The sequence below is a fragment of the Clostridium sp. genome (assembly GCF_050717635.1).
In the GTDB taxonomy this organism is placed as follows: domain Bacteria; phylum Bacillota; class Clostridia; order Clostridiales; family Clostridiaceae; genus Clostridium_AD.
In genome coordinates this window covers 1-57,671 of record NZ_JBOITO010000042.1, presented here as the reverse complement: position 1 = coordinate 57,671, position 57,671 = coordinate 1, and the positions used below count along the sequence as shown (strand labels likewise).

50 protein-coding genes, 1 rRNA gene and 1 pseudogene (1 of these 52 running past the window's edge) are annotated in these 57,671 nt (G+C 31.4%); 16 read left to right on the top strand and 36 right to left on the bottom strand.

Annotation, left to right across the window (positions count from 1 at the left end; genetic code table 11):
* Window positions 1-152, top strand: the final stretch of a protein-coding gene (locus tag ACREWB_RS21730; RefSeq protein ID WP_431549568.1) for a HepT-like ribonuclease domain-containing protein. The gene continues 277 nt to the left of window position 1, outside the view; 152 of the gene's 429 nt are visible here — the last part of the coding sequence; its start codon lies off the left edge, out of view; the stop codon is at window positions 150-152.
* Between the two features lie 199 nt (window positions 153-351).
* Here the strand turns inward: ACREWB_RS21730 and ACREWB_RS21725 are convergent, their stop codons facing one another.
* Entirely contained in the window at window positions 352-2,538 is a 2,187-nt protein-coding gene (locus ACREWB_RS21725; RefSeq protein WP_431549567.1) for a beta-propeller domain-containing protein, read from the bottom strand.
* Entirely contained in the window at window positions 2,535-3,044 is a 510-nt protein-coding gene (locus ACREWB_RS21720; protein ID WP_431549581.1) for a sigma-70 family RNA polymerase sigma factor, read from the bottom strand. Before ACREWB_RS21720 ends, ACREWB_RS21725 begins: the two co-directional genes overlap by 4 nt.
* Before the next feature lie 393 nt (window positions 3,045-3,437).
* On the opposite strand from ACREWB_RS21720, the gene ACREWB_RS21715 reads away from it, so the two are divergent.
* On the top strand, window positions 3,438-4,298 hold the full coding sequence (locus ACREWB_RS21715) for a YitT family protein (RefSeq protein ID WP_431549566.1): 861 nt from the start codon (window positions 3,438-3,440) through the stop codon (window positions 4,296-4,298).
* A gap of 18 nt (window positions 4,299-4,316) precedes the next feature.
* Here the strand turns inward: ACREWB_RS21715 and ACREWB_RS21710 are convergent, their stop codons facing one another.
* A complete protein-coding gene (locus ACREWB_RS21710; protein ID WP_431549565.1) occupies window positions 4,317-5,222 on the bottom strand; it encodes an MBL fold metallo-hydrolase in 906 nt (301 codons plus the stop codon).
* A 159-nt stretch (window positions 5,223-5,381) separates the two neighbouring features.
* Between ACREWB_RS21710 and ACREWB_RS21705 the strand changes: the two genes are divergently transcribed.
* Entirely contained in the window at window positions 5,382-5,870 is a 489-nt protein-coding gene (locus ACREWB_RS21705; protein ID WP_431549564.1) for a 4Fe-4S binding protein, read from the top strand.
* A 149-nt stretch (window positions 5,871-6,019) separates the two neighbouring features.
* On the opposite strand, the gene ACREWB_RS21700 is transcribed toward ACREWB_RS21705, so the two are convergent.
* The 4 genes from ACREWB_RS21700 to ACREWB_RS21685 all read right to left on the bottom strand — a co-directional run bounded on the left by ACREWB_RS21700 (window position 6,020) and on the right by ACREWB_RS21685 (window position 10,593).
* On the bottom strand, window positions 6,020-6,637 hold the full coding sequence (locus ACREWB_RS21700; protein ID WP_431549563.1) for a LysE family translocator: 618 nt from the start codon (window positions 6,635-6,637) through the stop codon (window positions 6,020-6,022).
* 183 nt (window positions 6,638-6,820) lie between these two features.
* A complete protein-coding gene (hutH, locus tag ACREWB_RS21695; protein ID WP_431549562.1) occupies window positions 6,821-8,350 on the bottom strand; it encodes a histidine ammonia-lyase in 1,530 nt (509 codons plus the stop codon).
* Window positions 8,351-8,412: 62 nt separating this feature from the next.
* Window positions 8,413-9,720: a Na+/H+ antiporter family protein gene (locus ACREWB_RS21690; protein ID WP_431549561.1), complete on the bottom strand. Its 1,308-nt coding sequence runs from the start codon at window positions 9,718-9,720 to the stop codon at window positions 8,413-8,415.
* Between the two features lie 24 nt (window positions 9,721-9,744).
* The gene (locus ACREWB_RS21685; RefSeq protein WP_431549560.1) at window positions 9,745-10,593 is read right to left on the bottom strand and encodes a histidine racemase CntK family protein; all 849 of its coding nucleotides are present in this window, start codon (window positions 10,591-10,593) and stop codon (window positions 9,745-9,747) included.
* 188 nt (window positions 10,594-10,781) lie between these two features.
* Here ACREWB_RS21685 and ACREWB_RS21680 point away from each other — a divergent pair, with 188 nt between their 5' ends.
* Window positions 10,782-13,835: an AfsR/SARP family transcriptional regulator gene (locus tag ACREWB_RS21680; protein ID WP_431549559.1), complete on the top strand. Its 3,054-nt coding sequence runs from the start codon at window positions 10,782-10,784 to the stop codon at window positions 13,833-13,835.
* Window positions 13,836-13,862: 27 nt separating this feature from the next.
* Here the strand turns inward: ACREWB_RS21680 and ACREWB_RS21675 are convergent, their stop codons facing one another.
* The 16 genes from ACREWB_RS21675 to ACREWB_RS21600 form a co-directional block, all read right to left on the bottom strand.
* Entirely contained in the window at window positions 13,863-14,729 is an 867-nt protein-coding gene (locus tag ACREWB_RS21675) for a formate/nitrite transporter family protein (RefSeq protein ID WP_431549558.1), read from the bottom strand.
* A 57-nt stretch (window positions 14,730-14,786) separates the two neighbouring features.
* Window positions 14,787-15,566 carry a folate family ECF transporter S component gene (locus ACREWB_RS21670; RefSeq protein ID WP_431549557.1) on the bottom strand — a complete coding sequence of 260 codons (780 nt, stop codon included), beginning with the start codon at window positions 15,564-15,566 and terminating at the stop codon, window positions 14,787-14,789.
* Window positions 15,567-15,580: 14 nt separating this feature from the next.
* Window positions 15,581-16,594 carry a formimidoylglutamase gene (gene hutG, locus ACREWB_RS21665; RefSeq protein ID WP_431549556.1) on the bottom strand — a complete coding sequence of 338 codons (1,014 nt, stop codon included), beginning with the start codon at window positions 16,592-16,594 and terminating at the stop codon, window positions 15,581-15,583.
* Between the two features lie 78 nt (window positions 16,595-16,672).
* Entirely contained in the window at window positions 16,673-17,293 is a 621-nt protein-coding gene (locus ACREWB_RS21660; RefSeq protein WP_431549555.1) for a cyclodeaminase/cyclohydrolase family protein, read from the bottom strand.
* Between the two features lie 28 nt (window positions 17,294-17,321).
* The gene (locus ACREWB_RS21655) at window positions 17,322-19,001 is read right to left on the bottom strand and encodes a formate--tetrahydrofolate ligase (protein ID WP_431549554.1); all 1,680 of its coding nucleotides are present in this window, start codon (window positions 18,999-19,001) and stop codon (window positions 17,322-17,324) included.
* Between the two features lie 53 nt (window positions 19,002-19,054).
* Window positions 19,055-19,951, bottom strand: coding sequence for a glutamate formimidoyltransferase (ftcD, locus tag ACREWB_RS21650; protein ID WP_431549553.1), 897 nt, complete (start codon window positions 19,949-19,951; stop codon window positions 19,055-19,057).
* A gap of 26 nt (window positions 19,952-19,977) precedes the next feature.
* Window positions 19,978-21,231 (bottom strand): imidazolonepropionase, encoded by a 1,254-nt coding sequence (gene hutI / locus ACREWB_RS21645; protein ID WP_431549552.1) that lies wholly within the window; start codon window positions 21,229-21,231, stop codon window positions 19,978-19,980.
* A 22-nt stretch (window positions 21,232-21,253) separates the two neighbouring features.
* Window positions 21,254-23,281 carry a urocanate hydratase gene (gene hutU, locus ACREWB_RS21640; protein WP_431549551.1) on the bottom strand — a complete coding sequence of 676 codons (2,028 nt, stop codon included), beginning with the start codon at window positions 23,279-23,281 and terminating at the stop codon, window positions 21,254-21,256.
* Window positions 23,282-23,349: 68 nt separating this feature from the next.
* A complete protein-coding gene (locus ACREWB_RS21635) occupies window positions 23,350-25,611 on the bottom strand; it encodes a xanthine dehydrogenase family protein molybdopterin-binding subunit (RefSeq protein WP_431549550.1) in 2,262 nt (753 codons plus the stop codon).
* Entirely contained in the window at window positions 25,604-26,461 is an 858-nt protein-coding gene (locus ACREWB_RS21630; RefSeq protein WP_431549549.1) for an FAD binding domain-containing protein, read from the bottom strand. Before ACREWB_RS21630 ends, ACREWB_RS21635 begins: the two co-directional genes overlap by 8 nt.
* A 4-nt stretch (window positions 26,462-26,465) precedes the next feature.
* Window positions 26,466-26,936: a (2Fe-2S)-binding protein gene (locus tag ACREWB_RS21625; protein WP_431549548.1), complete on the bottom strand. Its 471-nt coding sequence runs from the start codon at window positions 26,934-26,936 to the stop codon at window positions 26,466-26,468.
* 141 nt (window positions 26,937-27,077) lie between these two features.
* Complete coding sequence (locus ACREWB_RS21620) at window positions 27,078-28,595, bottom strand: HAL/PAL/TAL family ammonia-lyase (protein ID WP_431549547.1); 1,518 nt, start codon at window positions 28,593-28,595, stop codon at window positions 27,078-27,080.
* A gap of 57 nt (window positions 28,596-28,652) precedes the next feature.
* A complete protein-coding gene (locus ACREWB_RS21615; protein ID WP_431549546.1) occupies window positions 28,653-30,314 on the bottom strand; it encodes a BCCT family transporter in 1,662 nt (553 codons plus the stop codon).
* A gap of 116 nt (window positions 30,315-30,430) precedes the next feature.
* Window positions 30,431-30,748 (bottom strand): TIGR00366 family protein, encoded by a 318-nt coding sequence (locus tag ACREWB_RS21610; RefSeq protein ID WP_431549545.1) that lies wholly within the window; start codon window positions 30,746-30,748, stop codon window positions 30,431-30,433.
* Window positions 30,749-30,759: 11 nt separating this feature from the next.
* Complete coding sequence (locus tag ACREWB_RS21605; RefSeq protein ID WP_431549544.1) at window positions 30,760-31,188, bottom strand: hypothetical protein; 429 nt, start codon at window positions 31,186-31,188, stop codon at window positions 30,760-30,762.
* 27 nt (window positions 31,189-31,215) lie between these two features.
* Window positions 31,216-31,410: a hypothetical protein gene (locus tag ACREWB_RS21600; protein WP_431549543.1), complete on the bottom strand. Its 195-nt coding sequence runs from the start codon at window positions 31,408-31,410 to the stop codon at window positions 31,216-31,218.
* A 347-nt stretch (window positions 31,411-31,757) separates the two neighbouring features.
* Between ACREWB_RS21600 and ACREWB_RS21595 the strand changes: the two genes are divergently transcribed.
* Window positions 31,758-34,622, top strand: a complete 2,865-nt coding sequence (locus ACREWB_RS21595; protein ID WP_431549542.1) for an AAA family ATPase — start codon at window positions 31,758-31,760, stop codon at window positions 34,620-34,622.
* 110 nt (window positions 34,623-34,732) lie between these two features.
* Here ACREWB_RS21595 and ACREWB_RS21590 read toward each other — a convergent pair whose 3' ends face one another.
* From ACREWB_RS21590 to ACREWB_RS21580, 3 genes are read right to left on the bottom strand one after another with little or no spacing between them, the layout of a single operon-like run.
* Window positions 34,733-35,371, bottom strand: a complete 639-nt coding sequence (locus ACREWB_RS21590; protein ID WP_431549541.1) for a DedA family protein — start codon at window positions 35,369-35,371, stop codon at window positions 34,733-34,735.
* Window positions 35,364-35,741, bottom strand: a complete 378-nt coding sequence (locus ACREWB_RS21585; RefSeq protein ID WP_431549540.1) for a hypothetical protein — start codon at window positions 35,739-35,741, stop codon at window positions 35,364-35,366. Before ACREWB_RS21585 ends, ACREWB_RS21590 begins: the two co-directional genes overlap by 8 nt.
* A gap of 27 nt (window positions 35,742-35,768) precedes the next feature.
* The gene (locus tag ACREWB_RS21580) at window positions 35,769-36,794 is read right to left on the bottom strand and encodes a potassium channel family protein (RefSeq protein WP_431549539.1); all 1,026 of its coding nucleotides are present in this window, start codon (window positions 36,792-36,794) and stop codon (window positions 35,769-35,771) included.
* 228 nt (window positions 36,795-37,022) lie between these two features.
* On the opposite strand from ACREWB_RS21580, the gene ACREWB_RS21575 reads away from it, so the two are divergent.
* Window positions 37,023-37,874, top strand: coding sequence for a response regulator transcription factor (locus ACREWB_RS21575; RefSeq protein WP_431549538.1), 852 nt, complete (start codon window positions 37,023-37,025; stop codon window positions 37,872-37,874).
* A gap of 58 nt (window positions 37,875-37,932) precedes the next feature.
* Here ACREWB_RS21575 and ACREWB_RS21570 read toward each other — a convergent pair whose 3' ends face one another.
* The 4 genes from ACREWB_RS21570 to serS form a co-directional block, all read right to left on the bottom strand.
* Window positions 37,933-39,195, bottom strand: a complete 1,263-nt coding sequence (locus ACREWB_RS21570; RefSeq protein ID WP_431549537.1) for a dicarboxylate/amino acid:cation symporter — start codon at window positions 39,193-39,195, stop codon at window positions 37,933-37,935.
* A 21-nt stretch (window positions 39,196-39,216) separates the two neighbouring features.
* Window positions 39,217-40,056, bottom strand: coding sequence for a diaminopimelate epimerase (dapF, locus tag ACREWB_RS21565; protein WP_431549536.1), 840 nt, complete (start codon window positions 40,054-40,056; stop codon window positions 39,217-39,219).
* A 41-nt stretch (window positions 40,057-40,097) separates the two neighbouring features.
* A complete protein-coding gene (locus tag ACREWB_RS21560; protein WP_431549535.1) occupies window positions 40,098-41,366 on the bottom strand; it encodes an O-acetylhomoserine aminocarboxypropyltransferase/cysteine synthase family protein in 1,269 nt (422 codons plus the stop codon).
* An 86-nt stretch (window positions 41,367-41,452) separates the two neighbouring features.
* Entirely contained in the window at window positions 41,453-42,727 is a 1,275-nt protein-coding gene (gene serS, locus ACREWB_RS21555) for a serine--tRNA ligase (protein WP_431549534.1), read from the bottom strand.
* A 528-nt stretch (window positions 42,728-43,255) separates the two neighbouring features.
* Here serS and ACREWB_RS21550 point away from each other — a divergent pair.
* The 3 genes from ACREWB_RS21550 to ACREWB_RS21540 are packed head-to-tail and all read left to right on the top strand — an operon-like array spanning window position 43,256 to window position 44,232.
* Window positions 43,256-43,672 (top strand): MarR family winged helix-turn-helix transcriptional regulator, encoded by a 417-nt coding sequence (locus ACREWB_RS21550; RefSeq protein WP_431549533.1) that lies wholly within the window; start codon window positions 43,256-43,258, stop codon window positions 43,670-43,672.
* The gene (locus tag ACREWB_RS21545) at window positions 43,672-43,794 is read left to right on the top strand and encodes a hypothetical protein (RefSeq protein ID WP_431549532.1); all 123 of its coding nucleotides are present in this window, start codon (window positions 43,672-43,674) and stop codon (window positions 43,792-43,794) included. Before ACREWB_RS21550 ends, ACREWB_RS21545 begins: the two co-directional genes overlap by 1 nt.
* Before the next feature lie 12 nt (window positions 43,795-43,806).
* Entirely contained in the window at window positions 43,807-44,232 is a 426-nt protein-coding gene (locus ACREWB_RS21540; protein ID WP_431549580.1) for an NmrA family NAD(P)-binding protein, read from the top strand.
* Between the two features lie 74 nt (window positions 44,233-44,306).
* Here the strand turns inward: ACREWB_RS21540 and ACREWB_RS21535 are convergent, their stop codons facing one another.
* Both ACREWB_RS21535 and ACREWB_RS21530 read right to left on the bottom strand, forming a co-directional pair.
* Window positions 44,307-44,654, bottom strand: a complete 348-nt coding sequence (locus ACREWB_RS21535) for a hypothetical protein (protein ID WP_431549531.1) — start codon at window positions 44,652-44,654, stop codon at window positions 44,307-44,309.
* A 17-nt stretch (window positions 44,655-44,671) separates the two neighbouring features.
* On the bottom strand, window positions 44,672-45,799 hold the full coding sequence (locus tag ACREWB_RS21530; protein ID WP_431549579.1) for a cation:proton antiporter: 1,128 nt from the start codon (window positions 45,797-45,799) through the stop codon (window positions 44,672-44,674).
* Window positions 45,800-46,086: 287 nt separating this feature from the next.
* On the opposite strand from ACREWB_RS21530, the gene ACREWB_RS21525 reads away from it, so the two are divergent.
* The gene (locus tag ACREWB_RS21525) at window positions 46,087-47,310 is read left to right on the top strand and encodes a M20 family metallopeptidase (protein ID WP_431549530.1); all 1,224 of its coding nucleotides are present in this window, start codon (window positions 46,087-46,089) and stop codon (window positions 47,308-47,310) included.
* A 99-nt stretch (window positions 47,311-47,409) separates the two neighbouring features.
* On the opposite strand, the gene ACREWB_RS21520 is transcribed toward ACREWB_RS21525, so the two are convergent.
* Window positions 47,410-48,795, bottom strand: coding sequence for a sodium-dependent transporter (locus ACREWB_RS21520; protein ID WP_431549529.1), 1,386 nt, complete (start codon window positions 48,793-48,795; stop codon window positions 47,410-47,412).
* Between the two features lie 352 nt (window positions 48,796-49,147).
* Here ACREWB_RS21520 and ACREWB_RS21515 point away from each other — a divergent pair, with 352 nt between their 5' ends.
* Window positions 49,148-51,478 (top strand): GGDEF domain-containing protein, encoded by a 2,331-nt coding sequence (locus tag ACREWB_RS21515; RefSeq protein ID WP_431549528.1) that lies wholly within the window; start codon window positions 49,148-49,150, stop codon window positions 51,476-51,478.
* Between the two features lie 211 nt (window positions 51,479-51,689).
* On the opposite strand, the gene ACREWB_RS21510 is transcribed toward ACREWB_RS21515, so the two are convergent.
* A complete protein-coding gene (locus tag ACREWB_RS21510; RefSeq protein WP_431549527.1) occupies window positions 51,690-52,451 on the bottom strand; it encodes a DeoR/GlpR family DNA-binding transcription regulator in 762 nt (253 codons plus the stop codon).
* Window positions 52,452-52,767: 316 nt separating this feature from the next.
* Here ACREWB_RS21510 and ACREWB_RS21505 point away from each other — a divergent pair.
* From ACREWB_RS21505 to ACREWB_RS21485, 5 genes and pseudogenes are all read left to right on the top strand, one after another.
* A pseudogene (locus tag ACREWB_RS21505) lies at window positions 52,768-53,145 on the top strand (pyruvate formate lyase family protein); the annotation flags it as partial.
* Window positions 53,146-53,290: 145 nt separating this feature from the next.
* On the top strand, window positions 53,291-54,166 hold the full coding sequence (locus ACREWB_RS21500) for a pyruvate formate lyase family protein (RefSeq protein WP_431549578.1): 876 nt from the start codon (window positions 53,291-53,293) through the stop codon (window positions 54,164-54,166).
* Entirely contained in the window at window positions 54,148-54,369 is a 222-nt protein-coding gene (locus ACREWB_RS21495; RefSeq protein ID WP_431549526.1) for a radical SAM family protein, read from the top strand. The genes ACREWB_RS21500 and ACREWB_RS21495 overlap by 19 nt, the downstream gene beginning before the upstream one ends.
* Window positions 54,370-54,405: 36 nt before the next feature.
* Complete coding sequence (locus ACREWB_RS21490; RefSeq protein WP_431549525.1) at window positions 54,406-55,275, top strand: SDR family oxidoreductase; 870 nt, start codon at window positions 54,406-54,408, stop codon at window positions 55,273-55,275.
* Window positions 55,276-55,293: 18 nt separating this feature from the next.
* Window positions 55,294-55,974 (top strand): fructose-6-phosphate aldolase, encoded by a 681-nt coding sequence (locus ACREWB_RS21485; RefSeq protein ID WP_431549524.1) that lies wholly within the window; start codon window positions 55,294-55,296, stop codon window positions 55,972-55,974.
* Between the two features lie 64 nt (window positions 55,975-56,038).
* Here the strand turns inward: ACREWB_RS21485 and ACREWB_RS21480 are convergent, their stop codons facing one another.
* Together ACREWB_RS21480 and rrf are read right to left on the bottom strand one after the other, a co-directional pair.
* Window positions 56,039-57,472, bottom strand: coding sequence for a DEAD/DEAH box helicase (locus ACREWB_RS21480; protein ID WP_431549523.1), 1,434 nt, complete (start codon window positions 57,470-57,472; stop codon window positions 56,039-56,041).
* Between the two features lie 111 nt (window positions 57,473-57,583).
* Window positions 57,584-57,671: ribosomal RNA gene (rrf, locus tag ACREWB_RS21475) — 5S ribosomal RNA — on the bottom strand; the annotation flags it as partial.

Genomic DNA, 57,671 nt, shown 5'->3' with positions numbered 1-57,671 from the left:
ATACATTTCTTGAAAAATCCAGGCTTATCAGAAATAGAATTTCACATAGATACAAGGAGCCTAAATATGAAGAATTACTCCAGCATATTTTAAAATATAATAATAACTTGGAGGATATAGTTAAAATATTCAAGTCTTATGTGAGCAGGTAAGCAAGTAAAATAGTGTGTTCGTTTTTCCCTTTTGTTTGAATATTAAACTCCCATCCTTTTGACCCGTTAAACATTATTACTTTTTTATCTATTGAATTAATAAACAATATAACTTTTTCAATATCAAATAACCGTGCATAAATTAAAAATGTACGGTTATTTCTTGGATAATTAAAATACCTAAAACACTTACAATTTGTTAATCTAACATAGGCGCTATATACCTAACTCCTCCATCTGTGGGATAAACTTTCGAATAATCAAAAGTCTTTAACTTTAGCTTCGATTTTTCCTTCAGTGTATTTAGGTCATTGGCTTTTATTAAACCATTTGATAATGTATATAAAGTATCCTTTATATATATAATTCTCTCTACAAAATACTGACCATCAAACATTGAGTTCTTTACTTCACCATTGTGTGTTATTCTTCCTTTTAGCTTTATACCATTTACTAAATCAATATTATAGATATAAGCTCCTTGATATCCCTCTTGTGAAGTATTAGTTTTACTATTATAGTCATTTTCATAAACAGGAAGTGCTAGTAGATTTTTCCCCTTAGAGAAAAGCAGTGCCTTATGGTTGTTTAACACCTCTGAATAAGTACCTGCACCACCTATTGTTGTCATAAACTGCTGAACTGGTTTAGCTACATTACTTACATCAAAGATTGCGATTTTTATGCCCTTAGTTTGCGCTCTATCCTCACCACCCTCATTAATCACATTAGTATCCATTCCAAAGCCTATTAAATGCGTCTCGTCATAAGGATGCAAGTAATTGCTGAATCCTGGTATCTTTAATTCACCCAAAACCTTTGGACTAATTGGATTCTTTAAATCTATTACAAATAGTGGATCCATAAGCATAAAGGTAACTATATATGCCCTATCGCCAATAAATCTAACGGAATAGATTTGTTCTCCATTAGCAAGTCCTTTAAGCTTACCTACTACTTTCATCTCTTTATCCATTACATAAAGATTATTACTAATTTGATTTTCTGGTTGAACACTACTGTTTTGTTTATCAGGAGAAACACTTGATGTTGTAGATTCTTCTAAAGCCATTGGCCATACATTAGAATAATTGTATTCAGTTGTAGCAATTCTAAAGTAATCGTCTTTTTCATCCATAGAAAACTGGTTCGTGATAGTACCTGGCACTTCACCTTTAGCTACAAATTTCACACCTGTATCCTCATAAGCAAATTTATAAAGTATAGTACTTATGGTTCCATTATTTTTTTTATTCTGAGTCCACTTGTTACCTGCTATATACAAATTCTTATCCGAGGAGTATATACTATTTCCCGAGCCTAGAATTGTGCTAACATTCACTTTTTCTTTATTATCGTAAACATTGAAAGCTGCCACCATTATATAATTTGGCTCAACTGAATCAGGTAGGTAATTTATTTTATTAAAATCAATAAGGTTCTTGCCAGTACCAACCGCACTATCTTTATAATAAACCTTACCTATATTTGCATCTTGCTTAACATTACCTATATTATTCAGATTTTTATTTGTAATAATATACACTCTTGACCCAATCATTCTAGCTGAGTTGTAAAACCCGTCTATTTCAATGTCTCTTACTTTTTTAATATTTTTTTTATTAGATACATTATAACTTATAACCTTTGTAACCTGAGACGATGGCCTCATAATTGATTTCCTATTTTGGTCACTATTCTGTATACCTATATTTTGATAGCTATTGCCAACGACTACCAATATATTTTCCCTTAAGAAAATGCCATTTACATTATAATTATCATCAAAGGTAATATTGTTTACGTCCTCCATATTGGAATCTGCATCTGTTTTTATAATATTTATAATTTTTTGAGAATTAACCTTAAATATATATTCTCCATCTGTTTTCACCAAATCTTCCTCGTCTACCCCTTCAACCTGAAGATTTGTTCCTGAATGGTCTGTAGCAGCATTGGCGCGTGCATCTTTATTGGCTGAAACTCCTGCTCTGCCACTATCTATACTGCTTGATTCAGCTTTTGCACTCTCTTTCATCATAGGTAATGATTCATCTCTAGCAAAACCATATATCCTGCCATCATTTTGATCAATGTAAGTCTTTAGCAATTTCTGAAGATTTTCAGATGACCCCACAGTTGGTAGTGCTATACTAGATTTTACTGCAATAAGTGGCGCATCACTAGTAATAAGGCGGTTTGCCATTGAATTAACCCCAAATGCTAAAACAATACCTGCTGCTATTATTGTAAGTGGTTTCACCGCACGTTTCCTCTTATAATCTCGCCCTTTTTTTATACCGTTTTCTATAGCTAAATCCAACTCTTTTGGAACCTCTGTATTATCATATTCTTTTTTCAGCTCATTCATTTTATCACTTTTCATAATAACTCCTCCTTTAAATCTAGTCTAAGTTCCCCAAGTGCTTTATAAAGCATCGTTTTAACAGTTCCAAGTGGACATTGCAGTGTCTTTGCTATTTCCACCAAAGTCAAATCATGAAAATACTTTAATATTACGATTGTTTTATATTTTCCTTGTAACCTGTCAACTGCAACCTTAATATCAATTATTCCTTCATCATTCGCTGTAGTTATCAAAGTATCAGATTTTACATTTTCCTCAAAGGATACAAGTTTACTATTTTTATTTATAGAGTCCAGCGATGTATTAATAAGTATCCTAGTTAACCATGTATTAAATAAACTTGGCTCTTTTAGCTTTTTAATCGATATATAAGCCTTATAAACTGTCTCACTGACAATATCCATAGCCTCTTCTTTGTTTTTAACATAAGCAAAGGCAGTTTTATAAAGCTGACTTTTTCGTTGACTTAGGAGTTCATAAAAAGCGTCATCATCTCCCTTTTGAGCCAATTTTATCATTCTCATAGTATCCAATTTCAAATCCTCCATTTCTAATATAATTTTGTAATTAAACACTCTCTAATTGTAGATAATTATAATAAATTTACTTAATAACAATTTTTTTTTTATGCTTATACTAATTAGACGGTCTATAACCCCATTTAGTTTTAATTAAATCATATAAATATTTTCAAAAAACAAAATACCCTATCTTCATATGAAGATAGGGATAAATCCGAAATTTATTTTAACTTGCCACTTGCCACGTGAGTGGCACCATTAATATTGCTTCCCAATATGGTACTATTGTGGCACAATATAAATAGAATAACAATATAATTGATTTTCCTTTAATAGATACCAACTAACCACCATAACAGTCTTTAAAAAAGATTTTCATTCGAAAGGGGTAACAAAATGCACAACTATATAAACAAAAGTATCATTAAGAATATTTTATTTATAATGCTAGGAAGTTTGATATCTGCTCTTGGAATTAATTTATTTATTTCCAATGCACAGCTTTTAAGTGGTGGTGCTACTGGTATATCTTTAATCATTCAATATTTATTTAAATTTCCTGCTGGATACACTGTACTCTTATTAAATATTCCATTATTAATTTTAAGCTATAAATACCTTAATATCCGGTTTACTATCCTTACATTTATAGGTATAATCTCATTTTCACTATTCTTAATTTTAACCGCTCCGTTAAAATCACTTATTACCACAGATGATACACTTATATTATGTTTATACGGTGGGGTTTTAAATGGAATTGGCATAGGAACACTATTTAGCAATCACGGTTCCGCGGGAGGCGTAAATATTATTTCTGCACTTATAAAAGTAAAACATGATAATTTTAAAATAGGACGAATATCCTTTTTCATTAATATTTCAATTGTTTGTATCGCTACTTTCTTTTTTGGAATAACCAGTGCTTTATATACTGTTGCCGCTATGTTTATAACGGCAGAAGTTACTGACAGAATAATAAATGGAATAAGCAAACAAAAATTAGTTCTTATTATTACTCAAAAGGAGAAAGAAATTTGCGATGGAATCTTGTATAAAATGCATAGAGGGGTTACTTTTTTATATGGTCAAGGTGCATATACTGGTAAAAATGAAAAAATATTATTTTGTACGATAGCACTCCATCAGATTCCCGAATTAAAATTAATTGTTAAAGAAATCGACGATAATGCTTTTATGATTACAGTCGATGCTTCTGAAGTTAGGGGAAAAGGGTTTGTAAACGATTTAATATAGTAATTTTAATAGTAGATACTAATCCTCTGATAATCCTTTTGAATATTTAAGAAATCCCTTATCCATATTTAAAACTAGAATCCCTGTTTCATTTAAATATTCAACATAAGACTTTAACATTCTTTCTATCATTGTATATCTATATCTGTTTTTCACATTAATATTAAAATTTTTAATAACCGCCTTAAGGATATCTTCCATTGTCATAGCACCTTCTATGACGGTAGCTATTTGAGTTGCTCTATCCTTATAGAAATCTATATTATCCGTTATAAGCTTTGTAATATCATCATACATACCTTTGTGTGCCACTATATATTTACTATATTTTAAATCATATAGCTTTGATTTACTTTTCAAATCCTCACTAAGTATATAAGCATAGGGCATTTTAGCTCCTCTCATGACTTCATAGCTTATGAGGGCATCTGCTAAATAAGCAACATCATCAGGAGTAGTAATACATATATGTGCAGGACTGTGTCCTGGTGTATGAATAATATTAAATTTAACGCCTCGCACATTTATACTATCTTGGTTATTCAAAATCATAATATCTGTAACGCATACCATATGTCCAAAATGCTCAGAAACATCAGATAATGTTTGGTTATTGTAATACATTTTAAGATTCACTGTAGAACTGCAAATAAGCGCTTCATAAGCTGGCATGGCGATAATACAATTATATTTACCTTTTAAATATGCATTATTCCCTACGTGATCTACATGAGCATGAGTACATATTATAGCAACTACTTTAAAGTTGTTTTGTTCTAAGAGTTCGTCTATTCCTTTTTTCTCTCCTTGTGCCCATCCTGAGTCTAGCATAATAATTTCTTCATTATTAATTTTATAAAAAGGTATGTACGTCATACCTGTATTAATGCAAAATGTATTTCCCTTTACTTCTATAATTCTCATGTGTTAAATTCCCTTCTTTTGTGCTCTTATATTATTTAAACCACTAAAAACATTCTATTTTAGATGCTGATAAATAAATAATGTCTTAATCTACCATTGACGTATATACCCCCTACACGTATAATAAACTAGAATTAACTATACACGCGGGAGGTATTTATGACAAGAAAAAAATCACATCAAAGTTGGTCATGGATTATAATGGTTTCATTTATTTTACTTTCAATATTGGATATTAGATTTGGATTACTAGGAATTATATGCATGACTATGCCAATGTACCATGCTATACGTGGAAAAGGTAAAATTCACTGTTCACATTATTGTCCTAGAGGCTCTATATTACAAAAATTTTTAAAAGAAATCAGTTTCAATAATGCTCTTCCTGTGCCAATTAGAAAACACGGCAAAAAAGTATTATTGACTATAATGATAATGTTATTTAGTTTTTCTATGTATCATGCAGGACCAAATATATATAGAATAAGTTTTGCCCTATTTCGATTTATGACAGCTTCCCTAACACTAGGAGTTATAATGGGAATCATATTTAAACCTAGAAGCTGGTGTCAAGTATGTCCTATGGGATACGCTACCGAGCTCTTAGCAAAGTCAAAGTCAAAATCAGAGTCAAAAAAAGCTGCTTAAATATATCGTTCCATTGTTAACTAATTATAAGTACATAAATAAAAATAATTTATCGGCTTATCTTAAATAGACAAGTCGATTTTTTTATTAATTTATATGAACTTGCCACTTGCACGTAGGTAGCACCTTTAAAAGATTAGGTGGCCCCACTAGAATCTTAGTATTCCTTTTAGGATACTAAAAATACCAAATATAATAATAACCGAACCAATTATTTTATCTATAAAGTCAAAACACTCAAATTTATATGTTTTTTTATATTTTTCTATTAAATTTGTAGTTATTAACCATATAATAGAAGATCCTAAAAATATCGATATGACAAATGTCATATGCTGTAACGTCGTCCCATGATCTACATATATACCTATTTTAGTAAATATAGCAAAGAAAATTAAAAATGTCATAGGATTTGATAACCCCATTAGAAAATGTTTGAAAAATGGATGTATTTTGTCCGCTTCATTATCTTCCTTTAATTTTTTTCTTTCTATTCCACTACTAAGAATATTAATTCCAACTATTAAAAATAAAACTCCAGTTACACCATTAATGAGATATCTGTGGATATTCACAAAATTATTAATAAAGCTTATTCCTAAAATTGCAAGCGAAGAATAAACTAAATCTGCTGTAATTGTACCAACTGCTGAAAAAAAACCTATTTTCCACCCCTTATTTATAGATCTTTGTATAGATAAAAGCCCGAGAGGCCCAACAGGAAATGAAACAAACATACCTATAATAACTCCTTTTATTAAGAACATTTCTATAATTCCACCCCTTATAATCGCTCAATATTAATCAATAATCCCCAATTATTTACTATTATTATACCACATCAAATAAACAAGTAGTAAAAAAAACAATTAATATAAGAGGCTATCTAAAATTACTTTTAGATAGCCTCTTATATTCAAATAAAATATTTTTTTCTACTATTGATTATATTAATATTCTATTTCTACTACTTTTTCTACTGATTCTAATATTTTTCCACTTTTAACAAGTTCAGTTACTTTATCTAAATTTTTATACATAATTACATCATATTCATTAAAGTCTACAGTTTTTCTAACTAAATTGTAAGCTTCTTGAGTTGCTTTCCCAAGTTTGAATCCAGATCCTTTTCTAAAATCTATAGCTTGACATGCAGCTAATATTTCTGTTGAAACTACTCTAGATGCATTATCAACTATATCTCTAGCCTTTCTTGCTGCTATTGTTCCCATACTAACTAAGTCTTCTTGATTAGCTGAAGAAGGTATTGAATCTACTGATGCAGGATGAGCTAATATTTTATTTTCAGATACCAAAGCTGCTGCTGCATATTGTGTAATCATGAATCCTGAGTTTAGTCCACCATGTTTAGCTAAAAATGCTGGCAAATCATTTAACTGAGGGTTGATAAGTCTTTCTAATCTTCGCTCAGATACACTAGCAATTTCAGCTGATCCGATTCCTAAGAAATCAAAGCTTAATGCCATAGGCTCTCCGTGAAAATTACCTCCCGAAATTACGTCTCCCTCTTCTGTTACTATAGGGTTATCTGTAACTGAATTTATTTCTGTTTCAACTTGAATTTTTACATAGTTTATAGCATCTTTACTTGCACCATGAATTTGTGGTACACATCTTATTGAGTAAGCATCTTGTACTCTTACCTCACCTTGCCTTGTTACATAAGTACTACCTTCAACTAATTTTAATATGTTTCTTGCTGTTGCTAATTGTCCTGGCTGTGGTCTTACCATATGAATTCTTGGATCAAAAGCATCTGTAATTCCCCTTAGTGCTTCCATTGTTAAAGCTGCTGCTATATCACTAGTTTTTAATAACCTTATAGCATCATAAGTAGCTAAAGCTCCTGTTGCAGTTAAAACTTGAGTACCATTTATAAGTGCTAAACCTTCTTTAGCATCAAGTTCTATTATAGGAATTCCTGCTTTTTCCATAGCAACTCTACCTGGTAATATTTCTCCTTTATATTCTGCTTCACCTTCACCAATCATAGGTAAAACCATATGTGCAAGCGGTGCTAAATCTCCTGATGCTCCTAAAGATCCTTTTTCAGGAATTGTTGGATAAACACCTTTATTAATCATTTCAATTAATGTTTGCAGCGTTTCTGGTTTTATTCCTGAATATCCTTTTGATAGTGCATTAGCTCTTAAAAGCATTATAGCGCGTACAACATCATTTGGGAATTTAGGACCATATCCACAAGCATGTGAACAAATTAAATTTCTTTGAAGTGTTTTACAATCTTCTTTTGAAATGCTCACATTACAAAATTCACCAAAGCCTGTAGTTACACCATAAACTGCCCTTTCATTTTGAACTATATCATCAATTATCGCTCTTGATTTTATAACTCTTGCTATAGCACCTTCTTTTATAGAAACCGTGCAACCCTCTCTAGCTATAGCTACCATATCATCTAAAGTTAAATCATTTCCTGTTAAAACTATTTCTCTCATTTTTATTCCTCCTAAAAATTTATTAGTAATTTATTTAAAGTAAAAAACTATGGTTATTTAGATTAAAATATTAGCGAACCTATAACCCCAAATATTATTAATGGTATATTAAAATGTAGGAATGTTGGCACGCATGTATCCCATATGTGGTTGTGTTGGCCATCTACACTTAATCCTGATGTTGGTCCAAGTGTACTATCTGATGCTGGTGAACCTGCATCCCCAAGTGCTGCAGCAACACCTATTAGAATTATAATTCCCAGTGGAGTAAATCCAAGTTTCGTTGCAAGTGGACAGTAAATTGCAGCTATTATAGGAATAGTACCAAATGAACTTCCTATACCTACTGTTACTAACAAACCAACAAGTAACATTAATATTGAACCTGCTAATTTACTTCCACCAACCATAACCGCAACGGCTGAAACTAAAGTTTCGACTGCTCCAGTTTCTCTTAGAACATCACCATAACCTGCTGCAACAAGCATTACAAAAGCTATTAATCCCATTATTTTTATTCCACCATTCATAAGTTCATCAACTTGATCAAACTTAATTGCTCCTGTAGCAAATATTATAACTAATGCTCCCAATGCGCCAAGAGGAAGAGATCCTGTAAGAACTTGAATTACAAATGCAGATATCGCTCCAATTAAAGCACACCAATGCTTTCTTGTCATCTTAATATCTTCATCTCTAATTTCTTCAATTCCATCTATTTGAACATCTTTATATTCTCTTGGTTTTCTATAAGTAAAGAATACAGCTACAAGCATACCAATAACCATTCCAATACCTGGAAACCACATAACTTTAAAAACATCACTTAGTGCAACTTGTACTCCATTTCTCGCCATCTCAGCTTTTATAATACCATGAAATATAAGACCAAATCCTACCGGTAAAACAACATATGGAGTCTTTAATCCAAAGGTAAGTGTACAAGCAACTGCTCTTCTATCTATTTTAAGTTTATTCATTAACCCAATTAATGGTGGTATTAGAATTGGAATAAATGCTATATGTACTGGAATAAGATTTTGAGAAAAACAAGTTATAAAAGCTAATAACATTAAAAACACATATTTCTTTTGTCCTACAATCTTAGATATTTTTTTAGCTAAAATTCCTGCTAGTCCAGTTTTGTTTACTGCTACTGCTAAAGCACCAAGTAATACGTAACTTAATGCAGTTTCAGCATTTCCACCCATTCCTGAAATGAGTATCCCCATAGTCTCACCCAAGGACGTACCTGAAACTAAGCCCGCAGTCATAGCTGCAATTAATATAGACAACATTACATTTAACTTAAAAAGACATAAAACTATCATTACAATAACCGAAACAACAACTGCATTAAATAATAACATATTTTTCCCCCTTTTGGTTAATTATTATAGATAAACTTTACCTTCAGCAACAATTTCCACCTTACCATTTAAGAGAATTCTTTTTATACAGCCATTATACCATTCAGTGGCTACTTGAAGCTCTCCGCCTGGTTGCACAACTAAAATATCTATGCTTTTTTCTTGTTTTAGCGTTAATGCTACCGCTAAAGCACAGGTACCTGATGCACAACTTCTTTCCCAAAATAAACTATCAGTTCCCTTAACATATACTAAAGGTTGCATGAAATCCTTTTCATAATCGTAAAACATAATTCCTATGGCATCAAATTTTGTATGCTCTAATTTATTTTTAACGTTATAAAAAAAATCTTCTTTATCGAGTATTCCATTGCTGTCTACTATTAAATGAATTATTCCTGGAAACTCTACCATTGCACACTTGTAAACGGTTGCATTGTAATTAACATAAAAATCTTTAGTTTCTTTAACTAAAGGCATAATAATTTTAGAATTATATTCAGTACCTTTCAGATGTTCTACTTCACAGTTTATTACTCCATTAAATCCTGATACTTCTAGTGGAACAATAAATCTATTATTTTTCATTTCAACACAAGGATACTCATTGTAAGCCAAAACCGCAGCTAATGATCTTGCAGCATTTCCACAAAACTCACCTCCCATCATCTGAAGTTTGATGCAATTTTTACTTTTTCCTTCTTCTGTACAAGGTTTTTCTATAAATCCAACCTGTTCAGCATAAATGTTTCCATACTCCATAATTTTATTAGCAATATTGATATGAAATTGTCTCGGTACAGGATCTAAAACAAAAATTGTCATATTTTCTACTGGATTTACTTTAATAAAATGCAACTTTATTTTTGTCACTTCCCTTCTTTATTCTTATTATAACTTATCATAAACATCAAAACGTCAAATAAACCTATATTTTCTTGGAAATTGTACATGAAAGATTAATATGAAACAATTTTTGCATTTTATTTATAGTGTAGTATAATTTATAATGTAGTATAATTTATATAAGAATGTTTATGGTGTTACAAGGGAGTGATTTGGTGAATTATATACATTGTGAAATGTTTGGTAATTTTCGTGCAACTGTCAATAAAAAAGAAGTATTTTTACCTTATAGTAAAGCTCAAGGCCTTTTTTGTTATTTACTTATAAATAAACAAGATAACAGGGAACATATATCGGAACTTTTTTGGGCTAATCAAGAAGAAGGAAATGCTAAAAAGAATTTAAGAAATGCTATCTATAAAATAAATAAATGCTTTAATATCCCCATATTAATATCTCCTAAAAAATCAGTGATTATGATTAATTCAGATATAGAAATAGAAGCAGACGTATATCAGTTTATGAGTGATGAAAATGAAATAGAGATTTTCAAGGGGGAATTTCTACAAGGATTTTGTCCTAAAAATGCAGAAAATTTTGAGGTATGGTTATTAGAAATACGTGAAAATCTAGAATGTATATATATTAATAGATTGAATAAAAAAATAGAAGTGGAATTACAAAATAATAATTATGATATAGTTGAAAAATATTCAAAACTATTAATAAAAACAGATGAATTCAATGAAAATGCTTATATATATTTACTACAAAGTTATAAACATCAAGGTAAATATAACATGGCAATTGAAACATACAATAATGTTAAAAAATTATTTAAAGATGAATTATCTGTTTCTCTTGATGATAAAATATTAAATATAATTAATGAAATAATAGATATCATGAGAACTAAAGAAGTTACTAAAAAAGCTATTGAATTTTTCTTTGGAAGATATAATGAAATGAGAAAACTACAAAATAATTATAATGATTTTGTAAACGATAACTGTTCTAAAGCAGTGCTTTTAGTCGGCGAAGCTGGTATAGGTAAAACTAAGCTCAAAGATAAGTTTATAGACATAGTAGATAAGAATACAGTTTATGTTTTAGAAACTTATTGTTATCAATTTGAAAAAGATTGCATTTTAAAGCCATGGACTGTTATAGTATCTAAACTCTCTGAAATTATGAAAAAAGAAAACATAGAAATTCCACTTTTATGGGAAAGCATTATAGAAAATTGTTTTTCAGAGGTTAATGAACCGGATAATAATGAACAAAGTATTAAAATATCAGATAGAAACTATACTTTAAAATATGAACTGGTAGGAAATATAATTAATGATATACTTTTTAAAATATCACACAAAAAGAAAATAATACTTGTTTTTGAAGATATCCAGTGGAGTGATTATGGTAGCTTAACATTTTTAAGCAATATGATTTTACATAATAATCCAAATATTTTGTGTTTCATGACATATAGAAATGAATACAATATTAAAATAGATGAATTTCTACTATCAGCAAATAAACATAATAAAATTATAAGAATAGATTTAAAAAGATTTAATAATGATGAAACAGAAAATTTCATTAAAATTGGTCTTCCAAAAGGTAATTTTACTAAACAGATATTAAATAAAATTTACAATGAAACTGAAGGCAACCCATTCTTTTTAACAGAATATATCAATACTATAAAATTTAATAGTAATATAAATCTTATGTCTTCTAAAATGCACGATATAATGAAAAGTAGGTTTTTAGATGTATCTGAAAAATGTAAAAACATTTTAAGAATCTCATCTTTATTTTTTGACGAAATACCTTTATACATCTTACATGAAATCACTGGGGAAGATGAACTTAATATAATTGATGCAATAGAGGAACTTAAAAATAAATTTATATTAATAGAACTTAACAACAATCATATAATTACCTTTATGTTTACCCACCAAAAGTTAAGAGAATTTATTTATAATAATCAATCTTTGGCAAGAAAAAAAATTCTTCATGACAAGATAGGCTATATTATAGAAAAAAAACTTTTAAATAATAAGAATGATATAAGTACTTATAATAAACTTGTTTATCATTTTTCAAATGCAGATAATTATTTAAAAGCGTTAAAATATAGTATAAAAAGTTTAAATGTATATTTAAATTTTAGTCATGAACTTTACCCAGTTCTATATTATAAAAACATTAAATCTTATGATGATTTGTATTTTAGTAACACTAAAACCATTAAAAGTATAAAAAAAATAGAAACACTACTAACAAAAGTACAAAATAATTATGGTAATTGTAACGATGTCTTAAAACTCGAAATCGAGTTTTTACACATTAAAGGACGATATCTTATAAGAGAAGGCGATTACGAAAAAGGTGTGGAGTTTATAGAAGAAATGATAAAAAAAGCCAATGCAATTCAGGATTCAGATTACTCTCTAGATGGGTATAAACAGATGATATACTATTGTATTCAGACTAATAATATTGATAATATGGTTAAATATGTTAATTTAGGTTTAGATAAAGCGACGACTTGTAATTATAATATGGAAATAGGAATATTTTTAAGATTTAAAGCATTATATAAAAAAATGCAAGGAAAATATGATGAATCAGAAAATCTATTTAATGAGTCTATAAATATCTTTAGTGTAACTAAAAGTGTAGCTGATAAATATGCACTAAGTATAGCTGCCGCTTATAACTACATAGGAGATATAAGAAGACAAAACATAAAATTTGAAGAAGCTTTAGGTTTTTTTACTAAAGCAATAAACATATGCAAAGAAAAAAAGATATTTACCAGCCTTTCTATTTTCAATATAAATGCAGGTGAAACATGTTTTAATATGGGCAACTATCCAGATGCAAAAATATACTTCCAAAATGCTATGGATATATATAAACAATTTGATTTAAAGTGGGAAAAATCTATTGTGGAAGCCTTTATGTCTAAAATAATAATCAGTGAAAAAAATTATGAAAGTGCCTTAAAGTATTTAAAAAAATCAGATTTACATTCAAAGTTACTAAAAAACCCTCATGAAATTGGAATAGTATATATGGTAAAAACTCAAATTAAAAGTGAAATGAAAAATAATAATAAGTTAGATAAAATTTTTAATACATACTTGGATAAAAGCTTTCAATATTACTATGAAAAAAGTATTGAATTTTTAACTGCATCAAATGATAATTATGAAATAACCTTGCTAAAAAGCTTAATAAAAGACAATAACATGTAGAGCTTATTCTCTACATGTTATTGTCTTTTATGCTGATTTACGAAACTGAATATTTACTTTGTCAGTTTCTTTTAAGTAAGTAAACCAGTATGCCATTCCTACGAATACGGCTCCTCCAATTATATTGCCAATGGTTACAGGAATTAAATTTTTCACAACAAAAGTTCCCCAGTTTAATTGAGCTAATATTTCTGTTGATAAATGAGACTCAGCTACCCACCCTGGATTTGATTTTGCCATTATTCCCGCAGGAATATAGTACATATTTGCTATACTATGTTCGAATCCTGATGTTATAAACAGCCATATTGGAAAAAACATAGCAAACAATTTTCCTATCATATTTTTTGCTCCATAGGACATCCATACCGCTAAACACACAAGCCAGTTACACATGATTCCTAAATATAATGCAGACATAAAGGATAATCCAACTTTATAAGCTGCAATTTTAATAGTGACCCCACCTAAAACATTTGCACCACTATTAAAAAGACCCGATTCTACCATCATATAAGCAATAAATACAGAACCAATAAAATTTCCTAAATACACAATTGACCAGTTTTTGAGCATTGTACTCACTTTAACTTTACCTTTTAAAACACTGATAATAATCAATGTATTTCCTGTAAATAATTCACCCCCTGCAATAACAACCAACATTAATCCCGTTCCAAAGATTGAACCAGCAAGAACTTTCCCTAAACCATAAGTTTCAGGTTTTGCAAATAAATTAAAAGCTGCCATATTAGATCCTTCTGAGGCAAATGCAATAAATACCCCTGCTAAAATACTTAAAACAAATGATGCTGTTATAGGCATTCTTGTTTTTTTAATGCCTACCTCTATGGTATTATTTGCAATATCTTTAGGTGATAAACATTCGCTCATAATCATCTCACCTCCCTTTTAAAATTTAACATTCGTTAATCTTATACAATTAATATATTAACATTTAAGATCTACTCTAAATACCAATTCATATACATTTAGAAGTATAGATATAATGTACGACTCAACTAATATCATTAGAGATGCCTCTGAAATTCTAGGAATCCACAAAAACATAAAACCTACACTAGAAATTCCTGGAATAAACAATATGAGAAAATAAGTATTAATAGTTGAGATTGCCAATGTAGGCCCCCCTATTGCAAACAACATTCTAATATAATTATCATATAGTTTATTTTCACTCTTATTTCTTTTAATACAATTATTAATAAACAAAATTACAAAACCAAGTAGTGCTATAATCTCAAATCCAATACTAATAAACTGAGCACTCTTTCCAAGTGAAATTATTAATTTTCCTAAATATGTTTTCGGAAAAATTAATATTGCAATATTATTAAAAGCTCCAATTAATCCTATAATTACAAAAGATGTAACATAGTATTTACCTAATTTATCAGTATTAGTAGTCTTTACATATTTCCATATTAATCCTGGAATAAGACCTGCAAGCACAGCTGTTATAGTAAAAAGTGGAATGTACGGTCCCATAGGTCTTAGAATATATGCAATAATATCAACAATTCCACCAGCAAGTGCACCATAAATAGGTCCATAAATAATTCCAGGAAGAATATAGAAAATAGCATCAAAGCTAATTCTCATTGCTCCTGCGCCACCGATTGGAATCATTATACTAAGCGATCTTATAACTACTGCAATTGCAATAAAAACTGAAGTTGAAACTAAATTTTTTGTGCTGATCTTGTACAAACATACCCACCCCTCTAAACAGATAAACTATTTATTTCACAAAGTGTATTGATTACAGAAAAAATTAGTACAGCTGCTAAATTTGCAGTAACATCATCTTGGTCAAACCTTGGTGAAACTTCAGCTATATCAAAACTTACTACTTTATTTGACCTTAAAATATATTTAATACACTTTAATACACTTTCAGGATCCAAACCAAGTGGCTGTGATGAACTTACCCCTGGTGCAAAAGCTGTAGAAAATACATCAGAGCATATAGTTACATAGATATAATCCTTGGATGTTAAGAAATTATCTATTTCTCCCGTGAGTTTCCAACTATCACTATCTATAATATCCTTTGCAATCAAGTATTTAACTCCAAGTCTATCCGCTGTTTTGAAAAGATCTATGGTATTGCTATGTTTTTGAACTCCAATGCACATATAAGAATACTGAAGATTTTTATCTATGCAAACATCTGCTATTTGTCTGAACATTGTTCCCGAACTGGCTATTTTTGTATAAGGTCGTAAATCAAAATGAGCATCAAAATTTATTATGCCAATATTAGGCTTTTGGCTTTTTTGTAACAAGTGATCTAAAACACCCATATAATTTCCAAAAGCAACTTCGTGTCCACCGCCCAAAACGATAGGGAAAAGATTTAAACTTAAGATTCTTTTGACTGCTTTAGCTAGAGCAGCTTGGCTTTCCTCAAGAGAACAGTCTTCACACAATATATCTCCTGCATCGAAAAGTTTTACTTCTTGTAAAAAATCACAAGGAAGATTAGATAATGCTTTTCTTATACTTTGTGGTCCCTTTACTGCTCCAGTTCTTCCACCGTTACGTCTTACCCCTTCATCACAACAAAAGCCAATAAAAGCAAAACCCAATTTTCCAGTGTATGTAGTTAAATCTTCCCTCTTTAAATCTATTATCTTTACCCATTGATGCCATCTAAAAGCATCATAATTATTTTTACTGTCAGTTCTTCCATTCCAATCTCTTTTATCTGTTATTTTGTAATTTTTATCAAACATACTAGCCTCCTGTTTATTAAAAAATAACCCAAGGCAAATTTTATTTTACCTTAGGCTTAGAGCTTAGGAGTGTACCCCTTATATAACTACTTTACTAAGTACCTGTTTTTCTCTTTCAACTACATTTATTTCAAGAGACAAAACTTTTTTTTCAAATTCAGCTACAAATTCATTATCCTTTATTGATGATAGATTTATTTTTACATTATAAAGTGCTGATAGAACGGCACTTCTTGCCATCATAGCTGACACAGCACCATCAGTTACTGCATTTTTATTTCCATTTTCCACTACTTTTTCTGAGTATTCCATAAGTTTATATGCATTTTCTGCTATCTTGTATGGAATCTCTGCCGCGTGCTTTAATGCATTTTGAATAGTTTCTTTTCTTGCAACTTTTTCTTCATCATTGCTTTTAGGCAATTTAAATCCATCCATTACCTTATGAAAAGCCTTTGAGTCTTCATCAATATATCCAATAAACTTTTCTTTGTATTTATTAGCCTCTTCATAAATTTCCTTCATCGCAACTTCGCTATCTTCATAACCTTTTTTACCAATAGTTAAACTGGCAACCATAGAAACAAGTGCTGCAGCAGATGCTGCTGATAATGCTGCAATGCTTCCCCCTCCTGGTACAGGGCAATTTTGTGATGTTTGATCAATGAATTCTCTAACACTTTTATCAACTAATAACATTGTATTTTCCGCCTTTCACTATAATCTTTTAAAATAATCCTGTTATAACTCCATTTTCATCTATATCCATCTTTTCTGCAGCTGGAATTTTAGGAAGTCCTGGCAATGTCATTATATTCCCCGCTTCACATACTACAAATCCTGCACCTGCAGAAACCCTTACAGTTTTTATTGTAATCTTAAATCCTTTTGGAGCACCAAGAAGTTTACTATCATCAGAGAAAGAGTATTGGGTCTTAGCAATACATACAGGCATTTTATCAAGACCTAATTCTTCAATTTTTTTCAATTGTTTTTTAGCACCTGCTTCAAATACTACTTCATCTCCACCATATATTTCACGAACAATAGTGTTAAGCTTTTCTTCTATAGAACTATTTACATCGTATATAGGTTTAAAGTTTGACTCCTCTGTTTCCACAAGGTTAACAAGCTTACGCGCCATCTCAATGCCACCTTCTGATCCTTTAGACCATACTTCATTAAGCGCCACTTCAACTCCAAATGATTTACATTTAGCTATAAGAAGCTCTATTTCTTTTTCTGTATCATTACTAAATCTATTTACAGCAACCATTACTGGTACGTTAAATTTTCTCATATTATCTACTTGCTTTTCTAAATTTTCAAATCCCTTGTCAAGAGCTTCAAGATTTTCTAATCCTAAATTTGCTTTAGCTACTCCACCATGCATTTTTAGAGCTCTTATAGTTGCAACTATAACTGCAGCAGATGGTTTTAACTCTCCAAATCTACATTTTATATCAAAGAATTTTTCTCCTCCAAGATCTGCACCGAAACCTGCCTCAGTTACTAAGTAATCTCCAAGTTTAAGACCTAATTTTGTAGCTATTAGACTATTACATCCATGAGCTATGTTTGCAAATGGTCCACCATGTATTAATGCTGGTGAATTTTCTAATGTCTGAACTATATTTGGTTTTATAGCATCTTTCATCAAAAGTGCCATTGCTCCATTAACCTTAAGATCCTTTGCAGTTACTGGGCTTCCAGACAAGTTATAAGCTACTATTATTTTACCTAGTCTCTCTTTAAGATCCATTAAATCATTAGAAAGGCAAAGAATAGCCATGACCTCAGATGCAACAGAAATCATAAAGCCATCTTCTCTTGGAAATCCACACACTTTTCCACCAAGACCAACAACTATATTTCTAAGTGCTCTATCATTCATATCCATAACTCTTTTAAATGCAACCTGCCTAATGTCTATCTTAAGTGCATTACCTTGATGAACATGATTATCTAAAGCAGCTGAAAGAAGATTATTTGATGCAGTTATAGCATGCATATCTCCTGTAAAATGAAGATTAATATCTTCCATAGGAACTACTTGGGCATATCCACCACCTGCAGCCCCTCCCTTTATTCCAAATACTGGTCCCAAAGAAGGTTCTCTTAATGCTATACATGTCTTCTTACCTATCTTGTTTAAAGCATCTCCAAGACCAATAGTAGTAGTTGATTTTCCCTCACCTGCAGGAGTTGGAGTTATTGCTGTTACAAGTATAAGCTTCCCATCTTTTTCATCCTTTAATCTATCGAAAATACTTAAAGAAACCTTTGCCTTGTACTTACCGTAAGCTTCTAATTCATCTTCTTTAATTCCTACTTTCTCAGCAATCTTTGTAATTGGTAACATCTTTGCCTTTTGAGCTATTTCAATATCACTTGGTACTATATTCATATAATTCAACCCCTTATTTTATATAGTCTAAATATTTATTATCTTTGTATTTTTTATTCTGATAGTTTCTTTTCAAGTATTTGACTTATATCAAAGTTCTCTATTTGAAGATAATATTCTGCACAATCAATTAATGCTTTCATAGGAACGAGTCCAATAACCTCACTGCCTACAACTGGAACGCCATATCGCAATGCTTCCATTTTAACCATTTCATGCGCTCTATATACTGCAGTCTTTTCATAATTTACAAGATTCATAGAAATTTGAACTATATTTCTTTCTTCAAGTTTAACTCCCATAGCCTTTACAAATTTAAGTCCACCGCCTATAGCTCTTACCTTTTTACCAATGGCAGTTGCTATTTCTAAATTATCTGTACCTAAGTTCACATTGTATGCTACAAGTGGAAATCTGGCACCTATAACTGTACATCCGCTTTTTTCATTCATTTCACATGGACCGAAATCAGGTTTCCATTCTGGAAGTTTTATTTTTTCAAAAAATCCTTCATATTGTCCTTTTCTTATCTTCGCAAGATTTGTTCGTTCCTTGCTACTAGCTGCATCTTCATAAAGATAAACTGGAATATTTAATTCTTCAGAAACCTTCTTTCCAAGTTCTTTAGCCATTTCAACACATTCTGCTGTAGTAACATCCTGAATTGGAATAAATGGAACCACATCTGTAGCGCCCATTCTTGGATGAGCACCCTTTTGATTTCTCATATCTATAAGCTCTGAAGCTCTTTTGATTAACTTAAAAGCAGCATCTTTAGCATCTTCTGGTGTACCAACAAATGTAACAACTGTCCTATTATGGTCTTTATCTGAAGAATAGTCAAGTAGTTTTACATTTTCTGTATTTCTAACCTCATCAACTATACTTTCTATAATTTGTTTATCTCTTCCTTCACTAAAATTCGGAACACATTCTACTAATTTTCCCATATTTTCTCCTTTATTATTAAATATTTTTATATATTAACAACTATATTTCCATTTTTTATTACTTTCTCTACAAGATTTATACCCGTATTGTACGGTATAAAATTATAAGAAGGATATTTCAAAATAACTATATCTGCTTTTTTACCAGGGTCTATGCTTCCAATGGAATCTGCTCTACCTACAGCCGCAGCTCCGTTTATTGTAAGCGCTGTTATAGCTTCTTCTATACTCATATTCATGTATATAGCCGCCACTGCAAATACCATAGGAATTGAATATGTAAAACAACTCCCTGGGTTAAAATCTGATGCAAGTGCTACAGCGCATCCCTTATCAATCATTTCTCTTGCTCTTGCATATGGCTCTTTTAAGCAGAATGCAGTACATGGTAGAAGTGTAGAAATTACCTTTTTCTCTGCCATATTCGCTATTCCCTCATCCGAGGCATGTAATAGATGGTCCGCTGATATTGCTCCAACTTCTGCTGCAAGCTCTGAACCTCCAAGAGTTACTATTTCATCTGCATGAATTTTAATTTTAAAACCCATTTCCTTTGCTTTTAGCAGAAGTTTTCGTGACTCATTCACAGAGAAAACCTTGTCCTCACAAAAAACATCGCAAAATTCTGCAAGATTTCCCTCTTTAACCACAGGGAGGACTTTATTTAAAATAAAATCAATGTACTCATTATTTTTCCCTTTATATTCGGGTGGAACTGAATGGGCCCCTAAAAAAGTAATTGCTAAGTCCATAGCATGTTCTTCATTAAGTTTTTTCATAACCTTAAGCTGCTTTATTTCTGTATCAAAATCCAGGCCATAACCGCTTTTACCTTCCACAGTTGTTACTCCTAGCTTTAGCATATCATTAAGTCTTTCAAACCCTACCTTATAGAGTTCTTCGAATGAGGCATTCCTTGTTGCATTTACTGTGTTTTGTATTCCGCCGCCTCTCTCCATTATATCCATGTAACTGTCTCCACGGAGTCTCCAAGAAAATTCATCGGCTCTATAACCACCAAATACAAAATGAGTGTGTGAATCTACAAATCCAGGAAGAACACATCTATTAGATGCATCTACAACTTCATAATCCTTCTCATCGTAAATTTTTAATATTTCTTCTGTAGTATCCACAGCTTTGATTATCCCATTTTCAATTACAACGGCTCCATTTTTAATAGTATGAATATTTTTCATTTCGTCACCATATTTTGCCATGTTTCCACTACATGTAACCAGCTCAGATGCATTCTTTATAAGTAAGTTCCCTTTTTTCATAAACGCTTTCCTCTCAAATGTATTATTTTTTAAAATACTTGCTAACTGCTTCCACCACTAGGTTCTCATTTGTTAAATGGGGAATAGTAACATAGTCCGTGCCTTTATGTGTATCGTTAAATTCTATTACTGTTTCTATAGAATGTTCATTTCTAGCCCAAGAACGTCTTGCAACTCCGCCCATAACATCCCATGATATAGAAGACTTAATTATCTCGTCTACTCTAGAACTTCCATCTAGTACAAGGCCAAATCCTCCATTTATTGATTTACCAATTCCTACACCGCCTCCATTATGAAGCGCTACAAGACTCATACCTCTTGCTGCATTTCCTGCAAAACATTGTACAGCCATATCCGCCATAACATTACTTCCATCTTTTATATTGGCAGTTTCTCTAAATGGTGAATCAGTACCACTTACATCATGATGATCTCTACCAATCATAACGGCTCCTATATCTCCGTTTCTAACCATCTCATTGAACTTAAGTGCTATATTTATTCTTCCCGTAGCATCTTGATAAAGTATTCTTGCCTCCGTCCCAACTACAAGATTATTTTTTTCTGCATCCCTTATCCAGTTATAGTTATCTCTATCTTGATATCTTCTATTTGGGTCTATACATCCCATTGCAGCATGATCAGTCTTTAGCAAATCTTCACTCTTTCCACTTAAACATACCCATCTGAATGGTCCATACCCATAATCAAATAGCTGTGGTCCCATTATATCCTCAACGTAAGAAGGGAATATAAATCCATCTTTCTCATCTATTCCATTTTTTGATATTTCTTTAACTCCTGCATCATAAACTGCTTTCATAAATGAATTGCCATAATCAAAGAAATATGTCCCTCTATCATCTAACATTTTTATAAGTTCAAAATGACGTCTTAAAGTCTTATCGACTAATTTACAAAAAGTATCTCTATCTTTAGCAAGGAACTCTGTTCTTTCATCAAATGTTACTCCCTGAGGACAATACCCACCTTCATATACAGCATGGCAAGATGTTTGATCAGATAACAAATCAATTTTCTTATTGTTTTTTACCGCATATTCTAGTAAGTCCACTATATTACCATGGTATGCAATTGACATTGCTTCTTTCTTTTCAATATATTCTTCAGCAATTTTAAATACCTCATCAAGATCTGAGGATTGCTTCATAACCCATCCTTGCTCAAGCCTTGTACCAATTCTTGATTCATCAACCTCAGCTACAATTCCTACAGCATTTGCTATTTCAATTGCCTTTGGCTGAGCACCACTCATACCACCTAGTCCTGATGTTACAAATATATGTCCTTTTAAATCTCCATCCTCTGGTATTCCAAGCTTCATTCTTCCTGCATTTAATAATGTATTGTAAGTACCATGAACTATCCCCTGTGGCCCTATATACATCCATCCCCCTGCAGTCATTTGTCCATAGTTTGCTACACCCATTTGTTCAGCGATTTCCCAATCCTTTTGATTATCAAACATCCCTATCATTAGTGCATTTGTAATCATTACTCTCGGTGAATCAGGTTTTGATTTGAAAAGTCCAAGAGGATGTCCAGATTCTAAAACCAAGGTTTGGTCTTGAGTCATTATCTGTAGATATTTTTTTATTAGTCTATATTGCATCCAATTTTGACATACACTTCCTGTTTCACCATATGTGACAAGTTCATAGGGATATAGCGCTACAGAAAAATCAAGATTATTATCAATCATAACCTGAAAAGCTTTACCTTCAATACATTTTCCTTCATATTCATCAATTGGTTTTCCATATATTTTTGCATCAGGACGGTATCTATATCCATATATTCTTCCTCTTGTAGTAAGCTCCTCCATGAATTCCGGTATAATTTCCTCGTGAAACTTTTCTGGAATATAACGAAGTGCATTCTTAAGTGCTATTTCTGTCTGTGACTTTGAAAGATGGAACCCCCTGTCTGGAGCTCTTCTTATTCCCTTAACAAATTTAGGCATCTTAGGTAAATAACTGTCTAAAGAAGTTGTCATTGCATCTTTAATATTCATGTTGTTAACCATTACTTATCATTCCCTTCTGCATATTATTATAATTATATCTTACTACTAAATTGTCATCAAAACGTCTATTATTTATGTTTTCCTTTTATTGAACGCATAACTCTCTCTTGATTGGCTGGCATTGTAGTTATATTTACGCCTAGAGCATTATTTAGAGCATTTATTACTGCCGGAGCTACGCCGTTTGTTGATATTTCCCCAACACTCTTTGCACCAAAAGGCCCATACTCTTCTCCATTTTCAATTAGAATAACTTTTACATCGGGCATATCTGGAGAATTTACAACATGATACTTGCTAAATCTATCAGATTTAGTATTTCCATTCTTATCTATATTTAGTTCTTCTGAAAGTGCATACCCTATTCCCATTTGTACAGCTCCATGAATCTGTCCTTCAACAAAAGTTCTATTTATAGCTTGCCCAATATCATGTACAGCGAGGAAATCTGTGACCTTTACCATGCCAGTTAAAGTGTCAACTGTAACCTCTGCGAAATCAGCAGCATAAGCTCCAGGATTTGCAGGTGATTTATATGTATATATAGTAGATATATCTTCACTGAATTTAAGTTCCACTTGTACTGCTATTTGACCATAAGATAGCTTATCTGCTTCATTGTTCTTACTACATATATACCCATCTCTAATATATACATCATCCCTATTTAGATTAAGTAATTTAGATCCAAAACATAAAAGCTTTTCCTTTATTATTTCAGCACCACTTTTTACTGCTGCTCCACAAACGTAAGTAACTCTACTTGCTTGAGATCCTGCACTGTCATAAGGCGTAAATTTGGTATCAGCCTCTACAGCTCTTACTTTTTTTATATCCATATCAAGAACCTCTGCAGCTATCTGCATCATAGTGGTTACTGTGCCACAACCAAGATCATGAATTGACTGTTTCATATCAAGAGAGCCCTGTGAATCAATAGATAAACTAACTGATGTAAAATCCGGATACGCTCCCTTATACCCATTACCATGTGTTACACAAGCCATTCCTACACCTTTTTTAAATCTTCCTGTATCCTTCTTCCTATCAAATCTTTCCCTGAAATTAAAAGCTTCTGCCCCTTCTATAACGCAATTTATAATCTGAGAATCACCAAGGTCCGTACCCCCTGTAGGGTCTTTATCATAAGGATGAACTAGATTCTTCAAATATATATCTATAGGGTTCATATTAAGCTTTCTTGCCACATTGTTCATATTTATTTCTGTTAAAGCATGAATTTGTGGCGAACCATATCCTCTTGCAGGTCCTCCTATAGGAGTATTAGTGTAAACTACTCTCCCTCTATAAGTTTGATTAAATATCCTATACAACCTAAAAGCTTTTTTACCCATAGCCATGCAAACAGCTTCTGCATTTGTAAAATATGCCCCTGTATCTATAAGTACATCTATATCTCTACCTATTATTTCTCCACTGATGTTTACAGCAGTTTTTATACTTCCAATAGTATTATGCCTTGTTCTTGTTGCTATAATACTTTGAGTTCTGTCAAGAAGTAACTTTGCTGGCCTTCCAGTTACAAGTGATGTATATGCACATATTTGATCAAGAATAGGATGTGTTTTTGCACCAAAGGAACCTCCCATAGGTGGCTTGATAACTCTTATCTTATTCTTTGGAACACCAATTGCCTCAGATACTATAATTTGAACTGAAAACACCTCCTGACAAGGTGAATATATTGTTATATTTTTAAATTCGTCTATGGTTGATATACACACATGAGGCTCCATTGCTGCATGATGTATCTTAGGAGTGGAAACTGTGTCCTCAATTATAAGCTCTGCATTTTCTAATGCATTTAGAACATCTCCACATTTAATTACTTTTTCTGTTATAAGGTTACCCGCTTCATGAATTTTTATATTATCTTCTTTTAACGCATCAAAAGGATCGATTATTGCTGGAAGTTCTTCATATTCTACTTTTATAAGCGAGCAAGCTTTCCTTGCTGTTTCATAATCCTCGGCAAAAACAGCAGCTACCTTATCTCCTACAAATCTCACTTTATTCGTAAACATAAGTTCATCTTTTATAACACTAAGTCCTTCAAACCATTTATGTGAATTAAAATAATTATGAGGCGTGTTTTCATATGTTAGTATCTTTACTACTCCTGGAAAATTTTCAGCTTCGCTAATATCTATGTTTTTAATAATTCCATGCGCAATATTTGAAAGCAAAAGGCTTCCATATATCATCCCTGGAAAAACCATATCTCCTACGTATTTAATTTTACCTGTAACTTTTTCATAAACATCAAACATAGGAACTCTTTTTCCAATATATCTATAATCACTAGTCAACTTTATCACCTCTTGTTTTCGGAAATAACAAATAAAAAACATCTTCACAAAGCCCAACAATTGCTTCTCTCTTATATGGCAATGATGCTCTTCCAGGTATTTCTAAATTTACCTCTGCTGCCAAGCGTTCCTTGAATTTTGCAAGAAGCTCAATTGAAGGTTGTTCATTTAAAAGTACTTTCTCACAACTTTTAAGACGATGAGCAATAGGTCCTAAACTTCCTACAGCTAAAACCGCAGAATTAATTTTTTCAGTGCAGTTTACACATACAGCTATGTTAAGCTTTGCAATAGTTACTCTGCTCCTTGAACCTATTTTTGCAAATGCACTTATACAATTCTTCCTTAAAGGAATAATTATTTCTATAATAGCTTCATCCCTTTTAAGCATTTTAAGAATTTTTTCAACTTCTTTTATAGCTATTTTACCTTCTCCGTTTACTATCTTAATTTCTGCATCAAGTGCTATAAGAGCGGGTATAGCGTCCGCTGCTGCTGCACAATTAGCTACATTTCCTGCCAGTGTTGCTACATTTCTAATTTGTGTTGAGCCCACATTTGACGCTGCTTCACTTAAAGCACTTGCATATTTTTTTATTGTATCATTTTCAGCAATTTCAGTGAAAGTAGTATTAGCCCCTATTTTTATTAAATCATCTTCTATCCTTATATAATTAAGTTCTTTAACTCCTTTGACATCTACAATTGTTCCATTGAATAACGGATTATTACGCATCTCTATCACTAAATCTGTACCCCCACTTAGTAAATGAGTATTTTTATCAGCACATTTTAAGTATTCTACTAATTCATTTAAATTATAAGGAGTTTTAACTATAATATTATTCATACCATTACTCCTTTACTTTATTATTTTTAATAGCTTCTTTTACTGCTTCTTCAATTTTAACATACCCTGTACATCTGCATAAATTACCCTCAATAGCTATCTTTATCTCTTCATCTGACGGATCAGTGTTATTCATAAGAAGAGCTTTTGATGACATAAGCATTCCAGATGTGCAAAATCCACACTGTACTGCCCCTTTTTCTATAAACGCCTTTTGTAATTCAGAAAGTTCACCGTCTTTTTCAAGGCCCTCAACAGTAATTATTTCACTATCCCTTGCTTGAACAGCAAGTAGCATACATGAATTAATTGCTTTTCCATTCATAATGACAGTGCAAGCACCACACTCACCCTCGCTACAGCCTTCCTTTGTTCCTGTTAATTTTAAGTCTTCTCGTATAACATCTAAAAGCCTTTTAGATGGATCTACATCTACGCTATAATTATTTCTGTTTACATTTAATTTTAATAACATAATCATCTCTCCTAACTTAATTATTAATTAATTATATTTTATATCAGAAGCGTCAAAGAATAGTCAGAACATAAAACATTTGTTTTATTTAAATTTAAGAACTTGCAGTTTTACCCGCAAGTTCTAAATTAATTTAATTATTTATTTCTCTATTGTTCTATTAACTTCATCCATAAATTTTCCACTTTTTAAGACTTCATATGATTTTTGAATATCTACAGTTAGGTTTCTATCAACACTGTAAAATGGTATCTCACTTCTCAAAGCTGCATAAGCAGCTTTAGTACCTTTACCTAAAGAAATATCCGTTCTTAAATCTATGGCTTGTGCTGCATGCATTGCTTCCATGCCTAATATATAATACATATTGTCTACAATTTTTCTAGTTTTCTGAACTACATAAGGTGAATTGTTTGCATGATCTTCCATATCTCCAGCTACTGAAAAATAGTCTGCTGTGGCAGGATTTGAAAGATGTCTTATTTCAGTATCTAAAGAAGCAAATGCCTTTTGAATTGTACCAAAACATATTACATTATCAGCTGGCGACAAAAATCTTGGTAGCTTTGTAAAATCAGGAGTACTAAGCTTTATTGTTCTATAGCAAGATATTTTTGACATATGACTCAGTGCTATTCCTAACATTTCAAAACCCAATACCCAGTTTGTCACTTCAAAATTTGAGCATGAAGCAATTCTTCTTTCATCTAATATTACACATGGATTATCATCTGAAGAGTTTATGTGTATCGTAAGATATTTTTCAACATACTCAAGTGCATCTCTAATTGCTCCATGAATATGAGCAGCACCCCTGAAACTCAATGGATCCTGAACTGGTTTTTTCCAATCTGCATGGTATATATAACTACCTTCCAAGTACTCACTTATTTTTTTCGCACTATATGCCTGCCCAGGGAAAGGTCTTGCTTCATGTGTTTTCGGGTCAAGTGGAGATGTATTTCCATTAAGTCCTTCAAGGCTCATTGCGTATACCATATCAGCAGTGTCAAGTAGGTTTTGTACTTCTTTAATTACTAGTGCCCCCTCTCCAGCTGAAAGTGCGTTAGAGCTCACTATTGCAAGTCCATCCTTTGGCCCTAAAATTGCCTCTTCAATACCAGCTAATGCAAGTGCTTCTGAAGCAGCCATGAGTTTTCCCTCATAGTAGGCTTCTCCTTCCCCTATCATGCAAAGACCTATATGAGACATACAGCTAATATCAGCTTCTCCTACAGAGCCTCTTTCAGGTACTACAGGTGTAACCTTTTTATTTAGCATTTCAGCATACTTATAAGCTATAGCAGGTTGTATACCAGTGCATCCATTTAAGAGTGCATTAAACCTTACAAGCATGATTGCTCTTACTTCCTCAACGCTTGCATTAGGTCCTACTGCAACGCAGTGAGCACGAATAAGATTTGTATTGTACTGATTAAAAAACTCCTTCATAACCTTCTTGTCTTTATTCCAACCAACACCTGTGTTGAAACCATAGACAGGTATATCGCTATCTACCAAATCAAAAACAAGTTGCCTTGAATCTTCAAGTACTTTTTTTGCTGCTACACTTATTTCAACGCTATAACTTTTAACGGATACATTATAAACATCCTGAATGGTTAAATCCTTCCCTGTTAGTAATAGTACATTGTCCATTTTTTCACCTCATAAAATTATTTTTTTAAGTTAAAAATTTCGCATAATATTTCTTACTTACATCTTCAGCGTATCATCATTTTTAACTACTGCATCTTCCTCATTCATAACTTCTATATCTTTTTCATCTTCTTCGTTCTTAACTACTACTTCCTCATCAATATGTGCTGTATCTGGATAATACGCTAAATCATACTTTTCATTCTTAACTAACATTGTTATTGTACAGTATGCCATAAGTAACATTAGAAATAATATTGGAAAACCTGCAACCGTAGCAATTTGCTTTGTAGAATCAATACCGCTAATCTTCCCTCCAGAGCTCAGAATATTCACTATAGCCATAGAAGCCATAACTACTCCCCAAAATATTTTCAAATACCCAGGAGCTTCGAAATTCGAATTATTATTAGTTGTAGTTGAAAGTGAAGCTATTGTTGCTGTCATTGAATCGCATAGTGTTACAATTGATATTATTATAGTAAATATTATTAACCAACACATAAACTTTGCTAATGGAAAATTTTGCATGAATGCAAACAATGATACTTCAAGTCCTTTATCTTGTATTGTACTCCACAATTTTGCTCCATTAAGTTCAAGATGGATAGCAGCTCCTCCAAATACCGAAAACCAAACTAACCCGAACGCTGATGGAAGTACGAGATTAACTATGAGAAACTCTCTTATTGTTCTACCTTTGCAAAGCATGGTAAAGAACAATCCTTCAAGTGGTGCATATGCAAGCCAAATTGCCCAGTAGTAAATTGGCCACCATCTTGGCCAGTCAGATCCATTTATAGGACTTGTAAAACTAGTACTTGTAAAGAAATTTTGGATAAAATCTCCTGCACTTTGGGTTCCTAAATTTAATATAAATGCTGTTGGCCCAAATATAAATACAAACAACATTATTATAATAAATATCTTTGAGTTTTTGTCTGCAAGCCATCTTACACCTTTGCTAACTCCTGTGTAACTAAATGCAATATAAGTTACAACTATTGACACTATTATTATTAGCCATAAAGATTTACCAGTTTTTATACCTGTTAAAATATTAATTCCGCTACCTATTTGCATTGTACCTACACCCAGTATTGCAGCAACTGCGCCTGCCATAGCAAACAAACATAAATTATCAACTACTGATCCAACAGCACCTTTAATTTTTTTCCCAAATATAGGATATAGTACTGAGCTAACTTGGTATGGAAGTTTCATATTATATACTGCATATGCTATACCAATACCTGCTATAGAATACATTGCATAAGGTATGAACGTCCAATGTACAAACGATGTCCTCATAGCAAATATTGCTGCTGCCTCAGTTCCTGGGTCAATTCCAAGAACCTTAGGTGGATTCATAAAATGGGTTATCGGTTCTGCAATACCCCAAAATAATATTCCTGTTGCTATTCCTGCAGTAAGAGTAATAGCGAACCAATTCCAGTTGCTAAAATTGGGTTTTGCATCTTTACCACCAAATCTAATGTTTCCGTATTTAGAAAACAATAGAAATATGCAAAGTGCTACAAAAATGCCACCTGATATTTGGAATAACCAACCAAAATTTTCAAAAGCAAATCCAACTATAGCATTTTCTCCATTATAGAATGCTTCTGGTGCAATAATACCTGTTAAAATTACTGTAACAAAAATGATACTCATTGGAATAAAGATAGACTTTCTGATTACCGCCTTATTTTTTTTCATTTTTTCTCTCCCTTGAATAATTATTTATGGATTCCTGAATCCATATAATCTTAGAACAATTGAATTAATATTTATTTTAATTAGCCTCAATTAAAAGTGCATTCAATAGTTGATTTTTAAAAAGGTCCAAAATTAATCTTAACTGCTATTATTAAAAATATAATAGCAACACTCACAATTAATAACATGAAGGGCATAATATATTTTAACCATTTGTTAAAAGATACTTTAGAGTACATTAAAAATGCTATTAATCCTCCAACAGTTGGATAACAAAGATTTGATAATCCATCACCAAATTGATAAGCTAGTATGGCTATCTGTCTATTAAGTCCAATAATATCTGCAGCTGGAACCATTATTGGTAAAGTAACCATTGCCTGTCCACTTCCTGAAGGTATAAAAAAATTAATTATTGCTTGGACAAAAAACATTGCAACAGATGTTACATAAGAGTCGCAAAAATTATAAGTCTGAAACCAAAACCAGAAAACATTGGAAGTCCAGCTATGTTCTGTCCAATACCAACATTCCAAGGATTTGAAGGGCCCGCTGTCCAACCCATAACAATGCCCATTAGTGCAATTGAAATACCCACTAACGCATCATAGCCAAGAGCTAAAGCAATACCTATACACAGTGGAGCAAATGGAATAGCTGCTTCAAGCATTCCAGGAAAAGCTCCAAGGCAACCAAAAAAGAGCATAATTGCAGCCAGAACCCAGTGACTTCTTTCTTTACCAATTATCTTGGTTAACCCAAATACGGCTGATTTAATAGCTCCAGTTCCATCAAAAACATTTACAGCTCCACCAATCAACAATATCATAATAACTAAAAAAGAAGCTGCTTGAATGCCCTTTGGAACCGCCACAAAAACATCGAATACTCCTACAGGCGTTCAATCAATTATATGAAAACTGCCAGGATCAACCATACTTATTCCATTTACATCAACTCGGTTAAATTCTCCAGCTGGAATAATGTACGTAAGTATTGCTACAAACACAATAATGCAAAAGAGTAGTACAAACGCATGTGGAAACTTGATTTTTTTCCTTTTACTTTGTCCTTTTACGGTTTTTGAATTTGTCAATTCAATCATCCTCCCTAATTTAACATTTTAAAACCTATTTAGTTTTTACCTATGAAATAAAAATTAGATTTCAAATTTTATGCCAAAACGTTTACATTAAGCAATAAAAAAATCATGTGAATTAATCTATGCTTTACATTCTTTTCAAAGAGTTATATATTATTATTAAAGACCATAAATGTAAGGTTGATTTTTTAAATATTTCAAATATTGCAAATACTTAAAATTACATTAATAAAATTTTATCATAGCTACGTCTAAAAAAGGTCAAAATTAAAATCTAATTTTTGTAGGTGATTATTATAATAGTAATACATGTAACTCTTTTTGGAACCCCCAGCGTTAAAGTGAATAATATTCAGATTCATTTTCCTTTTAAAAAGGCTGAAGCTCTCTTTTACTATATTTTAATTAATAAGCAGGCATCAAGAGATACACTTACAAATCTTTTTTGGTCTGATTTTGGTGAGACTACAGCAAAGAAGGATCTTAGGAATGCATTTTATTCTATAAAAAAAGCTATTAATTGTAATGTTTTCATTTCACCGAAGCGTGAAGTAATACTTGTTAATCCAGAAATTCATTTTGTTTGTGATATATTTGACTTTATGAACAATAACAAAAACTCGCTAAACCTTTATAATGGAGATTTTTTAGAGGGGTTTAACGTTAAAGATGCGGAAGGTTTTGAAGAATGGATGCTACAAAACAGAGAATATTATAGAGATGTTTACACTAATAGCCTTCACAAAGCTGTGATATGCAATATGGTTGATAGCAATGATGAACTGGCCATAGAATATTGCAAAAAAATAATAAATTTAAATGAATTTGATGAAGAAGCATATAGAAATCTTATGAAAATATTTTCAAAACTTGGCAAATACGATAAAGCAGAGATAGTGTATAATGATTTAAAAAAAATACTAAAACAAGAACTTTCAGTTTGTCCAAATGAAAAAACAACAAATCTTTATATGGAAATAACAAAAAAGAAATTTTTAATTTCATCATCCGAGAAAAATTTAGGTAGTTTTTTTTATAAAAGAGACAAAGAAATTTTACAGTTGGATGACTATTTAAGAAATTTTATAGATGATAATTTTTCTAAATCTATTATTTTAAAAGGACAAGGTGGAATAGGTAAAAGTAAACTTATTTATGAGGCCTTAAACACACTAGAAAATGATAAAATCATTACATTTAATACTAAATGTTACCAATCAGAATCAAGCTATTTTTTAAAACCATGGAACAGAATCTTTGAGCAAATATATAAATATATATCTAAACATAATATAATACTTCCAGCCAGATTTAATAGTGTTACTTCATCTACTTTTCCTTTTTTAGATTTAGTAAACTGCACTGGAGCAGATCAAAACTCATTACTCAACAACAATAAAACAAACTATATGGCTATTGAAAATGCTTTATCGGGTATTTTAGATATTATTAGTGAAAACACAAAACTTATTTTTTATTTTGATGATATTCAATGGATTGATAATAAAAGTCTTAACATACTTAAAAATTTAATAATACGTAACTATTCCATATTATTCATGATGAATACAAGAATTAGCTACAATAATGATCTTGATAAATTTTTTACCTTTTTAAAGCTTCATGACCTTGCTCATGAAATAAAGATTATACCATTAACCCCAGAAGAAACCTTTGATTTTTCAAGTAATTATTTAAATAATCATCATTTTTCTGAATATGAGAAAAATACAATATATAGAAATTCTCAAGGGAACATTTTCTTGTTAACTCAATTATTAGACGCGCTAAAAAACAATGAAAATATTAATGAAGTCCCTTTAACAGCTATAAACTTTCTAAAAACAATGCTTTTTGACATATCAAATGATGAAAGAAAAATACTTAATATTATCTCTATATTTTTTGATATGGCAAATTTTGATGAAATTAAATATTTATATAATAGTGATACTCTTAATCTTCTTGATATATTAAGTGACCTTGTAAAAAAAGATTTTTTAAAGGAAATAAAAAGAGAATCTATCTATTATTCATTTACTAATGAGATGATGTCTCTTTTCCTATATAAAGAACTTACTGAATCACAGCGAGTTATATATCATCGTTTAATTGCAGAGATGCTTGAAGGAGCTTTAGATAATGACATTGAAGACACTGACTTATACTCAAAAATTGTTTATCACTATAATAAAAGTGATAATAAAATTAAGTTTTTAGAATATAAAATTAAAAATTTAAGCACATGTCTCCAAACTTCTCAGGAAGTATTCCCAATTTTATGTAGTAGTGACATACTTGTAAATGACTTTGCTTATTTTTCCCCACAACAATTAGGCAAAGACCTTGCAGTAATAAAAAATGAAATTGAAATATTTAAAAAAGGTAATAAATATAAAAACAGTGAAATACAGAAAATTGATATGGAGTTTTCTTATATTCTTGCAAGAGATTTTATAAGAAAGGGTAATTATACTAAAGGACTTAAAATAGTAACCTTACTAATAGATACTTCAATAAAGCTAAACAATTATAAGTTTACACTGAAATGCTATAAATTAATTATATATTACTGTATAAATACCTTTGACAAAAATATGATGAAATACTACATTGATAAGGCAATAGATATTACAAACTGTTATGACCTAAATGATGAGCTACCTATATTACTTCGCCTTAAAGGATATCTTTATATTATGTTAAAGGAATACACTTTATCTGAAACCATATTAAAGCAGTCTATCTATATTTTTTTAAACAGTCCAAGTAAAAATGACTTTTCTCTTAATATAGCTGCTGCATATAATTATATCGGAGAAGGCAAAAGGCTTCAGGAAAAATACTATGACGCTATTAAGTATTATGAAAAAGCTATTCAAGTATTAAAAGATCAGAACACCAATGTTGGTCTTCCTATATTTTATACAAATGCAGCATTGTGCTTTTACAAAGTGAATAATCACAATCTATCTAAAAAATATATTCTAACTGCACTTAAATTCTATTCAAAAATCGATTGCATTTGGCAAAAAAGCACCGCTTATTGTGTATATGCTCTACTTATGCTAGTAGAAGGCCAAATAGGATTAGCAATAACTAATTACAAAAAAGCTTGCAAATATAATAGTATGATTAAAAATCCATCTCAAGAAGAATTACTAAATGAAGTGAAAGGACTGTTAAGCAATTATACTAACTTATAGTTCTGTCATCTGCACCACTCAAAATAATTTGTTAAAACATAAAAAACTATGAGCATAATTCATTCATAATGAATTATGCTCATAGTTTTTTTACGTGTAAATAAAATATTTTAAATTCTTTTCTTAATATATTTCCTAACCTTTACCTTATTATTACTAATTGCTTTAATAAAAAAATATAAAATAATAATTAAAATTAATATATATGTTATAAACTTTCCAAAATCTGATACTATAGGAACTATAGTTTCCCATGAATCGCCAAACCAATATCCTAATCCTAAATATATACAAGTCCAAAACAATTCACCAAAAGCAACGTATATACTAAAGGTCCGTAATCTATATCCTGTAATTCCTGCTGCTGCATTTATAAATGGTCCCATAGCTGCTATTAAAAATCTACTAATAAAAACTGAAATTCTCCCATGTTTTATTAAGTAAATTTCCGCCTTTAGTATTTTAGGTTGGAAATGTTTTTTAAATTTAGTATGTCTATTTAAAGCTTTATCACCAATAGCTTTCCACATAATGTATGCAATATTATCCCCAAGCCATGCGAAAAACCAAACTTGTAAAAAAAGAATGACCACATTAAATTCACCAGCATAAGCAAAAGCCCCAGATGCCAATACAAGTAGCGACGCTCCTGTTGGAATCCCTATACACTGGAGTACAATTATAATACTTAAAAACCAAATATTATAGTTTCTAAAACCTTCTATTAATAAGTTACTAAATTCACTCATGTTTATTACCCTCTATACTTTTTTCTTTGATTTTATTGTTTTCTATAAGTTTCTTTAAATTATCCCTAAGTTCTTTTGATGATTTATTGTATTTTTCACTCAATCCTTCTATACATAAATTCACATCACCATTTTCCGGAATAATTTCAAGTCCACTAAAAATATCTTCTTCACTTATATTATATTTTTTAGATAATTGTTTTACGGTAATCCATTTATGAGTGCTCATATTCCCGATTAGTCTACTTTCTTTAGTCGGAAATTTAACATCTTTAAATTCTAAATATAGTATAGTGTATCGTTTTACTATTATAAATATGGTTACCATAATTAAAATTGACAATATAATTGTTTTTATATTTTTTTTCATTATATCCCTTCCTATTGCAAAAATAATTTATACACTCAAGCGCCTTTGACCTATATCATTAGCTATTTCTCTTAATTTATTTACCTGTTCTTCTGTTCCTAGAACTACCATAGTATCACCTAATTTTACAATATCATCAGAACTAGGATTAAAGACTAATTTTTCACTATCATACTTTTTAATGGCCAGAACTATTAACCCAGTTTTTTCAGGGATTTTTATTTCAAGAAGGCTCTTATTTAATATATTGGATTTATCACAAATCACAACATCTTCGAGGTCCAAAACTACATCTCCAGCATGGGTAATTATATCTAAAAAAGCAATAACAGTAGGTCTAAGCATCAAGGCTGCCATTCTAGTCCCTCCTATTTCATTAGGAGAAATTGTATTGTTTGCACCTGCTTTTTTAAGTCTACCCTCTGCATTTTTATTTATAGCTCGAGACACAATATATAAATTACTATTCATTTCTCTTGCGGTTAAAACTGTATATACATTTTCAGAATCCTTAGGCAAACAAGATATAAGACCCTTTGCATACTTTATTCTTGCTTTGTCTAATACATCTTCCTCCGTGGGATCTCCAAGAATAGCATGAATTTTATCTTCTATTAATTCATTTATTTTTTCTTCCTCATTATCAATTACAATAAAAGGAACATTACTTCTTTTAAATTGCTTTATGGCGTTTTGTGATGTTTCTCCTGCACCACATATTATATAATGATCTTTTAACTTTGTTATTTGTAATTCCATACGTCGCCTCCTCCATGCATCTTTTAAATCTCCTTCTAAAAATGAAGATACAATACTTGTAAATAAATACCCAACAGTACCTAAACTAAACAATATAATAAATATAGAGAAAATTTTAGCTTCTGCATTCATAGTAGCCACTTCTGCATAGCCTACTGTTGATATAGTTATAACCGTCATGTACAACGCGTCTACAATGCTAACATCTAATAAATATTTATACCCTATTGTTCCTGTAAGGAGCAATGCTATTAATATAGTAACTACAAAATTAAATTTACGATAACTTTTCATGGCTCACCCCTTAATCTTACTTTACGCTATTATACCATAAACCGGTAATCGTATAAATATATATATATTTTACTAAATTGTAATATATTAAATGCCAGTTTAGTAAAGCATTCAAGCATTACGTATTATTTATGAATACAAAATATGTGTACTGATTTTATACACATATTATGATATAATTAATTATAATTTTCGAATAAGATTCAATAAAATAGGGGGCAGTTAGATATGAGCGAAACCTTGAAGGTTTTTATTTTAGATAACGTTAAATCAATAACATCAAGGGTGAAATTGCTTTTAAATAATAATCATTATACTGTATATGAAGCATCAAATTCTACCGAACTTTTTTACGTTCTAGCACAAAACGGCTATAGTGCAGATCTTATTATAATGGATATCGATCTGAAAAATGAAGATGGATTTGAAATTATTAAGCGATTAAGAAAAAAAAACGAAATAGTGCCCATAATGATCATGACTGCAAATAATAATAGAGATATTTTTATTAGAGGTATTTCAGAAGGAATATCGGATTATATACTTAAACCATTTGAGAATGAAATACTAAATAATAAGATTCTAAAACTTTTAAGTGCCTCTCATAATCTAATGGAGAAAAAGGTGATTTTTAATTTACCTTTCTTTATACAATCAGAATTTAAAAAAGCTACTAAGGGAAAATATAATGTGACTATTATGATGACAACTCTTTATAAACCAGTAAAAGTTTTTTCAAATGAAATTGATACCCAATATAATGAAGTTTCAAAATATATTTTTGATATTTTGAAAAGTATCTTTTGGGATACAGATATTTTCATTCGTTATTCTTCACAAAACTTTATAGGTGTATTTCCTTTTGTTAGTGTAGAGAACAAAGACAAAATAAGTGATAAAGTAGATGCTTGTTTTAACGAATTAAAATTAAAGGACCCTAAACTAAAAGGTTACTATTTATCTAATGCGTTTGTAACATATCCTCAGGATATTAAGGAAGATGAAGATTTATTTTTAACATTGATAACAAAAACTAAAGAAATTATAAAATCTACTAAAAAAGATTTACAAATATATTAATTATTATAAAAGGTATAGCAAAATTTTGCTATACCTTTTATTAATTTTGTATAAACCCTTAGTCCTTGGTAGAGGATGATATATTTTGAGCACTCTTTTTTATCCAATCTTTACCTTCAACTAGTCGTGTAACAATCATAGATGTTACAGCATCGCCAGTACAATTTATACAAGTTGCTGGAGGATCTACAAGAAAGCCAATAGTTGCAATAATTGGGAATGCTTCTGGTGGAAATCCAAATAAACTTACAATTAACATTTCACCTATAAGTCCACCACCTGGAACACCGGACATAACTACACCACCAAGAACTGAAACCGCTATTGCTGTAGCGTATGTTCCAACTCCTGAAAACTCTTGTCCAAATATTCCAAACAAAAATGAAATCTTTAATATAGAAGAGATAACAGTACCGTCCATATGCATGGTTGCACCGATAGGTAGAACAATCTCACGAATGTCCTTTGGAACTCCCATACGCTCAGTAGCATCTAAGTTTACCGGTAAACTTGCAATAGAACTCTGTGTTGCAATAGATGTAATAGCAGGTTCTAGAATGTTTTTAAAGAAAGTTTTTACTCCCTCTTTTCCACCAGCATAATAAGCATATCCATAAAATGCAATAAAAAAGTATGCAATACATAGTGGATAGTAGATAACCATAGCTCTTGCATATGCACCCAATAGTTGTGGGCCAAACTCACCAATGAGACTTGCAAAATAAGCACCTAGACCAATCGGAGCATACCACATAATAATGCCAACAAATTTCATCATAACTTTGGTCATAGCATCTAAACCCCTGGCTATAATGTTGTTTTCACCGCCAAGAGAGCTAACACAATAACCAAAAATAATTGAAAATACAATAAGTGGCAACATATTAGAGCGAGAAAGTAGGCCACTAAAATCATTTACGGTTAGTGCCTTCACAATTTGATCAGAAAATTTGACTGTTTCTAACTTCATAGTAGAATCCAATGCTAGATTAACGCCAGCTGCCGGAGGAAATACCTTAACAATAATAAGAATGATAAAGCCAGCAATAACTCCTGTAACAACGAAGGTTAAGAACATATTACTTATAATGTTTCCTAACCTTTTCATATTTACCATATTTCCTACTGCACTAGCTATGGTAACAAATACTAAAGGGGTTACAACAGTAAACATTAAATTAAGAAAAACATCTCCAAAAGGCTTAAGTACTATAGCTTTTTCACCAAAAATAATACCAATGATGCTACCTATTACAATAGATAAAAGCAAAATAATAGGAAAACGATAGTTTTTCCATACGCTTTGTTTGGTTGTTTTCATTTTAATACTTCCTTTCATTGTTTAGTATTCTAAATTTTCATCCATTATTTTTCCAATTGCAATAACATTGGTATCCCCTATTAAGAATAACTTTTCCACACTATCCTCTAATCTTTCCATTTCTATAAATAATTCCCCTCCAGGTGAAACAATTTTCACTTTATTACCCTTTAAATACCCTTTTAGTACTAAAGCAACTGCAGTTGACCCAGAGCCAGTTCCACATGCCAATGTAAAATCTTCAACTCCTCTTTCATATGTTTTTAAAATTGCCGACGTATCGTCTAAAACATCAAAAAAGTTTACATTTGCTCCTTTAGGAAAACCTTTATAAAATCTTATTTTTCTCCCAATATCAAATAATTCACTTTCCTCCGTGTTTTGAAGACCTGGGTATTTTACAACAGCATGAGGAATTCCTGGCTTCCCAAGTTCTATATATGAACACTCATATTTTTTACCATCAATTTCAACATCAGAATCAAGTTTAATTATTCCTGGACTATTAAGTTGAACCTTTACAAGTCTACCCTTTATTATTTCTGCTGATACTAACCCGGCTAATGTTTCAAACTTCATTTTTTTTCCTGCAATATTATTCATATATGCATATCTAGCAATGCATCTTGCACCATTACCACACATCTCACCGATACTACCATCAGAATTATAAAAACGCATTTTAAAATCAGCATCACTTTCAGAAGCGTCAACTACTATAAAACCATCTGCACCTAAGGATACTTTCCTCTTACATAACTTCGCAGCAATGTACGGGATCTTATTTAGTGGCAACTTAAGTTTCATATTGTTTACTATTATAAAGTCATTACCTGCTCCTTGAATTTTAGTAAATTCCATAGTTCCCTCCTCAAAATATCTCTATTAATATAATATTAGTTTTATTTAATGGCCTGCCTAATATCTTCTATTATATCTTCCACATTTTCTATTCCCACAGAAAATCTTATTAAACCTGGTTCAATACCAGCCTCTGAAAGTTGTTTGTCATTCATCTGCCTATGAGTTGAGCTTGCAGGATGTAATACTAAGGTTCTTACATCTGCCACATGTACAACTATTGAGGCAAGTTGTAATTTATCCATAAACTTCACAGCCGCTTCTCTTCCACCCTTTATAATAAAGGAAATAACCCCACTAGACCCCTTTGGTAAATATTTTTTTGCTAGTGCGCTATATTTATCCCCTGGTAGTGAAGGGTAACTAACTGATTGTACATTTTCTAAGTCTTCAAGGAAGGTTGCCACTTTTAAAGCATTTTCACAGTGTCTTTCCATCCTAAGATGTAAAGTCTCCATACCTAAATTTGTTAAAAAAGCATTGTTAGGACTCATGCAATTCCCCATGTCTCTCATAATTTGAACTCTAGCTTTTGAAATATAGGCCGCTTTTCCAAAGGCTTCTGTATAAACTAAGCCATGATAGGAGGGGTCAGGCTCTGTAAACTCAGGGAATTTACCCATCGTCCAGTCAAAATTACCTGAATCTACTATTACTCCTCCTATACTAGAAGCATGTCCATCCATATATTTTGTAGTGGAATGTACCACTATATCTGCACCAAACTCAAAAGGTCTGCAAAGTATTGGCGTAGCAAAGGTACTATCAATTATAAAAGGTACTCCATTCTTATGCGCAAGGCGTGCAAACTTCTCTATATCAAGCACACTAATTTTAGGATTTGCAATTGTCTCTCCGAAAACTGCTTTGGTATTAGTTTTAAATGCCTTCTGAATCTCCTCTTCATCACTGTCAGGGTCTACAAACGTTACCTCAATGCCCATTTTTTTAATAGTCATTGCAAGCAAATTAAATGTTCCACCATATATTGAGTTTGATGAAACTACATGGTCTCCATTTTGACAAATATTTAATATTGAAATCAGTGTTGCTGATTGTCCTGAGGATGTACATAATGCACCTACTCCATCTTCAAGTGCAGCAATTTTATTTTCTAAACATTCTACCGTTGGGTTACTAATTCTAGAATACATATGTCCAGCTTCCTCTAAATCAAATAGCTTAGCTACCTGCTCAGTAGATTTGTATCTATAGGTAGTGCTCTGGCATATTGGCAAAACATGTGGATAGCCATTGCCCGGTTTATAACCTTCCTGTAAACATTTAGTTTCAATTTTCCATGAATTCATCGGATACACCTCCTTTTTTAATATTATATATATTATTACCTATTTTTCTTCTATTTTCAAGTATAAATATTCATTAGTATAGTTTACTATAATTTATCTTTCCCTACCCATTTTCTTAATACTTCTGGAACAATAATACTCCCATCTTCTTGTTGCATTTGCTCTACTATTGCTGGAAGTAACCTACTTGTGGCTAAACCAGATGCATTTAATGTATGCACATACTCAATTTTTTTACTATCATTTCTTTTAAATCTTATCATTCCGCGTCTTGCCTGGTAGTCGCCAGCATTTGATGCAGAACTTACTTCTTTATACTCATTCATACTAGGAATCCATATTTCAATATCATAAGTCCTTGCCATAGATGCGCTGCAATCTTTTGCAGCTAATTTACTAACCCGATAGTGAAGCCCAAGTCCCTGTACAAGTTTTTCTGCCTTACCTAAAAGTTCACAAAATGCAGCATCTGAATCTTCTGGCTTTGTATATTGAAACATTTCTACCTTATTAAATTGATGTCCTCTAATCATTCCTCTTTCTGATGCTCTATAACTTCCTGCTTCCACCCTATAACAAGGTGTATATGAGAAATACTTTTTCGGCAACTCTTCTTCCTTTAGGATTTCATCTCTATGCAAATTAATCAAAGCAGTTTCTGAAGTTGGAAGTAGAAACTGACTATTATCATTGATTTTATTATCAGTAACCTTAAAAACTTCATCTTGGAATTTTGGAAACTGACCAGCCGTAAGCCCACACTTGTATGATAAAATATGTGGTGGTAGAATGAATTCATACCCATCTTTTATGTGCTCTTCTATAAAATAATTAAGAAGTGCCCATTCGAGAATAGCACCATCACCTTTGTAAATCCAAAAACCATTTCCAGCTAGCTTTACTCCTCTTTCATAGTCAACTAAATTATGTGTTGTTACAAGCTCCACATGATCCTTTGCAGCAAAATTAAACTCAGGTTTTTTGCCCCATTCTCGTACGACCTCGTTATTTTCCTTTCCTCCAGCCACCACATCATCATCTGGTATATTAGGTAAGGCTTCTAAGAAAGTATTTATTTTTTCTAAAAGCGGAGTTAGTTTATCCTCAAAAACCTTTATTTCACTTGAAACCTCTTTCATTTCTAAATATAAACACTCAATATTTTTACCACTTCTTTTAAGTTCCGGTATTTCTTTAGACACTTTATTTTTCTTATTTTTCAATATATCAATCTCATATATTAATTTTCTTCTTTCTTCGTCCCACTTAAGAAGTTCAGTGAAATCAATATTATCCATTCGCTTAGAAAGAGCCTCTGTAACCTCCTGCGTGTTTTCTCTTATTAAATTTAAATCTAACATATTATTATACCTCCTCATTTTTTTATGTTGTAGCTAACTTTAAATGTACTGTCAATATATTTTATTATACAAAAAAACTCTCGTCTCTATAAAACTATAGAGACGAGAGTTAAACTCCCGCGGTGCCACTCGATTTGTCATATTTACATACGACCACTTTATTGTGCGATAAGGGACACAACCCTTTGTTTTTTAACTTACTATTACGGAATCGGAGGGATTATATTACACACTGATTCTCATAAGCCATCAGCTCTCTTAAGTACAATAATAATCTTAATTTCCATAACTTACATAATATATTTGTTTTATTATTTGAAAAGTTATTCTTTAGAAGATAATATCATTAACTGTAAATAAAGTAAAGTATTATATTTACTTAAGTTTTTACCAGTTTTAACCCCTTAGTGCTTCAGAGAGTTATATACTTTGTTAAAAATATATAAATAGCATAAATTGTTGACAAATATAATTTAAGTTAGTATGCTAATTATATAGTTAGTACACTAATTATGTAAGGAGGCCCATATGCAGAACTTATCTTACCTAATAATTAAGGCATCTAGACATCTCAAAAACAAACTAGACAAAGCACTAACGGAATTTGATATTACCGCTGCGCAGTTCTCAGTTATAATTCAGATATATTCATCAGAGTTGCCAATTACTGCCGCAGAAATATCCCAAAGGCTAGGGTCAGACAGGCCAACTATATCAGGGATTATAAATAGGTTAGAGAAAAAAGGTATAGTGCTTAAGGTTACCAATCCAAAGGATAAAAGATCGTCTTTCCTAGAAATATGTAAAGATTATAATAAGCTAGTTGATAAAATAAAAACAGTAAGTGATGAATTAACAATTGATATATTTTCAATTTATTCAAATGAAGAAGCTGAGAAACTTACAGAAATGATTTGTAAATTAAATGAAGGGACTAAAGAATAATGGTTGAAAAAATTTTATTAACAGGAATAACGGGAAATGTAGGAAGTGACGTAGTTGACTATTTAAAAAGTATAAATAAAGACTTTCTAGCTGGCGTAAGAAACATAAAAAAAAGCATTTAGAAAGATGATTCCATAAAATATGTTAACTTTGATTTTCAAGATATAAACACCTATGAAACTGCTCTAAATGGTGTTAAAAAGGTGTTTTTAGTAAGACCACCACAACTTACAGATGTTAATGGAATATTTATACCTTTTATTCAAAAATGTAAAGAAGCTGGAGTTGAACAAATAGTATTTTTATCTTTACTGGGGGCAGAGAAAAATCCTTTTCCACCACATCACAAAATTGAAAAAGCCATTCTAAAATCAGAAATACCTTACACTTTTATAAAACCTAGTTTTTTCATGCAAAATTTATCCACAACGCATGCAGAAGATATTAAGCTGCGAGATGACTTATTCATACCTTCAGGAAAAGCCAAGATTAGTTTTATAGATACAAGAGATATTGGTGAAATAATTGCCTTTGTTGGAAGTCTAGAAAAAAGAGAGTAGAGAATAATAAAACATCCCATACATAAACCAAGGTTTATGTATGGGATGTTTTATTTTTATAGTCTGGCTACTTTCTAATGTGTATCATACTCTTCATCAAATCCATAGCATTCTAAAATAGGCATTACAAACATAACACCAGTGTCAGGTTCACTTGTAAATTCTTTGCTTATTGTATCTACAACTGATCTAAGTTTAGTTTCACCTCGTATTACGCTTACAATAGTTTTATTGAAGGGCTTAGTTCCTTCAACTAGTCTTCTTATACCTGCAAAAATTGGAATATCAATGTTGCTTTCAAGTAATACACTACCAAGCCCCTGACTATCTATAGTTGTGGCACCACAACCATTTTCATAAAACACCTTAGAAATATCATCTAATTTGTCAATGTTACTTAATATAATAAACACTGCATACATAAGTTATCTCTCCTTAATTAAATATTAGATTCCTTAGCTCTTATTATAACATTTTTAGTTAGTATTGGTCCAACTAACTCTGTAACAATTGTAGTAGCCAAAAGTATTGTTATTACAGTAGAACCGAGTGGCGTACCACTAAATTCTTTACTTACTGTTATAGCTAGACCAATAGCAACCCCGACTTGTGAAAGCAGTCCAAAACCTATATACTTCTTAACCGTTTCAGGTGCTTTTGACAATGTTGCACCAAGCGACGCACCGGAGATTTTACCAATCATCCTAAAAATGAAATAACCAACGCCTATCCAGCCTATTTGTGGTAATAGTGCAATATCTAATCTACAACCCGCTAATATGAAGAAAGCAGCAATAATAGGTGGCGAAAAAGTATCTATATTAAAGAATGCTTTTCGACTGTAAGATGATACATTAGCTACTATTGTACCCAATGTCATGGCTGCAAGTAGAGAAGATAAATTAAATATTGTACATATACCGATTAATAATAATAATGTTCCTGCTACAAAGCCAAGATCTTCTTCTTTATTGCGACAGTTGGCAAGTAAATAACATAGCGCTATTCCTAAAACACAACCTAATCCAAGTGATAATACAATTTCTGCTATTGGATGTACAAGAACCTTAAAAATTGTTATTTGTTGATGTTTTATAAAAACCTTTGCTATAGACGATGCCACAGAGTATATCATAAGACAGATTGCATCATCCACGGCCACAACTCCAAGTAGTGTACTAGTTAATGGCCCCTTAGCTTTACATTCCTTTAAAACCATTACTGTAGCAGCTGGGGCAGTTGCAGATGCTACCGCACCAAGTATTAAAGCAATCGCTATACTATGTGTTAAAAAATACATTGCGATTGTAACTAAGAAAAAAGCCCCTAGAGCTTCACATGTTGCAATAATGAAAATAGACTTACCTAGTTTTTTAATAACTGATACTTCAAGTTCACTTCCGATTTTAAAAGCAATAATAGCTAATGCAAAATCACTAACAAATGATAGCTTATTTATCATATCAGGGTTAACAATATTAAATCCTGAAACTCCAAGAATTAACCCTGCAATTATGTACCCAGCAACAGATGGTATTTTAAATTTATTTACTATTTTACCAAATATAACACCTACAATTAATGCTGTACCTAAACTTATAAATGCATTTATATTAATAATAATGCACCTCCTTTTTTTAAACCCATACCGTCTATTATATTACTTTCGTGTCTATATGTAAATCTTAGTATATCTTTAGATATAAGATATTATCTCCATTAGCTTAGCTGATAGGGGTTTATTAGCCTCATATGCAATAATGCTACACACAACGTAAAAATAGACAACTTTTAGTTTTATTTTCATTGTTTCAACATACCATATATTGAAAGCAATTTTATGGAGACTTCTGTATGGCCAAAATAACTGAAGACACCACATCCTATGACGAAATCACAACACTTGAAACAATTAAATTAATGAAAGAATTGATCTACATACCAAGCCCCTATTTTTTTGAAGATAACATTATGGATTTTACCTACCAATGGTTCATAACTAATCAAATGAAAGCGTTCCTTCATTTATATCATGAATCAAAAACAACTAATTTCATGGGCAAAAATGTTATCTGTGAAATTACTGGTCAGCATGATGGTCCTATTATATGTATAAATTGCCACTTAGATACTGTTAATCTTTGTAGTGGGTGGTCTAAAGACCCCTATAGTGGGCTTTTAGAGGGTGATAAAATTTACGGACTTGGTGCTCTTGATATGAAATCCGGTTGTTGTGCTTCTATGCTTGCTCTCAGAAAGTTTAATGGACTTTACAAAGAATTTAACGGAAAGATTATTGCAACATTTGTTTCTGATGAAGAAGGCCCTTACGGCCTTGGAACAAATGCATTAATTGAAGAAGGATTACTTAAAAACGTGGATTTTATAATAAGTACTGAGCCAAGCGCAGGGTTCAATAATCGTTCTTTTCCAGATGTATCTCTTGGAGCAAGAGGTGGATATGGTCTTGAGGTTGAATTCTTCGGTAAAGCTTGTCATGCAGCGCTACCAACATCGGGTATCAATGCAGCGGTTGATGCCTCAAAATTCATATGTGAATTAGAAAAAATCGATTGTGTTGAAGGATTGTCTTTAGGAAAAGGTGTTGCATGTGTCATTGCTATAGAAAGTAATGGTGGTGCTTGCAGTGTTCCGGATTATGCTAAAGTCAGACTGTTTTGGCACGTTGTCATAGGAGAGGATGAAGAAAAGATAGAGAGTTATATAGTTAGCTCAATTAAAAAAACAAATATTAAAAGCACTTATAAAATCACTTTTAGAGATACCCCTTCAGCCGGTAGCCCAGGCTATTTGCCATATATAGTGCCACGGCAAAATTGCTTTGTTGCTGCCTTCTTAGACTCAATAAAGAATGTTTCTGGCTTAGACGCAAGCATCTCTTATTTTCAATGCATAGGTGATTTTAACCACTTAGGTTCAAACTTAAATGTGCCTATAATTATTTTTGGTGCTGAAGGTGAACATATTCATGGTCCTGATGAATATGCTACCATAAGTTCTATAAAAAAAACAGCCGATATTATCTATGACTTTTTAGTCAAATTACTTACCAAGTAAAATTTAATAGTATATAATGAGCATGTACTTATTGCTAAAAAAATCCAACCTGTAAAAGTTTTTACAGGTTGGATTTATTATATTCAAAATTAACACTATCTATTTTACACTAGCTAAAATCCAATCTAATATGCCAGTGCTTTGTAATAAAATTACAAATATAGCAACAGGCACTACCCATTTAATAAGGAATCCCCAAATGAAGGCGAGAGAAAACTTTACCTTTCCATCATTGGTAGCCTCTGCTATTGCTTTGTCTACACCCCATACCCATCCTATGAATATAGATAGCAGTAACCCTGCCAGTGGCAGAAGGATACTTTCTGCCATGTAGCTCATCGAGTCAAAAAAGTTAAGACCCTTAATAAATACCATATCTGACATAACCGGTCCATTAGCTAATGAAGAAGGTACACCAATAAGGAAAGCAAGAATTGCAAGTCCAATTGTTGCAGTTTTACGTTTCCATCTAAATTCGTCAATACATACTGCCACCGCAGACTCTAATAGTGAAATTGAAGAAGTAATAGCAGCAAATAAAACTAATACGAAGAATAATATAGCAAAGAAGGATCCTAAAGGCATCTTAGCAAATACACCTGGTAATGTTATGAAAAGAAGTCCAGGTCCACCAGCTGGGTCAAAGCCAAGTGCAAATACTGCTGGTAGAATTGTAAGTCCAGCAAGTAGCGCTATTATAGTATCAATCAATGGAATATAAAAAGCACTTTCTACAAGATTTTCATCTTTTGAAAGGTAACTACCGTATGCAATAATAACGCCCATACCAAGACTTAGAGAAAAGAATACCTGTCCTGCCGCTGCTAATATAACAGAGCCATCGATTTTAGAAAAATCTGGTTTTAATAGAAATTCAACACCTTCCATAGCACCTGGAAGTGTAACAGATCTAATCATAATTACAACCATCATTATAAATAATGCCGGCATTAAAATCTTACTAAACTTTTCGATACCACCGCTAATACCACCCATAACTATAAATAATGTTAATGCCATAAATATACCATGGTAAATAATTGGCTGAACTGGGCTTCCTATGAAGGTCGTAAATATACCTTCAAGGGCTCCAAGGTCTGTTGTATTAAATCCACCTGAAAATGCTGTAACGATATACTTTAATACCCATCCACCAATAACACTATAGAATGTTAATATTAAAAATGATGCCCCTACTCCTATAAATCCAACCCATGCCCATTTTTTCTTAACTTTCCTATAAGCACCTACTGCACTTAGCTGTGTATGTCTACCCAGTACAAGCTCCGCCATCATTAAAGTAAAACCTACTAAAAAAAGCATCACAATATAAACAACTACAAAAGCTCCTCCACCATTGCTACCTGCCGTATAAGGAAACTTCCAAAGATTACCAAGACCCACAGCAGACCCTGCAGCAGCAAGAATAAATCCGGTTTTTGAACTCCACTGTTCTCTTTTTGGTTTTTCATTTGTTTTTTTCATGAGTAACCCTCCTACAAAAGTTATTAAATATATTCAATATTTTTACAATTCAACGTAAAAATCGACATAATTCTTCTATAGTATATCTTTTACATTGCAACCTGTCAAGATTTTGAGGGTATTAATTGTAATATTCCTATTATTCTGCATATTAGCTAAAACCCAATTTTCTCCCCATTATTTCCAAGTTCGTTAGTTAGACGTATATTTTTGAAAAAAATTCATTTATTTTAGAAAAACACTGAAAATATATGATTGCTTTTACGATATTTGCTTGCCATAATGTAGTATTTAATGATAAAATTAATATAATTTTCAAATTATTAGAAATCCATTAGGGGGTTATGTAAAGATGAACAATTTATTCCAAAATAGAAGGAAAATAATAGGCGTTTTAATTAACTCTTTTGATGGCTTCTACCAGTCACCTGTTTGTAAAGGAATAAAAAAAATTGCTAAAGAAAGAGATTTTGATGTACTTTTTTTTGCAGGTGGAGCTCTTGAGTCTCCTAATAGGGATGAATCAAATCAGAATGTTATTTACGATTTAGTTAATACAAATAAACTAGATGGATTAATTATATGTCCAGGCTTATTGCTTAATTATATTGGAATTAATAAATTCATTAAATTTTTAGAACGCTATAGATCTATCCCCATAGTAAGTATTGGCATAGATATTAAAGATATTCCTAGCATAATTTTTGACAACAGAGAATGTATGCATTTAATGGTTAACCATTTAATAGAGCATCATAATTATTCTGAAATAGCTTTTATTACGGGGACTTCTTTAAATGCTGAATCAGTTATGAGGTTCGAAGGATATAAGGACGCTTTAAGAGAACATAACATACCTATTGATGATGAGTTAATTGTTGAAGGAGATTTCCATGAATTATCAGCAGCTAAGGCTGTAAATGAGCTTATGGTGCATAGAAATAGAAGGCCACAGGTTATTGCAGTTTCAAACGATGAAATGGCAATCGAAGTATTTTACCGTTTAAAACACATGGGAATTGAAGTTGGAAAAGATATAGCATTAACTGGGTTTGATAATGTAGAATCAGTAAGATCTTTCTCTCCCTCTTTTACTACTATTGAGCAACCTATTTTTGAAATGGCTTCACTAGCTGCTAAATATATAGTTTCAATTTTAGATGGAAATTCGGTACCACAATGTACCTCTTTAAAAGGAAAGTTAATAATACGAGAGTCCTGTGGCTGTTACAATATTATAAAAAATAAAGCACCATTAATATTACCCCATGGGTTAAGTCAGGATACTATGTATTATAGTGATTGTGAAGAACTTGAAAATTACTTAATCACAAACCGATCTTCTATAGTAAATTTAATACTAAGGTCACTTGGGATACCCGAGTCAAAGATATTAGAAGACAACACAAAAATTATTAATTTAGCAAATGCATTTATAAGAGATATGAAAGCTAAAAAAACAGAAGGAGAATTTTTAGAAAGATTTAAAGATGTTTTATTTGATTCCTACATATTAAATAAACACAATTATTTATGGAATGAGGCACTTTATGCTATTCGTAATTTTATATTTTCTCATATGAAAAATTATGAGCTTTTAAGGGTAGTAGAAGAAATCTCTTATTTGGCTAGTGTTTTAATAGGAGACATTATCAATAAAAGAGAGTCCATAAAACACTTTAATTTTAAAAGAATGTATATAGGTACACGTGATATATTGAGAGAATTTAATACTATACCAAACCTTGAGAAATTAACTAAAGTTATTATATCTGCCATGTCCTGGTATGAAATTAAACAATGTTATTTATGTATTTATGATATTCCTGTAACTAGTTTGTTCCACAAGAATTTTAAATTACCGGGCAAGGCTAATTTAATTTTAGGATATAATGAGGGTAAGCTAGCTAATACTCAATATTTGGATACACAAGACATATTACCACCCCAGTTTATGGGCAGTGGAAAAAGAAATGAGCTAATTTTCTTTCCTTTAGTTACAGGTGATTACTATTTTGGATATATTGCCTGGGATATGAATGCATTGGATGAATTTGTTTATGAAACCTTTAGGGAGCAGATTAGTAATACACTAAAAATTCAAATGCTATTTGATGAACGTATAAAAGCAGAAGATCAATTGAATTTAGCTGTTATTGAACTAGAAAAGCGTAATGGGGAATTAAAAAACAATTATGTAATTGATGAATTAACAGGTATCTTCAATAGAAGAGGATTTTATATGCACGGAGGCAGCTTATATAAAGCAGCTGCTATTACTGGTGGTAAAGCTGTTATGTGTTTTGGAGACTTGGATGGCTTAAAGAAAATTAATGATACTTATGGTCATAAAGAAGGTGATGAAGCTATTTTAACGGCAGCACTTCTACTTAAGGAATCCTTTGGACCAGATGATATTGTCTCTCGTATTGGTGGCGATGAATTTACCATAATCGCAGCAAATAAATCTACTGAAGATGAAATTAATGGGATTTTACAAAATATTAAATTTAATTTTGACAAATATAACGCCATTGCTAAAAAACCATATAAGTTATCTATTAGTTTAGGATTTTCAGTTTATTCTCCTGACAAATTGCTTAGTTTCGACCAATTAATTCAAGCTGCAGACAAAGAGCTTTACAAGCAAAAGAAAATTATGAAATTAAAATTCTTTCAATAAAAGGGTATCTTCGAATTGTCTAATTCAAAAATATCCTTTTATTAAAATTCTATTCTATTTTAGACTGTTTACATGTACCACAACTTTATCAATTAGTTGATTAGTTTTTTTTACGACATCACTCAATGATGTGGAGATTATATTTCATTTATTAACCTATACTTAAAATAAAAAAGAGCAATAAACTTTATTGCTCCCTCTTCACTACTTTTTAAATCAAATCTATGTTTACTTTTTCTAGCTCCATACAGATTTTTTCATCCGGCTTTTCATCTACAATAATTGCATCTATATCATATATATCTGCAAATTTATATGTTCCATCATATTGGAATTTTTTATTTTCCATCACTAGATAAACTTTTTTTCCAGAATGAATAATAGCTTTTTTAGTATTACCATCTTCCACATCGAACGTTGTAACACTTTTATCAAACATATTTACTCCACAGCTTCCTATAAATGCCCTATTTACTTTGTGCCTAGATATAATCTCTATAGCTGTTGACCCTACAAATCCATTTAATTCTTTATCATATACCCCTCCAGTACTTATTACATCTACATGTCCGCAATTTGAAAAGATTTTAATAGTATCTATCATATTAGTTATAACTAATAGTTTTTTATTACCTTTTGCAATTTTCTCAGCAATAAGTATATTGGTGGATGATATATCTAAAAAAATTGTTTCACTTTGTTGTATAAGTTCAAAAGCCTTTTCTGCAATTTTTTGTTTACCCTCTAAATTAATATTCTTTCTAATTAAAATATCATTATGTGGAGCTGCCTGTCTAATTAATACTCCACCTCCATAAGTTCTTTTAAGTATTCCTTGCTTTTCTAAGATTTTCAAATCTTTTCTTATACAATCCTCTGTTACATTGAAACTTTTACTTAGATCCTTTACGACTACCTTTTGATTTTCATTTAACTTATCAATAATTTTTTCGATTCTTTCCTCTGCAAACAAAGTATCTCCACCTTACCTTATAGAATGTGTACATATATAATGTATAGCAAACTATTATTTTTTTATCAGATTCTTAAATCATTTAATATGAACCTTTCTATTCCTTTGTCTAAAAAAACAATTAAATATTATTATAATAAGCATTGAATTATTCTTACTTCCATTATACAATAAGAGCAAACAATAAACAATGATAGAAAACAATAATTAATAAGGAATCATAATAGACTATGGTATCATAAAAAAATAACCAAATATTCTTTACAAAGGAGGTAAGTAATTTGACTAATAATAGAATTCAAAACTTAAAAGTGAACTCTTCGAAAACAAAAGAGAAGTATCCCTTGAAATAGCTCTATTGTATACAGAAAGCTATAAAGAAACTGAAGGCCAAAGTTCAATTATTAGACGAGCGAAAGCAACCACACACATTTTAAAGAATGTAGAAATATCTATAAGAGATGAAGAACTTATAGTTGGTAATAGAACTCCAAAGCCTAGGAGTGGAATCATTTCTCCTGAAATGGATCCATACTGAATTAATGATGAACTGGATACATTAGAGAGTAGACCACAAGATTCTTTCTTTATATCAGAGGAAGATAAAAAAAACTATAGAGAAGTTCTTTATCCTTATTGGACCGGTAAATCCCTTAAAGACTTACTCCCGAAGTTCGCATTCCTGTGGATTTAGATATTTTCAAGCTCAATCAAACTGATAAAGGTCAAGGGCATATAATTCAGAATTTTGAGAAATTATTAAACAGTGGCTTAGGTCAGATAATTAATGAAACGTTATTACTATCTAGAAATCACCCAGAAAGTGGTTTCTATGAAGCATCAATAATTGTCTAGAAACTGGTAAAGATATAACCTATGGTGGTGCAAAATACAATTTTTCTGGTGTTCAAGGTATTGGTATCGCGAATTTAAGCGATTCTCTTTATGCTCTAAAGAAGATTGTTTATGACGAAAAAAGAGTTTCGTTGAGTGTTCTAACAAAGGCTCTAGAGTGTAATTTTGAGGGCGTAGAAAATAAAAAACTTAGAGTTCGCTTGATTAATAAGTATGATAAATTTGGGAATGACAATGATGAAGTAGATAACCTTGGTGCAGAAATTCTTAGATATTACGCAAAAGCAGTAGAAAAACACGTAACTCCTAGAGGTGGAACTTTTGTACCTGGTTCTTATACCGTATCTGCTCATATCCCCCTTGGAAAAGCTGTAGGTGCAACTCCTGATGGACGTAAGTCTGGTGAACAACTTGCAGATGGTGGGTTGTCCCCTATGGTAGGTCGGGATGTTCTTGGTCCTACTGCAGTGCTCAAAAGCGTAAGTAAATTAGATAACTACTTAACAACAAATGGAAGCCTATTAAATGTTAAATTCAGTCCTAAAACTTTAGAAGGCGAAGAAGGAATTCATAAATTATGTGATTTTTTATATGCTTTTATGAAGCTAAAAAGTTTAGGTATAAATACTGCAATAGAAACTAGTGGCCAAGAGAATACCCAAATCCTTATTGAACTAGCAACATATTTAGATTTAATCTTATTTGATCTTAAAATAATGGATGAAGAGAAATCTAAAGTAATACTTGGAGCACATATAAATCTAATAAAAAATAACATTAAAACCTTGGTTTACATGAATAAAAAGGTTATACCAAGAGTACCTCTCATTCAAGGTATACCATGGATTATGAAAATATAAAAGAGATAATTATATTTGTTAAAAGTTTAAACCTGACCGAGATTCACCTTCTACCTTTTCATCAGTATGGAAGCAATAAATATAAATTGTTAAATATAGACTATAAACTTATAGATATAGACATTCCTTCCCATGAAGCCATAGAGCAAACAGCAAATGAAATGAGATATAATGGTCTTAATGTGGTAGTTGGGGGGGTGTAATTAGAAAATTGAAAATTCAAAAGATGAGGTGTTAAAATGAAAAAAATATTATTAACAGGTGGAAATGGTTTTTTTTGTACACGATTTACTGAAAAATATAAAAACACATATGAAATTCTCTCAGCAAGTTCATCCTTCCTTGATATTACTGATGAAAAAAAGGTAGCTGAAACTATTAAAAACTTTAATCCTAACTATGTTATTCATGCAGCTGCTAAAGCAAATACAAAATTTTGCGATAAAAATCCAGACCTTGCATATAAAATTAATGTTACAGGAGCTTTAAACGTAGCAAAAGCTTGCAAACAAGTACAGGCAAAAATGATATTTCTTAGTACTGAACAAGTTTTTAATGGCAATATGGAAAGTGGTCCATATACAGAAGAATCTACTCCTTTCCCTAATACAATGTATGGAAGGAATAAACTTGAAGCTGAAGGCTTATTAAAAGAAGTGTTAGATGAACTTTGGGTTATAAGATTCACTTGGCTATTTGGTGTTCCTGAGCGAAATTGTGGTATGTCCCCTAATATACTTTGGGGTACCCTAAGTGATATTTTACAAGGCAAAAGAATAAAGGTTACAACAAACGAGTATAGAGGCCTAACTTATGTTCATGAAGTTGTAGACCAATTCCCAATGATATTTGAAATTCCTTATGGTACTTATCATGTTGGAAGTCATAATAGTTTAAGCCGTTATGATATATGCTCCTTAATATTTAAAGAAGTGGGTTTAGAACATAGAATAAATGAATTATTAGAAGCCGACACAGAAAAATATAAAGAACATACTAGAGATGTAAGGTTATGTACTGATAAAATTAAAAGCTATGGCCTAAAATTCTCAGAGTCAACAGATGGAATTAAAAAATGCTTAAGTGAATTTAAAATAAAATTATTATAAAGTAAGGGAGAGATAATTATGTTATATATAATTGATACTGCAAATTTAGAGGCTATAGAAAGGGCTTACAACTTTTACCCTATGGCTGGTGTTACTACTAATCCAACAATCATTTCCAAAGAAAACAAAGACTTTTTAGATATTTTAAAGGGTATCAGAAAAATTATAGGTAATGAGTCAATGCTTCATGTTCAAGCTGTTAGCTTAACTGCTGAAAAAATGGTAGAAGAAGCAGAATATTTAAATAGCGTAATCGGTGGAAATCTTTATGTTAAGATTCCAGTTATACCTGAAGGAATAAAGGCAATGAAAATACTGAAACAAAAGGGTACAAAAACAACTGCTACAGCAATTTTCACAGCTCAGCAAGCTCTTATGGCAGCTGTGGCTGGAGCTTCCTTTGTTGCTCCTTATGTTAATAGAATAGATAATATTAGTGGTGACGGAGTAGATGTAGTAGCTCAAATAGTTCAATTGTTTGAGCAATATGACATAGATTCTAAAGTTTTAGCTGCTTCTTTTAAAAACGTACAACAGGTACACAATGTAGCTCTTGCAGGTGGACACTCTGTAACTGTGAATCCAGAGATATTAGATGCAATGATTAATCATCCTCTTACTGATTGGAGCGTGGATCAATTTACAAACGATTGGGAAAGTGTATATGGCATAGGAAACACAACCTTAGATGTTAAATAATCTCTTCAAAGAAAACCAACCTGTAAAAACTTTTACAGGTTGGCTTTCTTTCATAATATAACCTTTATATATTTGCTTTACTTACCGTTCTAAGTCTCCCTTTAATTGGTGTGCTTTGTAACTGCTGATACACCAACTCGCCTTTATTATTTAGTATTTCTACAAAGGTAGATACGTCAACTATATTGATGATTCCTATATCATCCTTTGTCATACCAATAATACTGCAAAGTGTACCTACGATATCTACCGCCCTCATCTTTGTCTTTTTACCAGCATTAATATGTAGTTTAATAATTTCTTTACTTAGCTCAGCGCCTTTAGTTTCTTTAATTTGTGGCATTTTGTTCATTTTCTCAACAAATTCTATTTTGGAATTATTTACAATTTCTACTGAAGGTCTTTCCTTTAAAATAATCTCTTTTCCTATAAATTTATGTATATCATTTAAAAACCTATTTTCATTCTGAGAAACGAAAGTTATTGCATGACCTAATTTTCCTATGCGCCCAGTCCTTCCTATCCTATGAACATAACTTTCCTTGTCTTCCGGTATATCATAATTAATTACTAGTGTAATGTTATCTATGTCTATTCCTCTAGCTGCAACATCTGTAGCCACTAGATATCTAAAATACCCCTTTTTAAAATCATTCATTACTCTTAATCTATCACTTTGTTCCATTCCACCATGTATTTCCTTACAAGTATACTGGAGACTCGCCATCTCATCATAAACTTCATCTACCTTTAGTTTTGTATTGCAGAATATAATACAACTATCAGGGTTTTCTACTACTGTTATATCTCTTAATAGTTTCATTTTATCTGGTTCATTCACAGTATATCTCTCTTGTAATATATTATCTTCAGCTTTATTTGCTTCCTCTATTTCAATATGTATAGGCTTTTTCATGTATTGGTTACGTAAAGTCTCTATGTCTCTAGGCATTGTAGCTGACAATAAAACCGTCACGCGTTCTTTAGGTAAGCCGTTTATTATTGTTTCTATTTGTTCTACAAATCCCATATTAAGCATTTCATCAGCTTCATCTATTACAAGATATTTTATGTTTGAAGTATCAATTGTACCTTTCTCCATGTGATCTATAACACGACCAGGTGTTCCTACTACAACATGTGTCTTTTGTTTAAGTTCCTTTTTTTGATCATAGAAAGGAGACTTACCATATATTGCGGCTACTTTAAGCCTTTTAAATCTACCTATATTAAATATATCTTCTTTGACTTGAATAGCAAGTTCTCTTGTTGGTGTAAGCACTAATGCTTGAGGTTTATTTTCTTCCCAATCTACCAGTTCACAAATAGGAATAGCAAATGCTGCAGTTTTACCACTTCCGGTTGGTGACTTTACTACTATATCCTTTTGAGCGAGTACAGCCGGTATAACCTTTCTCTGCACCTCTGTTAAATCTTTAAACTTTAACATACTAATTGCTTTTAGCAACTCGCTGCTTAACTTATAATCTTTATCCATTTGATCATCTCATTTCTTATATTTTATTAGTGAATATAATAACATCCAATCATCTATCCTATATTAACGAAGAAAAAACCGCTAAGTCTAAACTTAGCGGTTTTTTATATTACCTGGCGACAACCTACTCTCCCACAAGGTCACCCTTGCAGTACCATTGGCGCATTGAAGCTTAACCTACCTGTTCGGTATGGGAAGG

Excerpts from the sequence above, each read along its gene's own strand:
- ACREWB_RS21725 (WP_431549567.1), bottom strand. The coding sequence starts at position 2,538 with ATGAAAAGTGATAAAATGAATGAGCTGAAAAAAGAATATGATAATACA.
- ACREWB_RS21720 (WP_431549581.1), bottom strand. The coding sequence starts at position 3,044 with ATGAGAATGATAAAATTGGCTCAAAAGGGAGATGATGACGCTTTTTAT.
- ACREWB_RS21715 (WP_431549566.1), top strand. The coding sequence starts at position 3,438 with ATGCACAACTATATAAACAAAAGTATCATTAAGAATATTTTATTTATA.
- ACREWB_RS21710 (WP_431549565.1), bottom strand. The coding sequence starts at position 5,222 with ATGAGAATTATAGAAGTAAAGGGAAATACATTTTGCATTAATACAGGT.
- ACREWB_RS21705 (WP_431549564.1), top strand. The coding sequence starts at position 5,382 with ATGACAAGAAAAAAATCACATCAAAGTTGGTCATGGATTATAATGGTT.
- ACREWB_RS21700 (WP_431549563.1), bottom strand. The coding sequence starts at position 6,637 with ATGTTCTTAATAAAAGGAGTTATTATAGGTATGTTTGTTTCATTTCCT.
- hutH (WP_431549562.1), bottom strand. The coding sequence starts at position 8,350 with ATGAGAGAAATAGTTTTAACAGGAAATGATTTAACTTTAGATGATATG.
- ACREWB_RS21690 (WP_431549561.1), bottom strand. The coding sequence starts at position 9,720 with ATGTTATTATTTAATGCAGTTGTTGTTTCGGTTATTGTAATGATAGTT.
- ACREWB_RS21675 (WP_431549558.1), bottom strand. The coding sequence starts at position 14,729 with ATGAGCGAATGTTTATCACCTAAAGATATTGCAAATAATACCATAGAG.
- hutG (WP_431549556.1), bottom strand. The coding sequence starts at position 16,594 with ATGTTTGATAAAAATTACAAAATAACAGATAAAAGAGATTGGAATGGA.
- ACREWB_RS21660 (WP_431549555.1), bottom strand. The coding sequence starts at position 17,293 with ATGTTATTAGTTGATAAAAGTGTTAGAGAATTCATTGATCAAACATCA.
- ACREWB_RS21655 (WP_431549554.1), bottom strand. The coding sequence starts at position 19,001 with ATGAATATAGTACCAAGTGATATTGAAATAGCTCAAAAGGCAAAGATG.
- ftcD (WP_431549553.1), bottom strand. The coding sequence starts at position 19,951 with ATGGGAAAATTAGTAGAATGTGTTCCGAATTTTAGTGAAGGAAGAGAT.
- hutI (WP_431549552.1), bottom strand. The coding sequence starts at position 21,231 with ATGAAAAAAGGGAACTTACTTATAAAGAATGCATCTGAGCTGGTTACA.
- hutU (WP_431549551.1), bottom strand. The coding sequence starts at position 23,281 with ATGGTTAACAACATGAATATTAAAGATGCAATGACAACTTCTTTAGAC.
- ACREWB_RS21630 (WP_431549549.1), bottom strand. The coding sequence starts at position 26,461 with ATGAATAATATTATAGTTAAAACTCCTTATAATTTAAATGAATTAGTA.
- ACREWB_RS21625 (WP_431549548.1), bottom strand. The coding sequence starts at position 26,936 with ATGTTATTAAAATTAAATGTAAACAGAAATAATTATAGCGTAGATGTA.
- ACREWB_RS21620 (WP_431549547.1), bottom strand. The coding sequence starts at position 28,595 with ATGGACAATGTACTATTACTAACAGGGAAGGATTTAACCATTCAGGAT.
- ACREWB_RS21615 (WP_431549546.1), bottom strand. The coding sequence starts at position 30,314 with ATGAAAAAAAATAAGGCGGTAATCAGAAAGTCTATCTTTATTCCAATG.
- ACREWB_RS21610 (WP_431549545.1), bottom strand. The coding sequence starts at position 30,748 with ATGTTTTTTGTCCAAGCAATAATTAATTTTTTTATACCTTCAGGAAGT.
- ACREWB_RS21590 (WP_431549541.1), bottom strand. The coding sequence starts at position 35,371 with ATGAGTGAATTTAGTAACTTATTAATAGAAGGTTTTAGAAACTATAAT.
- ACREWB_RS21585 (WP_431549540.1), bottom strand. The coding sequence starts at position 35,741 with ATGAAAAAAAATATAAAAACAATTATATTGTCAATTTTAATTATGGTA.
- ACREWB_RS21580 (WP_431549539.1), bottom strand. The coding sequence starts at position 36,794 with ATGAAAAGTTATCGTAAATTTAATTTTGTAGTTACTATATTAATAGCA.
- ACREWB_RS21575 (WP_431549538.1), top strand. The coding sequence starts at position 37,023 with ATGAGCGAAACCTTGAAGGTTTTTATTTTAGATAACGTTAAATCAATA.
- ACREWB_RS21570 (WP_431549537.1), bottom strand. The coding sequence starts at position 39,195 with ATGAAAACAACCAAACAAAGCGTATGGAAAAACTATCGTTTTCCTATT.
- dapF (WP_431549536.1), bottom strand. The coding sequence starts at position 40,056 with ATGGAATTTACTAAAATTCAAGGAGCAGGTAATGACTTTATAATAGTA.
- ACREWB_RS21560 (WP_431549535.1), bottom strand. The coding sequence starts at position 41,366 with ATGAATTCATGGAAAATTGAAACTAAATGTTTACAGGAAGGTTATAAA.
- serS (WP_431549534.1), bottom strand. The coding sequence starts at position 42,727 with ATGTTAGATTTAAATTTAATAAGAGAAAACACGCAGGAGGTTACAGAG.
- ACREWB_RS21550 (WP_431549533.1), top strand. The coding sequence starts at position 43,256 with ATGCAGAACTTATCTTACCTAATAATTAAGGCATCTAGACATCTCAAA.
- ACREWB_RS21545 (WP_431549532.1), top strand. The coding sequence starts at position 43,672 with ATGGTTGAAAAAATTTTATTAACAGGAATAACGGGAAATGTAGGAAGT.
- ACREWB_RS21535 (WP_431549531.1), bottom strand. The coding sequence starts at position 44,654 with ATGTATGCAGTGTTTATTATATTAAGTAACATTGACAAATTAGATGAT.
- ACREWB_RS21525 (WP_431549530.1), top strand. The coding sequence starts at position 46,087 with ATGGCCAAAATAACTGAAGACACCACATCCTATGACGAAATCACAACA.
- ACREWB_RS21520 (WP_431549529.1), bottom strand. The coding sequence starts at position 48,795 with ATGAAAAAAACAAATGAAAAACCAAAAAGAGAACAGTGGAGTTCAAAA.
- ACREWB_RS21515 (WP_431549528.1), top strand. The coding sequence starts at position 49,148 with ATGAACAATTTATTCCAAAATAGAAGGAAAATAATAGGCGTTTTAATT.
- ACREWB_RS21495 (WP_431549526.1), top strand. The coding sequence starts at position 54,148 with ATGGATTATGAAAATATAAAAGAGATAATTATATTTGTTAAAAGTTTA.
- ACREWB_RS21490 (WP_431549525.1), top strand. The coding sequence starts at position 54,406 with ATGAAAAAAATATTATTAACAGGTGGAAATGGTTTTTTTTGTACACGA.
- ACREWB_RS21485 (WP_431549524.1), top strand. The coding sequence starts at position 55,294 with ATGTTATATATAATTGATACTGCAAATTTAGAGGCTATAGAAAGGGCT.
- ACREWB_RS21480 (WP_431549523.1), bottom strand. The coding sequence starts at position 57,472 with ATGGATAAAGATTATAAGTTAAGCAGCGAGTTGCTAAAAGCAATTAGT.